Genomic DNA, 57,671 nt, shown 5'->3' on the forward strand with positions numbered 1-57,671 from the left:
GACCGCGGAGTTCAGTACGCTTGCAACGAATTCAGATGCTTACTGGAAAAAAATCCTTTGATCATCAGAAGCATGAGCAGAAAAGGAAATTGCTGGGACAACGCAGTAGCGGAGAGCTTCTTCAAGACGCTCAAAGCTGAATGTGTGTATCAGCATAAGTTCACAGACAAAGAGCAGGCAGCACTCATCGTTTTTGAATATATAGAGACTTGGTATAACCGTAAAAGATTACATTCTACACTGGGGTACTTGTCCCCAGAAGAATTTGGTAGAAACTTAAATAAACAAAATATTGCCGCTTAACTAAATGTCAACTTTAATGTTGCAATTCCAATTGGCACCCTCTAGATGTAAAATAGATACAATATTGTATAATTCTTATGCCGAAAATGATTTAAGAAAGGTTATCCTTTTTAAGAAAAATACTGATGGGTCATACACGGTTAAAGGAAGTTACGATGGCAGTTATGCTGGAGCTTTTTTTAATGGAATAGCGACTGATGAGCAATATCTTATCCTCGCCGAGTGCAACGCCAGAATGGGACTTATCGAGAAGGCCAGTAGTAATTTAAATACCTTACTAATTAAAAGAATTGCAACAGCTAGTTTTATCCCTAAACATTTCACTTCGAATGCAGAAGCATTGGATGAAATATTGAAAGAAAGAAGAAAAGAAATGATTGTAAGAGGTTTAAGATGGTCGGACATTAGAAGGCTAAGAAAGGAGCCTAATTATTCTCCTATTTTGAAAAGAAAATTAGGAAACAAAATTTTTGAGTTGCTTCCCAACGATAAAAGATATAACACTCTAATTCCAACAAAAATCATTCAATCGAGCAATCTGACCCAAAATGATAGATAATAAAAAATTGGAGGTTAAATTTTAACCTCCAATTAAAATGTTGTAGTGCTAGTCAGCTCTTAGTTTCACATTTGCTGTTTCTGTATCACTGCTTACTGCTGTATTTATTTCAGTTTGCAAAGTCGGACTAAAAGTAGCTGGGTGACCACTTGTTCCTTCTGGTGCTTTGATAAGGCAAACTTCACCTGTTTCTGGGCAAAATTCTGATGCCTCACCATCATTAGAAGGTTGAGTAGCCACTATATTATAACTAGATGCGCTGGTTCTGGGTCCAACGTTATCATATTCATACCATAATGACGCTAGAGTTTTACCAGCTTTATTATTGACATTCTTATCTGCTTTAAAAGCGAAAGTTAATACTGTTGTTAAAACAAGGGCGATTGCTGCAACCACTCCCATTACTTTTTTTGTAAGTGCCATAGGGCTTTAATGTTTAAGTTTAATATTAGGTTGTTTAAGATGAGTAGGCTCATCATATCAGTAATATGGGATTTCCCACGAGCGGGTACGTAACCTACTCCAACGTTTATACTCTTTGTCACAGCAACCCTTTCTTTTTTAGTTTAACTTACAATTGATTTGTTGATCTAAAGTTAGGCATGTAAATTAGGAGAACTACTGTTCCATGTCTCGAAATGAGTGTTCTCATGTCTCGATTTTCTGGTCAGGTGTCTGGAAATTTCAGACAGGTGTCTGAATATCTTACCTCTTTGACTATTTCGCCCCTTTAAACCTGTCCAGATGGCGTACGCTCATCCTAACGTATGGGGCAAATATGTTTTTATCGGTCTTATAGATGATTGAAGGATTGGTTTTTTTATAATAGTTTATCCTTTCTGTAGCCGTATCCATTCTTAGCATTAATTCGCGTTTACGTCCATCGATTAAATTTTCTTCATAAATCTCCAGTAACATTTTATAAAGTGAGACGTTGTCCTTTGCGAGGTTATCGGCTCTATAGAGATTTAGTGCGTATGCTTTGGTATCGCTAAGAAATTCAACGATTTCGGTGATGCCGTTTCTCTTACTCAGAAATCTGTTGCCAGGAATTAAGAAGCCGCTTTCCATTAACCACATTGTGTATACGGTTTCTCCATATTCTACCGTGCCACGAAGTAATCCTTCGGATATATAAAATAGTGTCGGTGTCTGTTGCCAAGGCGAATCACCCAAGACCCAGCCTTTTTTAAATTCTGTTTTTACAAAGAGATTTTTGAGCATTTCTACGGAATCTTTAGTAGCTGTATTAAAGGACTCCAGTTTTTTTATAAGGGCTTCCATATCGATAGGTAAATTGATAAAACCCACAATTAACAAAGATTTAACGATTATTTCACATGACACTTTTCAATAAAAAAGTGTCACATTTCGCTGAAATGGGGCATGATCTTGGAAAGAAATAGGTTTTTACCTGACAAAAAATAATTTCTTTTTTATGCGCAATTTGGTGATATTTACTTTTAATTACCTATTGATCCCTATGAAGCTTGCATTCTTCCAGTATCATATATCCTAAAAATGCTCAAACTTAAAGGGAAGATTTTAGAAAAATGAGCCCATTATGATCGAAGTACTAACCAGACTACAGACATATGCCGATGCTTTTGGGGAGCTGAAAGATTTCAGTTTAAAAGATAGCGACTATGCTGAAAAAGAAACCGGACTGAAAGACACATGGAGTGCTTTTAGCGAAAGGTTACAGCAGCGCATCGGTGAGCAGGATACAGAAGAGAAACTCTCTGTCCTTATTAAAATAACCCAGGACCGCTTAACCGAATTCGCTGATCAGGTTTTTGAATATTATAAGGGCGTTGAGGCATCAACAACCGGGTTTGAAGTTCGGATGAAGAAACTTTTTAACGATATTGAAAACGAAGTGGTCAGGATTCTGGAGTTTCTTAAGATGAACTTCTCCAAAAGCTTTAACTTTTACGGAAAAGTTCCCCGCTGGGTCTTTTATGTTAATAAGGATGTAGGATCAAAAAAAAACCTGATTATTTCCGGCCTGCAAAGTAAGGCTGTTAACAATGATCTTATCCTGTTAATACATGATTTTCTTAACCATTTTCAAGAAACTGAAGCCTACAGCACTAGAAATTGGCACCAATATGTTTATTACACAAGAGTGGTAAATAGGTTATGCCGCTTTGTGGATTCACCGGACACAGAAGAAGATACACTTAGGTTAATTAAGCTACTGATAGGTTATAACTTTAATACGTTGACTTTTTATGAGTTTATGCTGGAGTTCGTTTCAGGGATTGTAGATCCGCACGCACCCTACGAAGAGCAGGAAATTGAATTGCTTCACCTGCTCAAAATAATTGAGAATATCCGCCCGGAAATTAGAAAGGGATACAACCCTGAAGTTCCTACCTTACTCGAATCTGTCAGTGGTTCCATCCGGCGTGAGCTGGAACTGATCACAAAAATGAAAGAGGTACAGGCTCCGGCCATCTTAAACGGAACGGCAAATAAAAAATCGTGGTATTATTTTGAGGTGGCTACAAGTATCGAAGAACTGATCTTCTTAATCAAGGTTATGGTTGGCGTTCGTTTCATCAAAACGGATTCCAATGCGAATTTATACAGGTTTGTGGAACGTCATATAAGAACTGACCGGACAGCGAACGCTTCACCACAATACATGAGGAATATATTTTCGCCCAGCTGGGTTTTTCACTCAAAAGTAATCCGAAAGGTACGTGCATGGCTGATGTCAATGGTCAATTATATCGACACACATTTTGCGGAACAGCTCAAAGTCTTTTTGCTTATTTGGTTTCTAAGAGATCCAGCAATCCTCGACCTTTTAATAGCCTAACCAGTTCATTGAACCAGCTATAGCAGAAATTTTCTCTTTTCATTAGCTTTCCCCATCCCACATCTGTAATATCTCTTAATGTGGAAAAGCCTAATTCCGCACTTTTCATTTTAAAGTATTCACTAACTGGTAACTGGTCAATGAGCAAGTCAATAAACCCTTCATTATTTTGTTTTTTATTCTCTGGCATAACATAGAAGGAGCATTAACCTAATTGTTTTTTAATACGTCTGTAAAATTTATGGAGATTATGGTCATGGTACCGCCCAAGCGTGGCATACTGTAGCATTTATTACCATCAAAATATATTCCCTTTTATTTTCAGCACAACTGCTGTCCCTTGTATTCCTTTTTAATTCGCTGATTATTATCAAATGTAATTATCCTATACCAAATAAAAACACCTAAAACAAAAAAAATTACAACCCCATAGTGTAACTTAAAAACACCGTTTCCGTTTTCCAAAGACCATTTTTATTCATACCTGACAACTTGTATATGTCAGGTATGTCACTGTTTTAGAATGATAAATCATAGCAAATTGTCAATTATTTACCTAAAAACAAGCGTTATGATCAAAGAAATTGCAGAAAGCCATTACAAAGATGTACGTGAGGCATTAGAGAAAATTGACTCATCCGACCAGAGTATGGTTGCACAAAGAAAAGCCAGAGTGGAGACAACTTCACACTATCTTACCGGATTAAAAGAGAAAGTGCTTGATTATTCCTTTAACACTGTTGATGAGGAAGTTATATTTTTTAAGGAGATCAAACCTAAATTTAGTTGCCTTTTAATATTTTACAGTGATGTGGAGCGTATAGAAATGGACAAACCTGAAGGAGGGGTATCTCACCTAAAAGGTTACTATGAAAATGAACTCAAAGGAATTAAACGTTTTTTCGATGTGAACAGGCAAATTTATGCCTACTACAGATCAGAAGATGATTATCTTGACCCTCAATTGTTTGTTAGGGGAGTGACAGATCCGCCAAGGTGGTTGTGCAAACTTCGCATCGATCAAGATGAAAGATTTTCCACTGCCGGAGATTATATGTTTGCGAGGATCATGGCCAATGAACAAATTGCCCGATACCTTGAAAACGCAATTTCGGGACTTGAATTTCATCCTTTTACAGAAGATGAGATTGAAACCAACTGGACAGGCGAAACCATCAACTTACTGGAAATAGCCTATGGCATCTATTGCACTGCGCAGGTCAATCATGGCAAAATCGGGATTGGGGAGCTTGTGAGAAAATTTGAGAAGGTTTTTAATGTAAGCATTGGAAGACCATACAGACGGTTCTTAGAAATTAAACTCCGTAAGCGCCTTAGCAGAACAAAGTATTTGGATGATATGGTCAAAGCGGTCAATAAAAAAATTGACGATGAAGATGCTTATGATCCTAATGACAAGAAAACCGCAATTAAATCTTAAAATAGCTTCTCCCAGACACTTTATTTATGACACCTACCCAAGTGGTTGTCAATTAAAAATTCGTCACCTGCCAAACTTTGCTTTTGAACCCGGTGCAATGGAGCATCGGGAAAAAGTAAAGTATTATGTTACAACAATTTTCTTGGCAACATTTCCTTGTTGCAATCTCCCTACTCACGCTGATCTGGTACGTAGCTGTAATCCTGATCTTCTACCGCAAAGAGCTGAAATCCTTTCTTAAGGGTAAACCTTCTGAAGAGCCCACCGACAAGCCCCTGCCTCACTACTGGGACGACAAAGTAGATGAATTTCCTGTTGAAACAGATGATGACCTGATGGGAAAATCTAAAATGCCCGAAGGTGTATCTGTAATTGACATGGAGGAACTGCAATTCTCCGAGCCGGAAGACAAGACCGAGAAACTTGGGCTGGTTTCCGATGTGATCGAGGAGATCAAGCTGATCTTTAAAATTCTTGGTCAGGAAGACGGTAACAAACAGGACTTCCTGAAATTAATCGGGGAAGTCAAAAACCGCTATCCAAAGATCGCGTCAAGTCCCAGCCTTCCCCAGATCAACGAATTTATCCTGTCTAATGCCTCTTTTCATCTTTCTCCTGAAGAGCTGGAAGACCTCTGGTAATCTCTAATTCCCAAACCTTTTCTATTTCACCTTTAAAATATAGCACAATGAAAAATCAATTCATTAATCATAAAAAACAACTCTTTGGAAAATGGCTCCTGATGGCTTATACCATCTGTACCTACCATATATTATCGATCACTGCCGCTAACGCCCAGAATGGAAATGGGGAAGCTGGTATCCAAAAAGCAGCAGACGAAGTTGCAGGATATTTTGATACAGGCTGTACTTTAATGTATGCCATCGGTGCGGTAATGGGCATCATAGGCGCTGTTAAAGTTTTCAATAAATGGAATGCCGGAGAACCTGACACATCCAAAGTGGCATCTTCATGGTTTGGCTCCTGCATATTCCTGGTGATTGTAGCAACTGTTTTAAAATCATTTTTCGGGGTTTAGCCATGTCGAGCATCTATCAAATTAATAAAGGTGTGAGTAAGCCGATTATGTTCAAAGGACTGAAAGGACAGTATATCGCTTATCTGGCTATCGGCCTGCTCTTGCTGTTGTTGATTTTTGCAGTTGGCTACGTAGCAGGATTAAGTGTCTATCTGTTAGTACCAACCATTATCATTCTGGGCACCGCGCTTTTCTATGTTATATTCCGTTTGAGCTACCGTTTTGGTGAACACGGCCTGATGAAATTCTTTGCCAAGCGTAGCCTACCGCATCATTTGAAATTCCGTTCCAGACGCTTATTCACCCACTTAAAGCATAAACATTATGATCGAAGCAACTAAAATATTACCCATTTACAAAGTGGAACACAATTGCATTCTTTCTATGGCAGGAGATATTACTATGGTCTACAGTGCAACCCTGCCAGAAATATTTACCCTATCAGAAAGGGACTATGAAACTTTTCATCAAGCTTGGGTAAGGGCAATCAAATTATTGCCTCAGCATAGCGTGTTTCACAAACAGGATTGGTTTATAGCATCCAAGCACAAAGCAGATTATCAGAACAACAGCCAAAGTTTCTTATCCAGATCAAGTGAGCAGTTCTTTAATGAACGCCCATATTTGGATCATGAGTGCTTCATATTTTTGACCAAAAAGCCATCTGGCAGGAAACTATCAACTTCATCCTACAGCAACATTTGCCGTAAATCAATCGTGCCCTCCCAAACGATTGATCCACTTCTTTTTCAGGAGTTTTCAGATGCAGCAGGACAATTTGAACGTATTCTTACCGACACAGGGTTATGCACTTTAAAAAGGCTGGATGATGATGAGCTGGCAGGAACGGCAAATAAGCCGGGAATTATTGAACGTTACTGTTTCCTGTTAGGCCGTGATCAAATGCCGATGATCCGTGACATTCATGTTCAGGACGGCCTACAGGTTGGAGATAAAAAAGTGGAACTGTATGCGCTTGCCGACGCGGACGACCTGCCTGCCTTATGCGGCAGCCGTATCAACTACGATAAATACAGCACAGACAGGACAAAATTCAGTATAGGTTTTGCAAGTCCATTGGGAGCTTTGCTGAACTGCAACCACATCCTGAACCAATATGTTTTTATTGAAGACGCACAGCAGACGATCAAACGACTGGAGGCAAAAAAACTACGACTGCAATCCTTATCAGGCTATTCCCGCGAGAATGCCATAAACCGTGATGCTACCAATGACTTTTTAAATGAATCACTTGCTTCAGGTAAGTTACCAGTTAAAGCCCACTTTAACGTACTCGTATGGTCGGATGATCCAACTAAAACCGCAGACTTAAAAAATCTGGTTGGTTCAGCAATGGCGCAGATGGATGCTGTTGCCAAACAGGAAACAGATGGACAGGCTCAAATCTGGTTTGCAGGATTGCCTGGCAATGAAGCTGACTTCCCAATGAATGACACCTTTGACACTTTTTTGGAGCAATCAACCTGCTTTTTCAATTTGGAGACCAACTACAAATCTTCCCTCAGTCCTTTTGGTATCAGGTTAGGGGATCGTTTAACGGGAAATCCGGTTCATGTGGATATCAGTGATCTGCCTATGGAATTATCCTGGATCGGAAACAGGTCAAAATTTTTGTGCGGACCAAGTGGCTCAGGTAAAAGTTTCTTCACGAATCACATGATGCGCAGTTATCATGAACAAGGCTCGCATGTGGTGATTATGGATATTGGTCATAGCTACAGGGGACTATGCGATCTGGTAGACGGCTATTATTTTACTTATTCGGAAGATGATCCAATCCGGTTCAATCCATTTTATTTATCAGATGGTGACATGATGGATACCGAAAAGCGGGAAAGCATTAAGACCTTGCTTTTGGCGCTATGGAAAAAGGATGATGAGCCTTATACAAGGTCGGAGTATGTAGCTGTCTCGAACGCCCTGACCTTATATCTTGCCCATTTGGATCGCAATCCTGATGTTTTTCCATGCTTTAACTCGTTTTACGATTTTCTGATGTCCGAGTATATGCAGGTACTGGAACACGGCAAAGTGAAAGAAAAAGATTTTGACATTGGGAACTTTTTGTATGTCCTCAACCCTTATTACAAAGGCGGCGAATTTGATTACCTGCTGAACGCTACGGAAAATCTTGATATGCTTCATGAACGGTTCATAGTCTTCGAGCTGGACAATTTGAAGGATCATCCAATTCTGTTTACAGTAACTGTAATGGTGATTTTTGAATTGGTGATATCAAAGATGCGTAAGCTAAAAGGTATCCGAAAGGTAATGCTGATTGAGGAATGCTGGAAGGCGATTGCAAAGCCTGGGACAGCGGAATATGTGCGTTACCTGTTCAAAACCATGCGTAAGTTTTTTGGGGAGCCTATCGTCGTTACCCAAGAAGTGGATGACATTATCGGCTCACCCATTGTTAAAAACGCCATCATTAATAACAGCGATTGCAAAATTCTGCTCGATCAGAGCAAGTACCAGAATAAGTTCGACCAGATACAGGAGCTATTGGGATTAACCGATAAAGAAAAGGCGCAGATTCTTTCCCTGAATAAAGCAAACGATCCCGACAAAAAATACAAAGAGGTCTTCATTTCACTGGGTAGTGAACATTCCAAGGTTTACCGTACAGAAGTATCCCTAGAGGAATATTTGACTTATACCACCGAAGAGCGGGAAAAGAACCAGGTTCAGGAATACGCCAGAAAATATGGAAGTATCCAAAAGGGTATAGCGGTACTTGCAAAGGAATTAAAAACTAAAAAATAGCCTTATGAAAACACTTAGCATTTTATTGGTGCTCGCAGTGATGATAATTTTTGCCTGTAACAACAACGACACGAGGTCTTTTATCCCTGGAACCTATGTGGATACTACAGGCAGTTCAAAAAGTAAAGCCAGCGATACACTTATTATTGAGTTCACAGGAGAAAGTAATAATTATGTGATCCATCGAAAAACTGGATATAACCTTATTTCTAAAAATGAAATCGGAAATAGAGAATATGCAAGTGAAGAATGGACCGCGATTTATGATAGTGGCACCAGAACGTTAAAGGTGCCCTTCCCTGTAAAACTCATCACATTTTATCCTCAATCCGGTAAACTCTGTATCCGGCAGAGAGCGTATCAGAAGCTAGAGCTACCTTAATCATCATCAGAGATTTCCAAGTAAATACCAATTAATCATATCGATATGAATATTAGAAAACTAACCGGAGTATGGCCATACTCCGGTAAAATCAAGAATCTTATGAAAAAGTACATGGTCATCCTGCCAGTCAGTGCAATGACGCTTTTTGTTGCGATGCCCACAGGGGCTAACGCACAGATTGCCGTTGTTGAAGTGATCAAAGCAGGCGTAAAAAAAGTAATTAAAGCAGTAGACCTGAAAATACAGCGCCTACAGAATGAAACCATCTGGTTACAAAATGCGCAAAAGGTACTAGAAAACCAATTGTCCAAACTAAAGCTGACCGAGATCGCCGATTGGACAGAGAAGCAAAAGAACCTATATAGCGAATATTATGATGAGCTATGGAAAATCAAGTCATCCATCGCTTATTACAAACGCATCAAGGATCTTACCGCTAAGCAGATTGCCATAGTTGACGAGTATAAATGGGCGTGGAACCTTTTCCGGCAGGACAAACATTTCAAGGCCGAAGAGCTGGAGTATATGGAGAAAATTTATTCGGGCATTTTGGAGGAAAGTATCCAAAACCTTGACCAGATCCTGCTCGTGATAAGCTCCTTTAAAACACAAATGAGCGATGCAGAAAGGCTCGTGATCATTAACAAGGCCGCAGATCAGATGGATGTCAATTACTCAGATCTCAAAAAATTCAACAGTCAGAATATTTCCACCAGTATCCAGAGATCAAACTCGCTGGATGAAACTGCTAAACTCAAAGAAATTTATGGAATCGAAGAATAACATCAGTAAAATGGCTGTTTTGGTCTGCCTGTTCATGGCATTCACCTCTCAGCTTACCCAGGCACAAACTTTTGGAGAGTTCTTTAACCAGAAAAAAACTCAAAAAAAATACCTGCTTGAACAGATCGCCGCCTTGCAAGTGTACATTGGTTACGCGAAAAAAGGCTATGATATTGCCAGTACAGGTCTTCAGAGTATAAAAGATATTACTGGTGGTGAGTTTGGTCTGCATACGGCCTACATCACTTCGCTGAAAGCGGTAAGCCCTGTCATCCGAAATAATATCAAAGTTGCAGAGATCATCGAAATCCAGCTTAATATCAGCAGGGCATTTGGATCGGTCAAATCCAGTGAATCCCTATCGCTATCCAATCAATTGTATATTCTTGACGTACGGGAAAAAGTGATGGATGAGTGTGCAAAAGACTTAGAGGAACTACTACTGGTAATTACTTGGGGTAAGGTGGAAATGAGCGAAAAGGAACGCATCAGGCGGCTTGACCGCATTTACAGTTCCATTACCGATAAATATGGATTCACCATAGATTTCGTGGGGCAGGTAATGACACTGATCAACCAGAGAGAAAAAGAACAGGATTTTATTAACCGTTTAAGAAAAAGCTATGAAAACTATTAAGCTCATGCCCTTTGTGATCATGCTTTTGATGATCACAGGAATTACCAAAATTAAAGCACAATCTACGGAAGTACAACAGCTGCTCTTAAATGTCGAAAAATTAAGTCAGATGAAGAATATTCTGCAGGACATGAAAAAAGGGTATACCATTGTTTCAGGTGGTTACAATGCCATCAAGGATATTTCACAGGGAAATTTTTCCCTTCATGAAGTTTTTTTGGACGGTCTGATGCTGGTCAGTCCCGAAGTCAAAAAATACAGGCGCGTGATTGACATTATCTCCTATCAAAAACGGATTGTATCCGAATATAAATCGGCGTTCAGCAACTTTAAAGCCACGGGTAATTTTAACCCTACTGAAGTCGATTATCTGGGCAGGGTCTACAAACAGCTATTTGATCAGAGCGTAGATAATCTCGATCAACTATTAATGATCATTACCTCGTCACAACTTAGAATGAGTGATGAGGAGCGCCTAAGTGCCATTGACCAGATTTTTGAAGACACACAGGATAAGCTGATGTTCTTACGGAGCTTCAACAGTGAAACCCTCATACTTTCCCTGCAACGGGAGAAACATAGGGCAGATATTAAACAGAGTCTAAACTTATACCCCTAATCCTTACTGTTATGAGAACAAAGAAAATAAAAATACCACTTCTGGTGGTTACTGCTTTATTGCTATTTCCTTTCTCAGGGATGGCTATGGATTTTTCCGAGGAAGTAAAAGGACTACAATCTGTTTTGGATAAGGTCTATGATGAAATGATCCCCCTTTGCAAAGACCTGATGTCGGTTGCAATGGGTATAGCTGGTTTTGGTGCCCTCTGGTATATTGCCAGCCGGGTTTGGGGCAATATTGCCCGCGCCGAACCTATCGACTTTTACCCCTTATTGCGCCCATTTGCTTTGGGACTGGCGATCATGTTTTTCCCCGCCGTGCTTGGCGTAATGAATGGTGTGCTAAAACCCACCGTGCTTGGTACCAATGCTATGGTCAAAGACAGTGATAAGGCTATTAAAGCCCTGCTTTTACAAAAAGAATTAGAGCTGAAAAAGACCCAAAAATGGAAGGCACTGGTGGGTGATGACGGTCTTGGTGACCGGAAAGAGTGGTACAAATACACACATCCCAAAGAAGTAGAACAAGGTAAGGAGGAAAGTTGGTACGCAGCAATTGGCAATAATATCCTTTTTTGGGCTGATAAACAGGACTACAAAATGAGGCAGGGCTTTAAGAAATTTTTGAGTGAGGTGCTTCAATTGGGTTATTATGCCGCCTCTTTATGTATCAATACCGTTCGTACTTTCTTTTTGATCGTTCTGGCTATACTTGGTCCTTTAGTATTTGGGTTTGCCGTTTTTGATGGCCTGCAACATACCCTTTCCGTCTGGATTGCAAGGTACATCAACACCTACCTTTGGCTTCCCATTGCTAACATTTTCGGGGCGATATTAGGTAAAATCCAGCAAAACATGATCAAACTTGATATCAGCGAGGCACAGCAAACTGGTGACACGTTTTTCAGTTCAGAAGACACCGCATACCTGATTTTTATGATCATTGGAATTTTCGGTTACTTCTGCGTACCTAATGTCGCAAACGCTATTATTCATGCGGGAGGTGGTAATTCTCTATTGAACAAAGTCAACTCTATGGTAGGTATGGCAGGCGGTGCAGGGCAAAAGGTCGGTGCCAAAAGTATGGCTGGCGCACAGGCCGGTGCCGGAATGATCGTTGACCGCTTTGATGATTCCCGCCGTAACCTTGATAAAAGTATGGCAGAGGCATCGGGTCAGGATTATTTCAAAGATAAGCTTTCGGGAAAACCGAGTTAGCATTTTCAACCATTAAACACGATTATTATGTTCACACAATTTAGAAATATTGATTCTGCTTTTAAGCACATCAAGACGTTCAGCATTTTTCTGATCATTGCGGCAGTTTCCATTGCTTGCTTTTCAATTTTCTACAATGTCAGGGTCATTGAAAAAGCCAGTAACCGGATTTATATCCTGTATAACGGAAAAGTATTAGAGGCAGTTGCTTCAGATAAGAAAAGCAACATTCCGGTGGAATTGAGAGATCACATCAAAACGTTTCATCAGCTTTTCTTCAACCTGAACCCCGATGATAAGGCAATCAGGGCAACCGTGGGCAGGGCTTTGTATCTGTCCGACGAATCGGCAAAAAAACAGTACGACAATCTTAGGGAATCAGGATATTATAATAACCTGATCTCAGCCAATATCGCAAAGGAAGTTCAGCTGGACAGTATAAAGTTAAATATAGAACAGTATCCCTATCAGTTCACCTATTACGGCACCGAAAAGCTGGTCAGGTCAAGCAGTACTGTTTTTCGCAGGCTCGTTACGCAGGGGTATGTCTATGATCTCAAAGAGCAGACCGATGAGAATCCTCACGGCTTTATCATCCGCAACTGGGAAATATTAGAAAATCAGGATTTACCCCCTAAATCATAAGCCATGAAATTTTTCACCAAATCACCGGAAAGAAATGAAGGAAATACATTTTCCGATCAACTTTCTCAAAAAGTAAACAGACAGGGGCAAAAGCTTGCAAAGCACTTAAACAGAAAGGTGAACTCCCTTAACGGGAAAACATTGCTTTTCCTGCTAATACTGTTTTGCGCCCTGTATGGAGCGTACTGCCTGTTCCTGATCATCAGCGTAATTAATTAATTATTCATTTCAAAATATTAAGATATGGAAACTAAAAAACGAATTGACAAGAGGAAAATCCTGTTGTTGCTACCCTTGCTCATCGTGCCTTTGCTCGCATCGGGCTTCCACTTATTGGGCGGTGGAAAAGGCGATGATTTGTCAGGCCAGCAGAATGTGAAAGGCGGGATCAATCAAAGCCTGCCTGATGCCGCATTTAAAAAAGATCAGCCAAAGGAAAAAATAGACTACTATGACCAGGCGGACAAAGACTCATTGAACAGAAGAGCTAACAGCATTGCAGATGTGGCAAAAAACCTTGGCTTTAATAGCCAGGTCGAACAGCCCCAGACCAGAGAGATCAACACCAAACTGGAAGCGCTGAACAGGGAGATCAATAAACCGATTGAACCCACAGATTACCGAAGGGGAACTTCCGCAGTACATAATCAGCCATCATCTATAAAAAGTGATGTGGACAGGCTTGAAGCGCTGATGAAAACCATGCAGGAAAATAAAACTGAAGATCCGGAAATGCAACAGCTAAACGGGCTGATGCAGAATATTTTGGATATTCAGCATCCAGAACGCCTACAGCAAAAATACAAGGAGCAACAAACGGTGAGCGCAGACAGTCAGTTCCGCGCTATTCCAGCCACACTTGCCGAAAGTAAAAAAGTTGTACAGGGCGCAACCGTCAAACTTATTTTGCAGGATACCTTACGGATTAAAGGCGTTCTGATCCCAAAAGGACACAATCTTTATGGCGCCTGCAAAATCGTCAATCAGCGCCTGTTACTGGACATCAAACAGATCCGGTTGGGCACATCTATTATTCCTGTTGACCTTTCTGTATATAGCCTGGATGGAATGCTTGGCATCGATGCTCCTGAAGCCATGCTTACCGATGCCGTCAACAGTGGTACAGATCAGGCCGTTCGTGACATAGGTTTAATGGGGATAGATCAGACCTTGGCTACACAGGTTGCAGGTGCCGGAATTGACGCTGCAAAGAACCTGATGAGCAAAAAATTAAGAAAGGTGAAAGTCAAAATACAGGCTGGTCGTCCGATCCTCTTACGTAATAATCAGCTTAAAACCCGATAACGGATCTTATGGCAAACTTAAGTGATCCATTGATGGCCGGAGATCTGCGGGATCATCTGGAAAAGCAGGCCGCAAGTGGGCATAAATGGGTGGTCTATGACACCGACAATCCAATCAGTTCCCGGTATGACCTTCAATGCTTCGCGGGCGAATCTGAAGCTATAAGTTATGCAAAAGAGTATCAGCAGATATGGAACTGGCATGAAGCCGTACCAATTGGCAACCTGATCTATGAGCTGAAAGAGCTGGAAAGAACTCAATTACGGTCATCATTAAAGACTGAAATAGATAACCCAAATTCAACATTAAAATTAAATAACGTTAGCATGGATGTAAAGGTCAATAGAGCGAAACAGCTCTGGGAAAATTGGGAGCGCCAGGAAAAACAGATTGAAAGTCTTGCAGGGGTAACCAATGACAGGAACTCACTAAAGTACAAATATAACTTCTTAAGTAATGGCTTAGCTCGCCTGTCTGGAAACCCTACAGAGAATGAAAAACTTTTTATGCAAGCGATTAAAACGGTTACTGCCAAACTGCAAAAGGAACTGTATCCTAATCCTTTTGTCAGGATGTTGCACCGCCTCAAAGTTTTCATTATCGACAAGCCTGCTCATTTGGAGCAGTTCAACAGAAACAAAAGCGAGAATCTTCAGGCGCTAAACGGACAGTTTAAATCAGCGGGTCTTCATCATTTTGTAGATAACCTGCAAAATAAACTTGACTTTGAAAGTCCTGTAGTTGAATTAAGATCGTTGAGTGGATTAAATAACAATAATAAAATTGAAGTCAATGTCAATCTGGAAAAGAGCAAGCTAGGAAGTTACCAGTTTAATGGCTATGATGTAGCCCTCACTAAAGAAAATGGCGAAAAGATAAGCTTCAACTTTTCTGCTGAAAGCAGGATTACCCTGACTGAAGCCGTAAATCTTTTACAGGGCAGGCCAGTATATAAAAGTTATGAAAACGCAGATGGCTCCCATTCCCAAAGATGGATACAGCTTGATAGGCAACAGGAAAATGATTTAAAACCCCAGTTGCTCATCTATCCACCAAATTATGACTACGATTTGAAACAGGTACTGCTGGAAAGCGGAACACAGCTGGAATTTTATACTGTTGCCAATGATTCAATTAGACGCGGACTTGAAGCAGGCAACCGGGTGGAATTTCAGGTCAATGGAAACGGTAGGTATAGTGTCACCGCTGATCCTTCTGCAAGAAAGGTGGAATTTTTCGATGCGGAAAGAAAGCCGATAAGCATATCCTCACTAAAAAGGATCATTCACCCTGTAAAACAGCATAAAAACAAGGAAACAAATATTATTCAACAAAAGGAAGTTCAGCAGGATAATCAAATGAGAATCATCCGTTGAACCAATTTAACCTAAAAACATAAGATATGAGTACGATTAATTTAAACAATCTCGAAGACCGCAAAGCGGATATGAGAGATCTTGGTGCCAGTGAAGAATCCATTAAAAAAATGGAAGAAAACATGAGAAACGGGCTACTGAATTTTAATGTACGGGAAACGAAGCAAGCCGCAAATGGCCATGTGGACATTACCTACCCCTTTAAACGTTCAGAACAGTCTGACAACTATTATATGTCCAAATTTACTGTTGAACATCATAAGATTAAACCACTGGAGGAAGGCCAGTCTTACTTTATTATCACTCCAAGGACGGATGGTAAAAACGATATTAAAAAGTTTGATCATCCTATAGATGCCATAGAACAGTTTAAAAAAAGAGAAGGCAATGTTGAACTGGCTATTGGCAAAGATGTGGCACATAAAACTACGCTTGCCAGTATGGAAAAAGGAGAAGTCAATTTCGTATCAAGGGACTTTCGTGGTGCATTTTACGGTAAACCTATTGAACAGACATTTTTTACCGAACAAGGTAAAGGCTTTACTGCCCCTCAAGCAGCCAACTTGGTTCAAGGCCGATCAGTTTACCGTGATGATCTGGTAGATCATAAAAGTGGAAGCATCTTTAAAGCGTGGGTCAGCTTGGATATGGATAGCGGTAAAACTGGCCTGAATTTCAGGCTGTCTATGCACCGAGACCCAGAGTACGGCTTTGACTTGTCAAAAGTGATCAGCGATTACAATATCAAAGGTATGGACAAACCAGAAAATAGGGAACAATTAGAAAATGCATTAAAAAACGGAGACAGGCCGAGGGTAATAGCCAGCAATGGTACTAAAAACCACGAATTAGATATCGAAACTGCCGTCCGTTTCAAAAAGGTTAATTTCTTCAATCCAGATGGGTCTCCTGAAAAACGTGAACAGTTTCTTTCCAAACCTGCGCAGGCTGCCCTTCTTGATAAGGACAAATCAAAAGAAAAAGACCTGGCACAAGGTCAGGAAATGGCTCGATAAGTTGCCTTTAGTACGAAATCAATTATTAATTTTTCACTTAATAAATAAAATCATGAAAAGATTCTTTGAATTAAAAACGCTGATTATTTCAGCTGAATCGGATGCCCGTAAGTTTTACGAAAGGGGAAACAAAGCCGCAGGGGTAAGATTACGTAAAGCGTTATTGTTGGGCAAAACAATAGCGCAGGATATTAGAAAAGAGGTATCCGCCAAAAAGAACGTATAGCTCTTTATTTTGCAAATCGATTAGCCTGAATGGAAACATTCAGGCTTTTTTTATGCCTTAACCCACCGTAACTGTCTTTGGACTTAACCTTTCCCATTTCCCTCGCCCAGTTTTCTTTTCTTATTTTTTCCACTTACATCTTTCAAATCTTTCCTGTTTCCCTGCTAAGTGCTGAATGACTAGCTAAGTCATATAAAATCCCCCCTAAGCCTAAATCTTAACAAAGATCTGAACAATCCTTTTTCCGACAAGGCAACCCTTCGGGTTTGCTGAAAAAAAATCTTCCCTGCTCGCTGCGCTCACGAGGTTTTTTTTTTCGCAAAGCCTTGATCTTGAAAAAAGGATTGTGATCAGGTGAGGGTATTAGATTAAGGCGAGGAGGCCCCCGCCGACGATATTTTTTAAAACCCACAGTCCCATGAAAACAAAAAAAGGCAGAAGCCCACCCACAGCAACCCACAGCGGAGCGGACGCACCGCAAAGGCACAAACACCCGAACAACGGGCAATTAACAGGAAACATTTTTTAATAATCACTAATACAAAAGTTATGAAAACTACAGTAATCGAAAGCAACAAAGGAAAAGAAAAAGTAAACAGTTCAGCAGTAAATAGCAAAGCCGAAAAAGACAAGGTAAACGGCTTACCTATTAGTTCATCGTTTGAAGATAATGCAAAAGGGGAAACACCTGCCGGTAATGCCGAGGAGCAAAAACCTCTGACTGAAAATGTGCAGGCGCAAGCAAAATCGGAAGCCCCAAAAGCGCAAGCCGAGCAACCAACAGCAGAGCCCACCAAAGCAGAGATTAAAGCAAAGTTAGCGGAGGAAAAACCTGCCCTTAACCTTGAACAGACCCTTAAAAAAATAAAAGACCTTGGGCGTCTTTCAAATCAAAGGGATAAACTGATCGAAACCACTGATACACTTGATGCCTTTGAAATTGCGCAAATGGATGAAGCAGAGGAAACCAACGTGAACCATTATCAAGGATGTACCCTTATCATCAAAGACGATACAGGCCGGGAATTTAAAACCAAAAACCCTTTTATCATCGATAAAACTGCCAATCAGATTAAAACCCTTTGCTATGATAAACTAGCCGAGGTGGAAGCACAAATTTCCCTTACCCTGTAATCTCCTTAATGCCCTTACTCATGGTAGGGGCATTATTTACCCTTAATTCCTTCATTATGAAAACTTACACTTTAATCTTTACGATCCGTATAGAAGTTTCTAGCTCCCTTACTTTATCTAAAGCGGTGCAGGAGCTTGAAACCGAAACAAATTATAGTATTGGCAGTACAGAAAATGTAACGGTACTGGAAACGGAAATCTTAGAATCTTTTATTTCTGATACTAAGCAATTATGAAATGGTTTAATGACTGCACCAGCCTTGACGAGGTTAAGGCGATGTATAAAAAACTGGCTAAACAATATCATCCCGATCTAGGGGGCGATACAGCTACCATGCAGGAGATCAATAAAGAATTTGCGTTTGCATCCGCAAAGGCAATTAAAGGAGATAGTAAACTATCCGAGGAAGAAACAGAAAATGAAATCCGTTTTTCCGAGGAATACAGACAGGCTATTGAAAAGATCATTCATTTGGAAGGAATTACAATTGAACTTGTTGGCTATTGGATTTGGGTCACTGGAAATACCTACCCAGTTAAATCCACCCTAAAGGAAGCAGGTTATCTTTTTGCTTCTAAAAAATTAGCATGGTACTTCCGTACGGGAGAATACAAAGTTACCAAAGGCGGTAAAAAGTCGCTTGAGGAAATCCGTTCCAAATACGGCAGTGAAATCCTTAAGGACAACAAATCAAAAAACCATCATTTTATTAACTGATTAAAGCGGAGGCGCAACCCTTCAAAGGGCGCATTTCTTATGAAAACTTTAAATAAAAATAGCAACATAATTTTTTGTGCGCTTTTAGGAAAACTAAACGGCAATGATTACATCGAGATTGATAATGAGGGTTTTATGCCCTTAGTGCTTGAAAGAATTGGCGAGCGCATTCTTACCCCTTACGGCTTCGCATGTCACTATAGTTTACTCCATTATTATAAGCAAATGGGTGATATGATGAGAGACCCCGAAATGCGCTTTATTGTCGTAGATCAGCGTCTGGCGGACACAACAGCGTACGAAAAGGTGAAAATAATCCCTTCTATGTTTCAGCAGGACAGTATTGGGTTATTTGAAGAAAGTGTTTTGATCATTGATAGTATCACTAAGAAATATGCTCCACAGATGAACGCAGACCAAGCCGCATTCGCTAACCTATGGTTGTCAAATATCAAAAGTCAGGGATTTTTAGACTAAACCTTATCGCTATGAATACAAAAAAAGGAACTTTTATTCCGCAGGATGCGGAGGAAATGGGATACCATGAATATTTGGATTATTGGGTTTGCAAATGCAAAAACTTTGAAAAACTGGACGGTTTTAATGCCAGTGACCGATACGGCAATTTGATTAGTCCGATTGGCGCAGAATATTGCAGGTGTGAGCGGTGCGGTAGTGTTATAGAGGTTAAAAGCCATACCATAATTGGAATTAACCCAAACCCTGATCGGGGAAGATTTTAACCGCTGAAATTAACTAATCGACTTGAAAACATAGGGAATGAAAGTTCCCTATCTAAAAAAAAAGCTATGAAAAGTTTATCAATCGGCTATGATTTTATTTTTAATGTAGCCATAAAGAAAGTTAATGGCAAGACCTTTAAAAGCCATACGGTTAACGGGCTTGGCAGTAGCTACGACAATGCACTCTGGGATATATATTTTAAGCTGAAAAAAAAACGTGCTGAAATTTTGCAGATAAACAGCGTGCGGGTTGCCCGTATAGCCTTTGCCATCCAAGATGGAAAATCTATTCCTTTAAGTTTGGCAGACTGTCCCCCACATATTCCCGAAGACCTGAAAAATTCAATGAAAAATTTACCTAAAAAAATCTGATCATGAAAGCTATAGAAGATTTAACAAATACAGAAAAAGCAAGGTTGTTGCATGACCTTTTCCCAGCAGAAATGCCGCTTTTTTTAAAGCATTTACAAAATGTGTGTAACGATTTCCGTGAAAATAAAGAGCGGTACGCCAAAGAATGGGACAGTGGATTTATAGGATTTGATTACTGGTTTTCTTTATCCGAGGAAACCGCAGGGATTTTAAAACGCCATTCTTTCAATATGGCTAAAAGTAGCAGGGTTTTTAGCGATCAGCTATTTTTTACTTACACCAGCCTTTTTGTAAATGACCGGATTATTAAGTACGCAGATCATAAAAGCGTGAATGAGAAGTTTAAAATTGCCGTGGACTTGATATATAAATACTTAAAGATAGCCCCTTGGAAGACTAAAAAAGCCCTTTAAACGCCTATAAAATGGTATTAATAGGGCTTTTTTGGCAGGTGCTCTAAGTGACTTATAGGTGATGTTCGTACATGCTTGGCTAAAATAAAATAATATAAAAACCATATAGCAGAAATAAAACAATTCTGCTATATGGTTTAAGTTAAATACCGATTGTTTATTACACAGCTCTTGATCTGCCACCGAAAGGCATAGCTACCATGCAAGCAGAAGGAATTTTATAGGCTGGATAACCTTGGGTATCCAAATTCCAATATCTTATCCAAATAATCATAGTTAAAAAGGCGTTATAGATGAAAAAACAAAGTAACATGAACCTGATTTGGGCGATTATATTTATAGCTGGCGGCTTTTTTTTAAGATTTCAAATTAATAAGAGACAATTCAACAGGAGAAATATGGCAGGAGTGGAAGAATTTAAATCATACGGGAATGCGTATACCATTCAAATGCTTGAAAAGGTTGGTAGATTTGTTGGGGCGTTCCTGATCATAATCGGAATACTAATCGCTATATCATATTTCTTTGCAACCCATAAATAAAAATTAACGGACATAATAACAGTCATAGCGTTATTTCGATGAGGTTGTTTTACGATGATATCTTGTAATTGAACTACCAATTTTCGATAGAAGTTTTTTGTTAAGTTTGGTTTCTGATGACCAGTATCTCTTTCCGTTTTGCATTTTTACACTGACTATTCCTAGTAATATGTCTGATATAAACACATAGAAGCTACCAGTTGGTTCTTTTGGCTGGATGAATAATTTCTGTTCATTAAGTAGGATTTCAAATCCAGTATATTTAGTGCCGTCCATGTGATTTTATTCCTATCCGGTCAGAATTAGTGGGTTTGGCGCTAAAATAATCCTAAATAATTTAATGTTGATGCAATCTGTCACTTAAAATTGGTTCATATAAGAGTTCCTGTTAATTTAAAAGCACTTCCAGGTGTGTCAGCTGTATGTTAAAGCATTATAATTGCAATATTTTCAAATTTGTTCATTTTGTTCAATTTAAAATAGCTTTATGCACGATATTTTCTGCATAATAATGGGGTGAAACCTGCGACTATACCTGATAAGCAGGAAACCAATGACAAATAGTGGTAGAATCAAGGGTAAATAATCGGCTTGAGACAATAATTCATTATTTCGTACGTATTATAGTAGAGAGCGTTAATTTAGATTGCGGTAAACATTCGGTATAATTGTTTGCCGCTTTTTTTATAATGTTTCTTTTGGTATTTCCCGTACCACGTCTTTGGCTTTTTTATCGTACCTGAAGCCAAGGATCGTTGCAGGTTTTCTGATGCGTCCAGATTTTGTCCACGCAGCAAATTCAAAATTCGCCACAAGTTGTGGCTTTACCCAATGGGTCTTAGCACCTTTTGTGTCCAGTACCTTATTGACAAAAGGCGATTTATCCGTTTCAATCTTTTTTAACTTTTCAAGAATGGCAGGCATTTCGCTAAGTTTGTAGCCCCCGCCAGACCTGCCGATCCAAGTTAATTTACCGTTTTCATATGCTCCAAAAAGCAGTGACTTAAAAGATCTTGTTTTTTCTGAATCTGCCCATCCGCCGATTACAAATTCCTGCCTTTTTCGGGTAGGAATTTTCACCCAATATTCACCGCGATAGCCAGCTATGTAAGGGCTCTCTTTGTCTTTAGCAACAATCCCTTCCAAATCCATTTCGAAGGTTTTTTGATAGAGGGCTTCCCCGTCGTCGTAGCTATCGCTAAATTTTAATACTTCGTTATCGGATAACAATGTTTTTAATAGTTCCTTTCTCTTCAAAAGCGGTAGTTCCATCAAATTGTGCCCATCAAGCCAAAGCAAATCAAACACACAATACTGTATTGAGGTTTCATGCCCGTTGTAGAGCTGTATTGCATCAAAATCAGGTTTACCTTCATCCGTGAAAACAACCACTTCGCCATCCAAAATAACATCATGCCCGAGCGATTTCAGTGCTTTGGCAATTAAGGGATAACGTTTGGTATAATCTAACCCCCCTCTGGAGTTCATACGAACCTGATCGGATTCAACTTTAGAAACAATCCTATAACCGTCCCATTTCAATTCAAAAAGATAATTTGAATTTTTAGGTGGTTTTTTCACCAGTGTACATAGCATTGGTGAAATATGGTCTGGCATATTTGATTTTTTAAACTTGCTCATTTGTGATCTTTATAGCATTAACATAAACAAACCACAGTAGTTTTGGATGGCTGTAAAAATTACAACAAGCTACTAGTCAATATGATATTTATAAATTTTTCGTTAGATTAGAAATTAATAATGTCCATTCTTAATGTTATTGATATGAAAACGTTGAAAAAGACACCACTTTTAAATTACCTGTTCTTACTTCTTTTTATCTCCGCCTGTTCCTCTTCAGGCAAACTGAAAGATGATATTTCTGGAAAATATGCTTCTACGGGTGAGAATAATTATGACTATTTCAAGGACACTATGCAAGTAAAATCCAACGATCATGGTAAATTTGACATCCAAATAATCGCCATATGGTCTGCCGCAAAGCAGGACGATCCCGAAAGGCCAAATAAGAATAAAAAAGCAGGTGTATGGAACGATTATGGTTCCGGTGACCTAGAAGTAGCGACATTACAAGCCAGTGATACCACACTTAGGATTACCGAACCTATGACAGGACAAGTGCGAATATTTAAAGTTAACACCGATCAGAAGACGATTATTCAGATTTCTGCTGATGGCACCAAAAAGACTTACACTAAAATTCCCGATTGATCATTATATCTTCTTTTATAATGATAAAAAAACCATCCTATTTTAGTAGGTTGGTCTTTTGGTTTAGAAAGTTGATTAATTATTGGGATTACGGGAAACCGTAAAGGTCTAGTTTTAGTCTTTACGATATTTGAATATGGAAAAATTACAGGATTTAAAAATAGAACTGAAAGGATCTGATGCATCAGCCATACGTCATGGCCTCAAATTAGCAATTGACGAGCTTAATAAATACGTAAATGGCTCAGATCGGATACTTGCCAGCAGACTTAATGTTATTTTGAAAAAAAACGAATCGCTTTCAGACCTGTTAGAACTCGCAGGGTCGGATGTTGTAGATATGCGTAACGGCCTTTATTGCGCCATGAAATTGCTTGATGAAAACAAAAACGATGATGATACAAAACTTGCTGATCAACTTGAAGTTATCTTTGAAAAAGTTCAGATGAGATCAGAATAAAAAAGGTACTATCAAATATTTTAAGATGGATTAAGCATTTAGAAAGTTGAAACAATCAATAATTCATATAGCACTTTTAGTTAACGACTACGATGAAGCCATCGAATTTTATGTAGAAAAACTGAATTTCACAGTAATTGAAGATTCCCAACTTTCAGATTTAAAACGATGGGTTTTAATTCAACCCCCTGGTTCTTCAGGATGTTGTCTGCTTCTAGCTAAAGCAGTTGATGAATCACAAAAATCAGTAATCGGTAACCAAAGCGGGGGAAGAGTTTTTTTATTTCTAGGTACTAATGATTTTAATAGGGATTACGCGATGATGGTAGCTAATGGTGTTGTGTTTGTACGCGATCCCGTTGATGAAATTTATGGGAAAGTTGCTGTATTCAAAGATCTTTATGGCAATTTATGGGATTTAATACAGCAAAATAAAGGATAAACCAAAGTATTATTCACACATCCTTTGGTGGAGAAATAAAAAGAAATTAAGTGAATAAAACAGGGCAGGAAATACAAGAATTAATTAATAAGGGGTCACATTCATTGTAATATACAGTTAGGATACGGTTCAGAAATAAAATAATTAACCTACTGTTTTCTTAAATTGTGAGGCAGTTTGCCCAAAAACACTTTTAAAGGTTTTGTTCAAATGGCTTTCATCCGTAAAGTTCATTTCATTGGCAATTTCAGTAATTGTAAGATCACTATATTTCAGACGTGTTTTAATCAGTTCTAATTTGTACTTGGTGATATAATCTTTAATCGTGTTTCCTGTCTGCTGTTTGAAGTATCTGTTTAAATGATCTGGAGATTTATTGAAATGGGCTGAAATGTTTTCGATCTTAATCAATTCCTTAGCATAAATATGTTGCTGGACATATACTGTTATCTCATGAATCCTGTCTTTTGGGTTATGGATTTTAGAAATGCTGATAATATTTTGTTGTATATTTCTTGCAATCAAATGTAATAGTAAAAAAACGATGTTTTGAGTGATAATGTTTGAAAAAGAAAGCTGGTTTTCCTTCTCTTCTATTAGTTGGGTTATTAAAACCTTAAATAAATTTTTATCCGATTCTGCTACGAGATTTCCCGTTACACCATGATGATTATGAAATATGTATTCCAGGCGTTTAAAAAAATCACCAACATCCATTTTTTCTTCCTTTCTGAAAGCACTCCTTGAAAAAAAATTCTCTGTAAAATCTATGATGCAGAATTTGGTATAATTTTCGATCCTAAAAGTATGTGCATCGTCAGGAGTTAATAGAAATATATCTCCTTCAAAAAACTCAAAGTGGTTATTGTTAATGTTATGGATACCCGATCCTTTCATCACATAAATCATCTCAAAGAAGTAGTGTCTATGTAAACCAGATGTATTAGAGGTGATTTCCTTGATCGTCACCTCTACGTCTTGAAATAGCTGCAAAGTTTTCATGTCTTAAAGCTACCGAAAAACATCGGTTTTTTACCTGTTTTATTTTTCGTTGCCATTGTAATTTTACAATTCAATTAAAACTGATTTTATGGCAGAGCTAATTATTCCAAGACCTCAAAATCGCTTATCATCTGAACTATGGGAAAAGCATGGAGCAGCCGTAGTTACTGGAGCATGTTTGGTTTTCATTATTATGGCCTGGCTCGCAGGGAAGAATGAAATGGGGGGAATTGAGATTGCTTTTTATGTCCTTGCGTACCTAATAGGTGGTTATCAAAAAGCATTGGAAGGCTTAGAAACACTTTTTAAAGAGAAAGATATTGATGTTGATTTGTTAATGGTAGTTGCCGCAATTGGCGCTGCCGTAATTGGATACTGGATGGACGGAGCAATACTTATCTTTATTTTTTCTTTAAGTGGTGCTTTGGAAGGCTATACAATGGAGCGGACAAATAGAGACATTAAGTCAATTATGAGCCTGCTGCCCGAGCAAGCAGTTATTTTGGAAAATGGTGTTGAAAGAATTGTGAAAGTAGATACATTAAAATTGGGAGATATTATATTGGTACGTCCGGGAGAGAGGATTTCCGCAGACGGAATTATTTCAGAAGGATATTCTGCAATTAACCAGGCTTCCATTACAGGGGAAGCCTTACCTGTAGATAAAGAAAAAGGTGATGAAGTTTTTTCGGGAACAATCAATGGACAGGGAGCGATTCAAATCAGGGTAACAAGTCCGGCCGAAGAAACTGTTTTGTCCAAGATCATTCACCTGGTTCAGGAAGCAAAAAATGAAAAACCACCCGCACAGCTATTCTTGGAGAAATTTGAAGGAATATATGCAAAGGTCGTGGTATTAGTTGCTATTCTTTTAATGATTCTACCACCATATCTTTTAGGTTGGAATTGGGATCAAACGATATACCGGGCTATGATCTTTTTGGTAGTCGCCTCACCATGTGCCCTTGTATCTTCCATTATGCCTGCCATGTTATCTGCAATATCCAATGCTGCCAGGCATGGTGTTTTATTTAAAGGTGGAGTTCACCTACAAAATATAGCTGGCGTAAAAGTAGTTGCATTTGACAAAACAGGTACACTTACTGTTGGAAGACCAAAACTAGTTGACGTTTTACCGTTTGCTTCTTATTCGGAGGATGAATTGCTCCGTGTAACAGCAAGTGTTGAAACACTCTCCGAACATCCAATTGCAAAAGCAATCGTTCAGGCTGCTATTGAAAAAGGCATTTCTCTAACCCTGCCAGTTGGATTACAAGCGATTCACGGTTTAGGCGTTCAAGCTTCATTAGATCAGGTTGAATATAGCATTGGAAAAAGAAATATGTTTACTGATATTTTTGTTGAACAGGCACAGGATAAAATTGCATCGCAGTTAGAGGAAGAAGGTAAAACAGTTATATACATTGCAGCGGGTCATAAATTAATTGGTATCATGACTATTCAGGACAGCATTCGGCCCTGGGCAAAGAAGATAATAAGTGATCTGAAGGATATGGGTGTCAGAACAGCCTTGTTAACAGGAGATAGCAATACAACAGCAATGGCCATAGCAAAACAGGCAGGAATTGAAGACGTTTATTCAGAATTAATGCCTCAGCAAAAAGTGGAAATAGTCCAAAAACTGGAAAATCTATATGGTAAGGTTGCTATGGTAGGTGATGGTGTCAATGATGCTCCAGCATTGGCAACGGCTTCTGTTGGAATAGCTATCGGAAGTGGCGGCACAGATATCGCTATGGAAACAGCTGATGTCATCTTAATGAAGGACAACATTGAGAACATACCCTTTGCTATTCAATTAGGTAGAAGGACAGACAAAGTGATTAAGCAGAATATTGTGTTTGCAATAGCTGTTGCACTAACTTTGGTTACTTTAAACTTTATTGGGGGCATGATCAACCTACCTGAAGGTGTAGTCGGACACGAGGGAAGTACCGTGCTGGTCATTTTAAGTGGTTTAAGGCTGCTAAGGTAAATTGCGGGCGTTGGGGAAACTTATGACACTTAATTATATATTTGCATTATGAGAGTATGGCTTGCCCGTGTTTTTATTGGACTTGCTTTCTGCCTTTTATTGGCTCATAACCTCTTTCCACATCACCATGATGAGGAAGCCAAAGAATTTGGGGTTGATCAACACGATCATCATAAAGATCATTCAGCTACCCCCTTTGATAACGTAAAGCTTGATGGAGACTTAATTCAGAAAGTGGATTTTGATCATACCATTGTTTGTATACCTATCATTGTTAGTTTTGTAGAATACAACTTTAGTCAGTTTCTTGAAATTATTACACCGGAATTCGGTACTCGACCGCCTGAATATCCCCCTACAAAGTTAGATGCGGATACCTCGACATTAAGAGGACCCCCAGTTTATTGTTAATTACCGCAATTATTTACTAATGAAGTAAATGGAAAGGATTGCCTATGCAATCTCAATTTATGATTTTTTACAATAAACTTTCAAAATGCTCAATAAGATTATAGAGTTCTCTATCAAGAATAAACTCGTTATTGGCCTGTTTACCCTTGCTCTAATTGCCTGGGGTATCTATTCCGTAACCAAATTACCTATTGATGCCGTACCTGATATTACTGACAATCAGGTGATGGTCATCACTGTTACCCCAAATTTAGCTGCTCAAGAAGCTGAACGTTTAATAACCTTTCCTGTTGAACAAACTATGGCCAGTATTCCTGGTATTAGTCAAATCCGTTCCTTTTCCCGTTTTGGATTATCCATTGTGACGATCGTTTTTAAAGAGGATATTGATATCTATTGGGCCCGCCAGCAGATCAGTGAACGCTTGAACGATGCCGCAAAGCAAATCCCTGATGGTGTCGGAAAACCTGAAATGGCGCCTGTTACTACTGGATTGGGGGAAATATACCAGTATGTAGTCCATCCGAAAAGAGGTTACGAAAAAAAATATGATGCAACTGAATTACGCACCATTCAAGATTGGATAGTGAAACGTCAGTTGTTAGGCACTCCGGGAGTTGCCGAGGTTAGCGGATTTGGTGGTTACGTCAAACAGTACGAAATTGCGGTAAATCCTGATCGCCTGCGCAGCGTAAATGTCAGCATTGCTGACATTTTTAAGGCACTGGAAACCAATAACCAGAATACGGGTGGTGCCTATATTAATAAATCACCCAATGCCTACTTTATCAGAAGTGAAGGCTTAGTTGCTGGCTTGGAAGATATTGGCAAGATTGTAATCAAAACCAATAACGGAATTCCCGTCCTGGTTCGCGATGTGGCTACCGTACAGTTTGGTAACAGTGTACGGTATGGTGCAGCAACACGTAACGGCGAAGGCGAAACAGTGACGGGAATTGTCATGATGCTCAAAGGTGCTAACTCTTCTGAGGTGATCAACAATGTCAAAGAAAGAATTGAGCAGATCAAAAAGACCTTGCCAGAAGGGGTCACGATTGAACCCTTTCTTGACCGGAAGAAACTGGTAGATAATGCCATTGGCACTGTTTCTAAAAACCTGATTGAAGGCGCTTTGATTGTGATTTTTATTTTAATCTTGTTTTTAGGGAACTTACGGGCAGGATTAGTTGTCGCTTCGGTTATCCCTCTGGCCATGCTCTTTGCAATTTGTATGATGAACCTTTTTGGTGTCTCTGGTAACCTGATGAGTCTTGGAGCCATAGATTTTGGACTCATCGTGGATGGTGCGGTAATTGTTGTTGAAAGTATTGTTCACCGTATAGCACTTGGAGAACTTGCTGCCAAGGGAATTGCCCGGCTTACCCAGAGGCAAATGGATGAAGAGGTGTATCAGGCTTCCTCAAAGATCAGAACGAGTGCCGCATTTGGAGAGATCATCATCCTGATTGTTTATCTGCCATTATTGGTACTGGTTGGAATTGAAGGAAAGATGTTCAGACCGATGGCACAAACTGTAATGTTTGCCATTTTGGGTGCATTTATTCTTTCATTGACTTATGTTCCGATGATGGCGGCTTTGGGATTGAGCAAGAATACCACTCATAAGCCTAATTTTTCCGATAGAATGATGGATTATTTCCAGAAGTTATATAATCCGCTGATTAAAAGGGCTATACTGCATAAGAAAGCCGTAGTCATCACTGCAATTGTGCTTTTTGTAATCAGTATCGTTACCTTTAAACGTTTAGGAGGAGAGTTTATCCCGCAACTAGATGAAGGGGACTTTGCTGTTGAAACCAGGGTACTTACAGGAAGTTCTATTGACCAGATGATTGAAGTATCCAGGAAAGCCCAAAAGATCATTCTTAGCTTCCCTGAAGTAAAACAGGTGGTCAATAAGATAGGCTCAGGCGAAATTCCAACAGATCCTATGCCAATTGAAGCAGGGGATATGATGGTAATCCTTAAGGATAAAGACGAATGGACAACTGCCAAAACACGCGAGGAACTTGCTGACACCATGCAAAAAGCACTTTCTATAATACCCGGTGCTACTTTTGGGTTTCAACAACCTATCCAGATGCGTTTTAATGAGCTGATCACTGGCGCCAAGCAGGATGTGGTACTCAAAATTTACGGTGAAGATTTGGATGTATTGACCAGTGAGGCTGCTAAGATCGGTAAACTGATCAGGCCAATTAACGGTGTTTACGATACCTATGTTGAGGAAGTGACTGGTTTACCACAAATACAGATCAAGTTTAACCGTGATAAAATAGCACAATATGGATTAAATATTGAAGAGATCAACCGCACCATTAAAACTGCATTTGCTGGTGAAACGGCAGGCCTGGTTTATGAAGGAGAAAAACGCTTCGATATGGTTCTCAGGTTGGATACACAGGATAGACAAGATATTGGGAATGTTCGTGGATTATACATTTCTACACCTACAGGTAAGCAAATCCCCCTGGAGGAGGTCGCTTCCGTAGAATTTAAGAATGGCCCGAACCAAATACAAAGGGATGATACCAAGAGAAGGATTACAGTTGGCTTTAATGTTCGTGACCGTGATGTGGCAAGTATTGTAAACGAAATTCAAGCTAAAATCGACGAAAGGATAAAGCTCCCGGCAGGTTACTACGTGACTTATGGAGGACAGTTCGAAAACCTTCAAGCGGCAAATAAACGATTGGCATTTGCACTTCCGGTAGCCTTGCTACTTATTCTTTGCCTGCTTTATTTCACTTTTAATTCTATGAAACAAACCTTACTGATCTTTACTGCCATCCCGCTTTCAGCTATTGGTGGCATTTTTGCATTGCTGATCCGGGATATGCCTTTTAGTATTTCTGCAGGTGTTGGTTTTATTGCGCTCTTTGGCGTTGCTGTATTAAACGGAATTGTATTGATCTCAGAGTTTAACCGCTTAAAGGAAGAAGGAATGACAGATATTAATGAACGGGTGCTTACCGGAACTAAAATCAGGCTAAGACCTGTATTGATGACCGCTGCCGTTGCTTCATTGGGATTTCTTCCGATGGCGATTTCCAATTCATCCGGCGCAGAAATTCAAAGGCCTTTGGCTACGGTGGTCATTGGTGGATTGCTAACCGCTACATTGCTTACGCTTTTAGTTCTCCCGGTATTGTATATGCTTTTTGAGAAAAAATTCAATAAACCTAAATTAGCTTCAGCACTAAATACCGTTTTTGTTCTGATATTATCATCCATTTTGTTGGTGCCTTACGGAGCATTTGCGCAGGATGGGCGACCTGAAAAACTAAGCCTTCAACAAGCTGTTGATCTGGCTTTAAAAAACAACAATAGCATCAAAGCAGCGGCATTTGGAGTTGACTATCAAAAAAAGCTTAAGAAAGGTAGCCTTACCCTTGAACGTGCCAATTTGACCTACCAGCTGGGGCAGATCAACAGCAATGCAACGGACAACCACGTCGCCATCAATCAAAAAATCGAGTTTCCCAGCGTTTATTCCGGACAATCCAAATTAGCTTCCCAAAACGTTATAAAAGCTCAGGGGCAATTTGATGTTCAGGTATTTGCACTAATTAATAAGGTTAAAAGTGTGTACTACAAACTGGTTTATCTAGGAGAAAAAAGAAATCTGCTGCAATATCAGGATAGTTTGTATACCAATCTATTAAAAGCCAGTGACCTTCGTTACCGTACTGGTGAAAGTAACCGACTGGAAAAGGTAACCTCGGAGACTCAGTTGATGGAGCTTAAAAATGCCTCGAAACAGATTGATATGGATATCCATATTGCTGGAAAAGAATTGCAAACGCTGCTCAATAGCGACCAGCAGATTGGTGTACTTGAAAATAAACTTCAAAGAAAGCCTGTTGTCCTTGCGCAGGACAGTGCGATACTATCAGACAATCCTTATCTTAATTATTTAAAACAGGAGGTAAACGTAAAACAACAGGAAACTCGTCTTCAAAAAGCAAAGGGGTTACCTGATTTTTCGGTTGGCTATTTTAACCAGTCCTTTAATGGGGTGCAGAATTTTAACGGTGTAGCACAAAAATATACCGGATCGGATCGTTTTAGTGGTTTTCAGATTGGAATTGGTATTCCTTTAATGCCTGGTGGGAATAGGGCAAAGGTAAATGCGGCTAAAGTAAGCCAGCAGATTGCTTCAGCGAACCTAGAGGATCAGCAGAGCGTTTTGCAAGGCACCTTCAGTCAGCTTTTACAGCAAAATCAGAAACATGCCAGTACGCTGGATTATTATGAACAAGGAGCATTAAAACAAGCTGATCTGATCATCAAGAATGCGGATGCAGGATTTAAAGGAGGGGAAATTGCTTATTTGCAATATCTTCAAAGTTTAGCGTTAGCTATTAAAATTAAATCGGATTACCTGGATGAGCTGTTTGCTTACAACCAGAATTTATTAGACATCGAAAACATCACAGGTAAAAAGTAAACACGAAATGAAGACACTAAATTATATAACAGCTTTTATGCTGTCCCTTTTAACCTTGACAGCTTGTAATCAGGCAGCAAAAGAAGAAAAGAAAGAAGTAAAACCTGCTGCCAAAGTGAACGATGAAGTTAGATTATCAAAAGATCAGTACCGGGTCACCGCTTTGCAAACTGGTGAGCTGGAGATGCGTTCGTTGAGCAATGTGATCAAAGCTAATGGGGCAATTGATGTTCCGCCTGAAAACATGGTATCCATATCAGCACCTCTGGGAGGGTATATTAAAAGTTATGGGCTGCTTCCCGGTCAGTTGATTCGTAAAGGGCAAGTGATCGCAACCATTGAAAACCCGGTATTTATTGACATTCAGCAGGAATACTTGGAGAGCCAGAGTCGTTTGGAATTTCTCTCTCTTGAATACAAAAGGCAGGAACAATTGAGAAAAGAAGATGTAAACTCTGCAAAAACCTTCCAACAGGTCAGTTCCGACTATAAAATGATACAAGCAAGAATGAGTGGGTTAGAACAAAAACTGTCTCTGATTGGCATCAATGCTAAAAATCTAAACTCAGGTAAGATTTCCAAGACCAGTAATTTATATTCACCAATCAATGGCTTTGTAACGGTAAGCAATGCCACCACAGGAAAATATGTTAATCCAACTGATGTAATATTTGAATTGGCTAACAAAAGTGAAATGCATCTAGCGCTGAATGTATATGAAAAAGATGCCGACAAAATTAAAGTAGGACAGACAATCAAATTTGCATTAGCAAACGAAACGGCCTATAATCGAAATGCTAAGGTTTTCCTAATCGGCAAATCAACAGGAACAGAGGGAACCGTACCTGTTCATTGTCATTTACCGGATGCTGGTAATCCAGCTTTATTCCCTGGTATGTATGCGAAAGCCTTGATTGCAACCACTTACCAATCCGTGCCTTCCTTGCCTGCTGATGCTATAGTTCAATCTGATGGTGTGGATTACATCTTCATTCAGACCGCTGCTGGTACAAAAGGATTTACATTTAAAATGATCCCGGTTAAAAAAGGGATTGAGCAGGAAGGTTATGTAGAGGTCATACTACCAGATAATTTCAACCGTCAATCGGCGATTGTACTTAAAGGCGCTTACACTTTGCTTTCGGCAATGAAAAATGTAGAGGAATAATGGCATTGGCAAAACTCACATCGGTTTTAAAAGAGCCTTTTCAGGCACTAAGACAAAAGGCATTCGCTACCTTGTACTTTGCCCAGACCATCAGTTTATTGGGCGATGCGTTTACCTGGGTAGGTCTTGCACTGTTATCCTATCATTTTGGTAAGGAAAATTCAGCAGTAATTTTGGCCTCTGCTTTAACGCTTAGAGTGATTGCCTTTATTATATTTTCTCCTTTTGCAGGTGTATTGGCAGATCGGATAGACCGTAAAAAAATATTATATATCACGCACTTCGTAAGGATGGGCATCATCTGCTGCTTCCCCTTTGTAAGTGCAGAATGGCAGATTTATGTATTGGTTTTTCTGTTAAATATCTTCAACGCATTTTTTACGCCAACCTATAAATCCATTATTCCCCAAGTGGTAAATCAACAGAACTACAGGCAGGCTATTGGATTATCCACTGCCACTTTTCAACTGCTTGGTGTACTTGGGCCGGGGTTGGCAGGAATTATAGCTGTATGGTTTGGCGCAAGAGATATCTTCTTTATTGATGCAGCATCATTTATACTGGCCGGGATTCTTATTCTCATGCTGCCTGCAAAACTAATTAGTAAGCCACCAGCATTATCCTCTCAAAAAGCTTTATCTGCTTGGGCGGATGTAGTAAAAGGAGCAAAACTACTCTTTGGCAATAAATTGATTCGGTTTGCCTTGGCAATTGAATTTATTTCGGCAATTGCCGGAGCACAAATTTTAGTCAATACGGTTGGCCATATTAAAAGCGGGCTTCTGCTAGGTGATAAACAATACGGCTGGGTAATGGCAGCCTTCGGTATAGGAGCTGCCATAGCCGCTTTTGTGGCAGGTAATATGGACAAATCAAAAAGCAGACGTGTATCGTTAATAGTTGGCGTGGTATTACTTGGGTTAGCTATCTTAGGCGCAAATTATGTTGATTATGCAGTCTTATTAATCCTTTGGCTAATTGCCGGATTAGGCCAAAGTTTAGCAGAAATGCCCTCCGAAACTTTGATAGGAGAAAACATAGCCTCTGCCGAACAGGGCAAAGTATTCGGCTCTCATTTTGCCTTTTCCCACTTATGGTGGGCGATTGCCTATCCTATCGCCGGGTTCACCGGTAGGCATTTTCCAGGAAACGACTTTTTTTACGGAGGTATAATTTCATTAGGAATATTGGCGATAGCCCTTCTTTTTACACAAAAATTAAATAAGCAATAAATGCTATAAGCATTAATCATCGAAAAAAATCAAAGCAAAAAATACGATTATTAAAACCTAGTTTCTATGGTATTTGCAGCTTGTTTAAATTAGACAATTGATCTCCATTGCGAGGACTGGCCACATTACAAGTATCGAAGAAATTACTAAACTGTATATTATAAAGTTCATTCGTCCAAATTTTGAATTGGTTAAGCTGCCCTTGGAAACCAACTATATATAAAAGAAACACCGAATTATGTAAGTTTATTTCTGCATCTTTATGTTAGATTTGCATAGTCATGAAAAGTAAAGCTATATTTCTGTTAGTTATATTTTTGCTCAATACCATTGTGGGTTTTGGCTGTGCTTTAGGAATGGACGGAAATCACAATGATGAAGGTCATTCTCATGCACAATCTACCGCTCATGTACACAAAGATCATGACCACCATCTTGCAATAGGACATGAACACAAAAGTGCTCCTGTACCGGGTGTGAATTTTTCAAAACAAGATCTTTGTTGTAAAACCTTAGTAAACGATTTGGTTACTCAAAGCAAGTTAGTTCCTGGAAGTAGCAAAGTACTTGTTGTTTTACCTGTACTATGGCTTCCTGATTATTCTTATGGTTTATTAATTCCAGAAACAGTTCTTGAACTTGATCAAAGCTTCTGTGTAGACCAAAGAGAAAGACCTCCGAACAAGGACATTCGCATAGTTATTCAAAGTTTTCAGATATAAGATTTAATGTGAGGTTCTCAACAGCCTATTTACTGCTGTTAGTGGACAAATACGTTCACATAGCTACTGCTATGTCAGAAAATAAGTATACACATTAAATTACTACATCATGAAAAAGATATTTTTAATAGTTGCTTTAATTGCAACTGTATGGATCAAACCTAGTTTTGCTCAAAGTAACCAGACACAAGCTTTATTAACCTCTTACTACGACATCAAAAATGCGTTGGTGAACTCTGATGCAACCGCGGCAGCATCCAAAGCAGCCGAATTCTCAAAAGCACTAAGCAGTGTCGATATGAAAGCCATGCCAACAGAAGATATGAATGCTTTTATGGGCTTTCAGGATAAGCTTGCTTTTGATGCAAAACATATCTCCGAGAGCAAAGATATTGCCCACCAACGTGAGCACTTTGCAAATTTCTCATCCAATCTTTTTAAACTGGCCAAAGTGGTAAAACTGACTAAAGTACCAGTTTATTACGACTATTGTCCTATGAAAAAAAGCTATTGGCTTTCTGATAACTCTGCGATAAAAAACCCTTATTTCGGAAAACAGATGCTTACTTGTGGTTCTATAAAAGAAACTTTAAAGTAATTCTGATTGTTAATTGTATAGCTACCCCATAAGATGGTGCTGTGGCTGTACAATTGACTTTTTGATTTGGCATCCTTTGTAAAATGCCTAATCTGTATCCAGTTTGAGCTTCTACATTAACTATTTTTTTAAACATTTAAAATCAAGCATACAATGAAAACATTATTATATAGTCTGGCATTTTCTCTATTGTTTATGGCAGCATGCAACAATAGCAATACTAAGACTCCCTCTACATCAGATTCCTCTAAAAATAAAACTACCCCTTCAAACGCCATCGCCAAAGGAACACCAATGGCTTCGCTTCTTGAATCTTACCTTAAGCTCAAAAATGCTTTTACTAGTGATAATGACAAGGATGCAGCAGCGGCGGGTAATGAAATGGTTAAAGCATTTGCCAGTTTTGATAAATCTTCATTAACAAGTGCTCAAAGCAAAACCTATGCTGATATACAGGATGATGCAAAAGAACATGCTGAACACATTGGCGCTAATGCAGGAAATATTACCCATCAGCGTGAACACTTCGATATGTTGAGTAAAGATATGTATGACCTTGTAAAATTGCTTGGGGCTGGACAACCACTATACGTTGACCACTGTCCAATGTATAACAACAATAAGGGAGCAATCTGGTTGAGCGAAGTGAAGGATATTAAAAACCCTTATCTTGGAAAAGCTATGCCAACTTGCGGTACTGTTAAAGAGGAATTAAAATAATAGCCATGAACGGCATAAAGAAAATACTTCTTGGATTATTGGTAATCCTTATAATTATCCAGTTTGTACACCCTGCCCGCAACAAAAGTGGGCAGGCCATGCCAAATGATATTTCAAAAATGGTTGCCATGCCAGGTGATGTACAGGGAATATTGAAGAAAGCCTGCTATGATTGCCATAGTAACAATACCAATTATCCGTGGTATACTTATGTACAGCCCATGCACTGGTTTATGGATTACCATATACATTCTGGTAAAGAAGAATTAAATTTTAATGAATTTGGCACCTACACCCCAAGAAGACAGCAGAGTAAATTACGTTCCATTGAGAATAGTTTGAAAGATGGCACTATGCCTTTGTTCTCTTATACGCTGATCCATAGAAATGCCATTTTGAGCGAAGCGGAGAAATCGTTAATTATCAACTGGGTTCAAAATTCAAAGGATATTTTAAACAAAAAGAACCTTTAACTAACCCTTAATCACCAAAGAAATGAAAAATATATTAACGGGCTTTTTATTGATCCTTTATTCTGTAGCTTCTGCTCAGGATATGAAAGGAATGAAAATGCCTAACAACGGAAGTGCTAAACAGGTGCAGACTATTTATACCTGCCCTATGCATCCGGAAATACAATCTAGTAAGCCGGGAAACTGTCCGAAATGCGGTATGAAGCTCGTCGTTCAAAAAGCAAAAGCTGCCAAGACAAAGCCCGAAAAGGCGACAGATATGGGTGATATGAAGATGCCAATGCAAAAACAAGAAGGTAACGAGCCATCAAAGGTCGTATCTTATACTTGTCCGATGCATCCCGAAATCCATTCTACCAAACCCGGCAATTGCCCTAAGTGCGGAATGAAACTGGTGCTGGAAAAAACTAAGGCAACTACACCGAAGCATGACCAAATGGAAATGCCTATCAAAGATGCTACCAAAAAGAATGACGGAATGGAAGACATGGGCGGGATGGATATGGGGGACAATAGTGCCACCATGGAAAACATCAAAAAGGCAAAGGTAAATTTAGGGTCAATTAAAACCATCTCAAGTAATGTACCGCCCCGCACTGTTCGCTATGATCTTTACATTGCTGATACAACCGTAACCTATGGAAAGAAAACAAAAAGGGCGATTGCTGTAAACGGACAGATACCGATGCCAACATTAACGTTTACCGAAGGTGATACGGCATTGATATATGTGCATAACAAACTGAATGAAGAAACATCGCTGCACTGGCATGGACTGTTTTTGCCAAACAAAATGGACGGGGTTCCTTTCCTTACGCAAATGCCTATTAACCCTCATTCTACCTATATCTATAAATTTCCCATCGTTCAGCATGGTACTCACTGGTATCATAGTCATTTCGAACTACAGGAGCAGATTGGTATGTATGGCGCATTCATTATGAACAAAAGGAAAGAATGGGACATTCCAACTATCCCAGTGGTCATCAGTGAGTGGACGGATATGAAACCAGAAGAGGTGCACCGAAGCCTGAAGAATGCAAATGATTGGTTTGCCATTAAAAAAGGAACGACCCAAAGTTATGCGGAGGCGATTATAACAGGTCATTTCAAAACCAAAGTGACTAATGAGTGGAAGCGCATGAATGCTATGGATGTGAGTGACGTGTATTACGACACCTTTCTAATCAACGGCAAGAATCAGAATGTTCAGCCCCAGTTTAAAGCGGGCGACAAAGTAAGGCTACGCATTGCCAATGGCGGTGCGTCTGATTATTTCTGGTTGACTTATTCAGGCGGTAAAATAACCGTGGTAGCTACCGATGGAAATGATGTAGAACCTGTAGAGGTGGACAGGTTGATCATTGCCGTGTCTGAAACCTATGATGTGGTGGTGACCATTCCTGAAAATAAGAGTTATGAATTTTTGATAACGCCTGAAGACCGTACCAAATCGGCCTCTTTATGGCTAGGTAAAGGAGAAAAGGTGCCTGGTCAGAAACTACCAAAGCTTAAATATTTTGCCGGAATGAAAATGATGAATGACATGATGGACATGAGCGGGAACATGATCGAAATGGAAGGCATGAAAATGCAGAATCAGGTTATGGATATGAATACAGTTATGTATCCGGAAGTAACAGGTATAGAGAATCCGAAAGCAAAAAGCAAAAAAACAGAAATGTCGGGTATGCAAATGCCAAACGATAAAAGCATGTCAGCGATGAACATGGCCGCTGATAGCCCGGACATTGTTACTTTAAATTATGGAATGCTCCGTGATCCTAAGAAAACCACTTTACCTAAAGGCCCATGGAAAGAGTTGAAGTTTGACCTTACAGGAAACATGAACCGCTATGTATGGTCTTTAGATAACAAAACGGTTTCTGAAAGCGATAAAATCCTGATTAAGAAAGGTGAAAATGTGAGGATCATCTTATTCAACAATAGTATGATGCGTCACCCTATGCACTTACACGGTCATGATTTTAGAGTAGTGAACGGACAAGGTGAAAACGCTCCACTTAAAAATGTTCTGGACATTATGCCGATGGAGAGGGATACCATCGAATTTGCGGCTACAGAACCAGGTGGGGATTGGTTTTTCCATTGTCATATCCTTTACCACATGATGAGTGGAATGGGCAGGGTATTTAGTTATGAAAACTCGCCACCAAATCCCGAAATTCCTAATCCTAAATTAGCGCAACGAAAATTGTTCAGTGATGACAGGGAATTTCATCCAATGGTGAGAATTGGAATTGAAAGCAATGGCAGTGACGGAGAGATTATGTTGGCGAATACCCGTTATCGTTTCACAACCGAATGGAGGATTGGCTTTGATAAAGAAATGGGTTATGAAAGCGAAAGTCATTTTGGAAGGTACATCGGGAGAAACCAATGGCTCTTCCCTTATATCGGTTGGGACTTTCGTAAAAGAACGATTGATCCAATGGACAAAAATATTTTTGGACAATCCTTATCACCCGGAGATAATCTTTTTGGACAGAGCAATACCAAAAATTTTAGACAGGTATTTCACTTGGGTGTACAATATACTTTGCCAATGCTAATTGTTGCAGATGCTTCTATCGACCACAAAGGAAATGTCCGGTTTCAATTGATGAGAGAGGACGTTCCTATTTCCAAACGACTACGTTTTCAATTTATGGTCAATACAGACAAGGAGTACATGGCGGGGCTCAGATATATAGTCACTAAATATTTTGGTCTGTCCACTCACTATGATAGTGACATGGGATACGGCGGAGGGCTAACATTAACGTATTAACTAACCAATCATAACATCATGACGCACACCTATAAAATAATCGGGATGACCTGCAAGGGCTGCCGGGACAAAGTTGAGAATGCATTGAATGGAATCGATGGGATTGCCGCTAAGGTCACTTTAGAGCCTGCTGAAGCAATCATTGCTATGGAAAAACATATTTCAACTGAAAAATTGCAGGAGGCAATCAGTGCGGTGGGAGATTACAAGATTGAAATGAATGTTCATGAGAAGGATACAAAAGAGGAACAAATATACAAGCAGACTGATCATAGCCATCACGAACCAGCCGTACATCATCATGGTACAACTCCTTTAAAAGTGAAAAAGGATGAATCAGGGGGAGTATATTATTGTCCTATGCATTGCGAAGGAGATAAAACTTATAATAAACCCGGGAATTGTCCAGTTTGTGGAATGGATCTATTGAAGGAAACGGAATTAAAACAAAAAACACAATTCAGCTGCCCTATGCACCCAGAAATCATAAGGGATCAGCCTGGCCCATGCCCTATATGTGGAATGGATTTAGTGCCGATAGGCGTGGATTTGGAAGCGGAGGATAAAACCTACGAGACATTACTGCGTAAATTTAAGATTGCTACCATTTTCACTATCCCTATTTTTGTCATAGCGATGACGGAGATGATTCCTAATAACCCTTTGTTTACTTTAATGGAGCTGAAATATTGGAATTGGTTTCAGTTTGCTTTTTCTATCCCGGTGGTGTTTTATGCTACGTGGATGTTCTTTGAGCGTGCATGGCAATCCATAATAACATGGAAATTAAATATGTTTACGCTGATTGGTATTGGTGCGGGGGTTGCTTGGCTGTTTAGCCTTGTCGCGCTGCTTATTCCTGATATCTTTCCAAATCAGTTCAAAACTCATCATGGTACGGTATATGTATATTTTGAGGCTGCAACAGTGATCCTGACCTTGGTATTGCTAGGTCAACTTTTAGAGGCTAGGGCGCACGCGAAAACAAATAGTGCAATTAAAGAACTGTTGAAGTTGGCACCTAATACAGCTACCAAGATTGTAGGAGATAAAGAAACGACTGTTTCCATAGATGACATTCAAAAAGATGATATGTTGCGGGTAAAACCCGGCGAAAAGATCCCTGTTGATGGAAGTATCAAAGTTGGGGAAGTGACAATCGACGAATCTATGATTACAGGTGAACCTGTTCCTGTTGAAAAAAAGCCCGGAGACAAAGTCAGCTCTGGAACTATTAATGGTAATAAAACCTTTGTCATGCTTGCTGAAAAAGTAGGGTCAGAAACACTACTTTCTCAGATTGTCGAAATGGTGAACTCAGCGAGTCGTTCAAAAGCGCCTATCCAAAAGATGGCTGATAAGATTTCTGGTTATTTCGTACCTGTTGTAGTACTAATCTCTATAAGCACATTCGCTACATGGGCAATCTATGGGCCGGAACCGTCTTATGTTTATGCGTTTGTAAATGCCATTGCCGTATTGATCATTGCCTGTCCATGTGCGCTTGGTTTGGCTACACCAATGTCGGTGATGGTGGGAGTTGGTAAAGGCGCACAGTCTGGTGTATTAATTAAGAATGCTGAATCTTTGGAGAAAATGAATGCCATCGATGTGGTGATTATTGACAAAACAGGAACGGTTACAGAAGGAAAGCCATCCGTTGAAAGTGTTGTTAGTGCATACCCGGATTTTGATGAAAGGAAAGTCCTTGAAAGAATAGTTGCGTTAAATACTAGCAGTGAACATCCATTGGCGCAGGCAACATTACGTTATGGGGAAGAAAACAAAATAAGTATTCAATCTATTTCAAATTTTGAAGCAATAACAGGTAAAGGTGTAACTGGTACATTAAAGGAGGAAAAACTCGCTCTAGGTAATCAAAAATTAATGGAACATGTTAAAGCTAAAATTAATCCTGAATTAGAAGGACAAGTTAAGGCTGCTCAAAAGCAAGGCAAGACAGTTTCTTATTTAGCTGTTGGAAATAAAGTCGTTGGATATGTGATTATTTCTGATAAAATCAAGGCATCCAGTGCTAGCGCCATCAAAAAACTTCAGGAAGAAGGTTTAGAGGTAATTATGTTTACAGGCGATAATGAAGATACAGCAAAGGCAGTAAGTGAAACATTAAACCTGGACGGTTTCAAAGCTCAAATGTTACCTGAAGATAAGCTAAATGAAGTAAAAAAACTTCAAGCGAAAGGGAAAAAGGTTGCTATGGCAGGCGATGGTATTAATGATGCGCCTGCACTATCTCAAGCAGATATTGGTATTGCTATGGGTACTGGAACCGATGTTGCTATTGAAAGTGCTGCAATTACACTGGTAAAAGGCGATCTGAACGGAATTGCGAAAGCGAGGTTATTGAGTCATAAAGTTATGGGTAATATAAAAGGGAATCTATTTTTTGCACTTGGTTATAATGTGTTGGGAATACCGGTGGCAGCGGGACTTTTATACCCAATTTTTGGAATTCTATTATCACCAATGATAGCTGCACTTGCCATGAGTTTCAGTTCAGTATCTGTAATTCTAAACTCTTTAAGACTAAGAAGTGCGAAGATTGACTAGTTTTTAACTAAAAGCACTTCAATCACACTCATTAAGGAACTATTACATAGCAACTTTGAAGAAACTAAATTGTACACTAATTCAAAACCACTGCTTATAAATCAGCCGAGAAAGATTTCTGATCTTTTTTACTTTTGTGATGAGAATATTTAATAGAGACTTTCATCGGTTGAAGTCTCTATTAAATGCGTATATTTGAAAAAAGTTAGCAATTGAAATATTATTTATTGTAGGTTATTAGATTGGTATACAGGATATTGTGGTAAGATCTTCCAGAAACTGGTTCGATCTTAGTACGTCCGGGGGTACTAACCGGAATCGAAACATCGATTCCGGTTTTTTTATGTCTTTTGTGCTTAAATACCCCTCAAACAGTGTTCAAAGTATTACCACTGAATTTCTTTATTTAGATAACTTAAACAGGCTTTCTTTGAATCAAATTCTTGGATGTTAATAGACATCAATCAGGACATTACTAGGTTCCTTTGTAAAGAAGCTATTATATATGTTTCTTATACTAATATATTAACTTTGAATCATGGGCTCCAATCGTGTTATATTTTTCATATTTAATAGCGTTCATCTGCTGGATCTGGCTGGTGCAGTTACTGTTTTTTATGAATCGGGATGCTGTGGAAAGAATTACAATATACATTATGTTTCGCCATATGATAATCCGGGAACCTCATCTGGTCTTGGATTTACAAATGTTTCCCCACTCAATTCGGTAAAAGTTACTATGGATGACATCGTGATTGTAGCAGGAATGGAAATTGAAAAATGGAACAGAGCAGATGATCACCTCTGGATACCCTGGTTACAGTCTGCTGCTGCAATTGGCGCTACTATATCTTCAATTTGTACAGCAGCCTTTGCCCTTGCCGCTGCAGGAATCTTAAATGGGCACAATTGCACTACACATTGGGCATGGACTACAGCTTTACAACAAAAATATCCCCTGCTTAAAGTGATAGAGAATAAATTATTTGTGCAAAGTGGCCGGATCTTTACCAGCGCGGGAATTGCTACAGGTATTGACCTTGCACTCTACCTTGTTGAAGAGCAGCATGGGGCGGCTTTTGCATGTCTTGTAGCAAAAGATATGGTTGTTTATATACGCAGAGATGGAATGGAAGCACAAAATAGCATTTATCTGCAAAGCAGGCAGCATATTAACCACCATATACATCAGATACAGGATTATATTACCAAGCATTTACAGCATAAAATAACAATAGGAGAATTGGCTGAATTAGCCTTTGTCAGTGAGCGGAATCTTACACGGTTGTTCAAATCTGTCACAGGAATCACTATCGGGCAATATATTCAATCGTTAAGACAGGAAAAAGCAAGACATCTGCTTAAAACCAAACAAAAGGTGGCCTGGGTAGCAAAAGAATGTGGTTATAATAGCACTGCTCAGCTGAGGAAGTTAGTTAAAGAAGCAAAAAATTAACTTGTTGTCATAGATAGAATGGCCGGATTGTTACTATGGTTGTCCTGATTTAATAGCTATATTCAATTAATTTTGGATTTAAATAAATAGCTATGAAACAGTTATTAGTCCTAATTTTTTTTATTCCGTGCTTTGCATTTACGCGAGTTTATGCAACTACATCTATATGTCCGCCCTGTAGCCATCCATATGATACCATTACTTATCAGCAACCTGGTGTTTGTGCGCACTGCGGGATGACATTGATAGGGAAAAATCAACGAATCTCAAAGGATCAAAAAATAACAGTTTGCTTTTACTTATATGATGGAGTAGAGGTACTTGACTTTGCAGGACCAATGGAAGTCTTTTCCTATGCAGGGTTCAAAATCATTACTGTCGCAAAAACTAAAGCTCCTCTTTTGTCACAGGGTATTTTAAAGATCATTCCGGATTACAGCATTAAAGATGCTCCGCAAACCGATATTTTTGCAGTATTTGGTGGCTCAGACGAAGTGGCAACAGATGATCCTGAAGTTATTTCCTGGATAAAATCCAGAGACAGTGCTACTAAAAGCTATTTTTCTGTTTGCACTGGAGCGTTTATTCTTGGGAAAGCGGGCCTGCTTGATCAGCTTACAGTTACCACTTTTCATAAAAGCATAACAAATCTTCAAAAAGCTGTACCGAAAGCTAAAGTGCTTCAAAATGTCCGCTATGTTGATAATGGCAGAGTGATCACCACAGCTGGAATCTCGGCTGGTATAGATGGTGCTTTGCATTTAGTTTCAAAATTGAGAGGTAAAGAAGTTGCGGAAGCAATTGCAAAACAAATGGAATATGATAAATATGGGCCTGAACAAGGTATGGATCTATCTCATCAAGTGCTGCCAAAAACTCAAACTTTCAACAATCAGCCTTAAAGCTGATTTGCAATTTGGCTAAGGTAAAGCGAAGTTTGGCTAAATTAGCTTTGCAATTCATTCTGATCTTCGTTTATACAGAAATCAGAACTATGAAAGCAATTAGAATTAATGAATATGGCGGGACTGAGGTCCTCAAATTAGAAGAGATAGCTCGTCCTGTTCCTGCAGCAGATGAAATTTTAGTTAAAATTTATGCCAGTGGTGTTAACCCTGTAGATTGGGTGATTCGAAATGGTAAAAGCGAAGCTTTGAGATCTTTCTTAACATTGCCAATGACACTGGGCTGGGATGCAGCAGGTATCATAGAAGAAACAGGTCGTGATGTGACATCCTTTAAAAAAGGTGATGAAGTATATGGTGTTCCTAATTTTCCGGGTAACGGAAGTTATGCAGAATACTGTGTTGCAAAAGCGGTTCAATTTGCCTTAAAACCTAAAAGCATTGGCTTTAATGAGAGTGCAGGCGTACCATTGGCAGCCCTAACTGCATGGACAGCTATGTTTAAATATGGAAAGTTACAACCCGGACAACGCATTTTAATTCAGGGTGCATCGGGTGGAGTGGGAGGTTTTGCCGTGCAGCTTGCAAAAGCCAAAAGTGCATATGTAATAGCGATTGCTTCTACAGATAATATCGAATATCTCAGGGAACTGGGTGCTGATGAAGTCATTGATTATAAGACCCAGCAATATGAAAACCTTGTGCATAATATTGATGTTGTATTAGAGGCTTCGCCAATTCGTGAAAACAAAGAACGTATAAAATCTGTCAGTGTACTGAAGCAGGGGGGAATACTTGTCAGTGTAAATACGGATTTTCCTTTTGATGATCAGGTGATAGCTGCAGTTTCCAGGAAAAATGCCAAAGCGGAACTTTCTTCTAACCAGCCCAGACAGGATTGGTTAACAGTGATAGCACGTTTAATTGATGAAGGCAAGGTGCGGGTTTTTATAAATAAAGTGTTTTCTTTGGAAGACGTAGCTGAAGCACATCGTGAAAGTGAATCCTGGCATGTACGTGGCAAGCTTGTATTAGAAGTCAAAAAAGATAATTGATAGGTATGAAGCATTTTAAAACGGTAAGTGAATTTCATCAATTCATCAACTTGCCTGCGCCTCTTCATCCGCTGATTAGTGTAATTGATGTTGCAACTGTTCTGAATACGTATGATGATGGTCCAGTCACTATGGCCATGGATTTTTATTCAATTTCCGTAAAAAGAATGCACAACTTCAAAGTTAAATACGGACAACAACCATTTGATTTTAAGGAAGGCATTATGTCCTTTATGTCACCTAACCAGGTGTTTAGTATCGGTGTTGACAACAAAGACGAAAAAGTGGAAAAATCAGGATGGGCAATTTATTTTCATCCTGATTTTATTTGGAATACCTCTTTAGCCAAAACAATAAAACAATACGATTTTTGGGATTATTCATTACATGAAAGTTTATGTCTTTCTGAAAAGGAAGAAGAAATCATAACAGTAATCATTAAAAATATTGACCAGGAATATCATTCGAATATTGATCAGTTTAGTAAAAGCATCATCATTTCACAGCTCGAAGCATTGCTCAATTATGCTGACCGTTTTTATCATCGGCAATTCATTACACGTGAGAAAATCAATCACCATATATTGGAATGTTTGGAGAACTTATTGACAGATTATTTTAATAATGATGACTTGATTTCAAAAGGTCTGCCAACAGTATCGTACTTTGCCCAGTCGCTCAACATATCTTCTAAGTATTTAAGCAGCTTGCTTAAAGTGCTCACCGGACAGAATACTCAACAGCACATTCACGATAAGCTGATCGAAAAAGCTAAAGAGAAATTGTCTACTACTAATCTGTCTGTTAGTGAAATTGCTTATGAATTAGGATTCGAACACTTACAATCGTTTAGTAAATTGTTCAAAGCTAAAACCAGGCAATCGCCAATGGGTTTCAGGGCATCTTTTAATTGATCAAAATCGTTTGGCCATCAGGATTTGTTCTTTGAGCCGTATAGGCAAACTCTTTGAGCCGTGGAAGCAACTTTTATGTGTTTTCAAGTTTGATCTTTATAGGATGAAAAACATCACAAAAATTCAGTTGGGTCAAAACGGCCCGTTTGTTTCTAAACTTGGTTTAGGCTGTATGCGTATGTCTGCTATCTGGGGCAGTTCTACACCTGAGGAAACAGAAAGTATCGCTACGATTCATGAAGCCTTGGATAGTGGTATTAATTTTTTAAACACCGGAGATTTTTACGGTGCTGGTCATAATGAAATGTTGATAGGTAAAGCCATTAAAGGAAGGCGTGAGGATGCCTTTATCAGTGTAAAATTCGGTGCCATCTTTCACAACGGTCAGCCACTGGGATTGGATCTGCGGCCTATCGCTATCAAGAATTTCATAAACTACTCTCTGACCCGTTTGGGTATTGAAACCATTGACCTCTACCAGCCTTGCAGGATGGATAACAGCGTTCCGGTGGAAGACATTATTGGAACGGTGGCCGACCTGATTAAAGAAGGTAAAGTTCGTCACATCGGCGTATCGGAAATTACGGCTGATCAACTTCGTAAAGCCAACAGCATTCACCCCATAAGTGCGCTGGAGATTGGCTATTCGCTGGCCGACCGTCAAATAGAGAGCGAACTGCTTCCAGCAGCAAAAGAGTTAGGTATTGCTGTAGTGGCCTTCGCCAATACTGCCGAAGGCTTATTAACAGGTGAAATGAAAGCGCCGCTTGCAGCAAAAGATTACCGTAACCATTTCTCTCGTTTTCAAGGTGAAAACCTAATTCATAACCTGGAAAAAGTAAAAGTCTTGAAGCAAATAGCCAGCAATAAAGGTTGTACGCCAACACAGGTTGCTATCGCCTGGGTGAAGGAACAAGGAGATCATATAATGCCTTTAGTCAGCATGAGCCGCAGGTCACGCTTGCCAGAAAATATTGCAGCGATGGATATTGTATTTACGCCGGAAGAAATGAACATCTTAAACACTACATTTACAATAGGCGCTATACATGGCGGCACTTACTTACAACGCTAAATGACCAGTCCAGCAGAAATTCTCCCCGGTGTGATCTTCTATTCTTACCTCTCTGCTGAGCGGAAAGAGAAAGTATGTTTATGGAATCACCATACCTTGGTACTGCAGGTTTCAGGACAGTTTATTTTGGAAACCTCCGTACAAAAGATTTCGATGAATGGAGGAGAAATGCTGCTGATCGGTAAAAATCAGCTGGGTACGCTTACCAAAACTCCAGTACCCGGGGGGAACTATGAAACAATCGTCATATCCCTGCAGGAGGATTTGTTGCGTAAGATTGTGTTAGAAGAAAAGCTCGAAGCAGATCAGAAATATATCGGTCCGCCAAATATCTTAATTCCATCTAATGAATTCCTGCAGGGGTATTTTCAGTCTATTGTACCATATGCACGAAGTTCAGGGGCAACCATGACAGATGCAATGGGCATCCTGAAAGTGAAAGAAGGAGTTAAATTGCTGCTACTTGCCGTCCCGGGACTTCGTAACTTTTTATTCGATTTTTCAGAACCTCATAAGATCGATTTGGAAAGGTTTATGCTGAGTAACTTTCATTTTAACGTCCCTGTTGAAAAATTTGCGCAGCTGACTGGTCGCAGCCTGGCAGCTTTCAAACGTGACTTCCGAAAAACCTTTGGCTCACCGCCACGTCACTGGCTGCAGGACAAGCGGCTGACCGAAGCGAAGCACCTCATCCAGACGAAACACCAGAAGCCTTCAGCTATTTATCTTGACCTGGGCTTTGAAAGCCTGTCACACTTCTCACATTCTTTCAAGAAGAAGTTCGGCGCAGCACCTACTGAACTTAGCTATGATCTTACCCCCTTTTAGTCAGAAGATCTATTCAACATACCAGTTATTTTGATGGGATGAGCGCTGCGGCACGCAATTGCTCAAAAAGATCGTAAAAAGTTTCCTCTGTATTTTGAAAAAGAGTAAACCCCAGCTTTCTGCTTTTTGACATATCAGTCATTACCTCAATCGGTCTGCCCAGATCAAGATCGGTATGCCATGCTGTAGACAAGCGACTTAAGTCTGTTTCTTTTAAATGATATTTTTCAGCAATTTCCTGCCAAATTCCAGCATCGTTCTGCATTTCCTGCTCCAGCGACTGGATTGAACTGCCAAAACCTACCGGCTCTACTCCAAAATATGCTGCTAAACGTTTCCATAGCCAATTCCACCTGAATACATCCCCGTTTACCACATTAAATGCCTCATTGCGGGCTGCGTCAGTTGTGGAAGCCCATATCAAGTGTGCTGCTAATAACCTTGCATCAGTAACATCAGACAAGCCATTCCATTGTGCTGCAGATCCGGGCCATATAAATGGACGGCCGGTTTCCTTGCAAATTGTAGCATACACTGCCAGTGTAGTTCCCATATTCATGGCATTACCAACAGCTTTACCAATTACAGTATGCGGTCTGTGGATGCTCCAGGTAAAACCATCACGTTCTGCTGCAGCATATACTTCATCTTCCTGCGCATAGTAAAAATTCTCAACATCCAATCTCGGATGTTCTTCTCTCACAGGTGTCAGCGGTAAAAATCCTTCTTTCGCATAAGCTTCAAATGGGCCCAGGTAATGCTTTAATCCAGTTACCAATGCAACATGTTCAACAGATTTTTTCTCTGATAAAACAGTTAACAAATTACGGATCATCAGGCTGTTTACCCTGATATTTTCAGCTTCTGTGTCGTTACGCATCCAGGTAGTAATATAGACATGCGTAGGTTTAATAACAGTCAATGCCGATTTAAGACTGTCTGCATTTAAAAGATCTGCGGCCACTGGCTTCAAACCCTTAACTTCAAGGTTTGGTGTGCGGGCTAAACCGTAAGTTTCCCATCCTTCAGAAATCAGCTTTTCGGCCAGATTAATCCCTGTTATACCGCTTGCTCCTACTACCAATGCTACTTTATTTTTCATGCTCTTATAATTCTAAATCAATACTTTCTATATGTGTAACAAAGGTATCGGTACCTGCTCAATCGTCTGTTGACTTAAATCAAGTAATACACTTGATCTGTATCAAGAGTTATAAATGAGTTTCGCTTACAGATCAGGATAAAGAAATAATAAAAACGTTTGGTGATAGCGTTATCAAAACATAACACATGATCATATATCAATTTCAGTTTTAAATACGACTATAGCATTACCTTTTATCTTAATCAGTGCAGGTAAGCCGTTTTCAATTTTAACGCTGACATTGATCACCCCTGGTCTGTTTATTTGCGCTCCTTGTTTACTGTTGAATTCGAACAGGTCACCCTTAAAATCAACGATTTTATGCTGAATAAGGTACCCGCCTAACGGACCGTTCGCATTACCGGTAACCGGGTCTTCATTGATTCCGATTGCCGGAGCAAACATCCTTCCATGTGTTAATATATCATCATCATCCGAGTCAAACGTGAATACAAAATATCCATTGCAATTCACCTGTTTACTTAATGCAGTCAAACTACTGTAATCTGGATTCAAGCTGTTGAGTTTTTCCCTGCTCTTTATCCCAATCATAACTTTTGAATGTCCTGTAGAAGCAATCTGAACCGGGCATCTTTCATCCGTATCAGAATAATCAAGACCTAAAGCGGTTAATATCTGTTGAGTCGTTGTCGGATCAAATGCAGCACTAAGTTCAAATTTACCCTGGGTCATGATGACTTGGTAATCTTCATTTTCCTTAACTATTTCGAAAGGAAGCGTACCAATCTGGGTTTTAAATCTTAAAATACAAGAATCTAAATCGTGTTCAACAGCTTTTGCATACATCGCAGCAATTGTTGCATGCCCGCAAATCGGGACTTCAGCTGTTGGTGTAAAATATCTGACTAAGCCATCAGAATCATTGTCCTCAGGAGAGAAAAGGAAAGCCGTTTCAGAATTGTTTAACTCTCTTGCGATCTGCTGCATTTGGATAACATTCAAACCATCGGCATTGACAACTACTCCTGCCGGATTTCCGCTAAATCTCTCTTTGGTGAAAGCGTCTATTTGATATATTTTAAAAGTTTTCATAATCATTTCAGGTTATTTGAGTTTCTGCCTCAATAAATACTGGTGCTATAAAGCTAATCAGATTTCAAATATATCCTTTACTGCCCGAGCGTTGTTGCAGTATAACCGAAATGTCTTTTAAATGCGAAAGAAAAATGAGACAAATCCTCAAAGCCTAAATCAAGATAAATCTCACTGGATGCTTTTTTCTCCTTTTCAATAAGAAAGTGTGCTTCTTGTAATCGCCTTTGTATGAGCCAGCGATTAGGTGTTTGTTTAAATATATCTTTAAAATCTCTTTTAAATGCGGATAGACTTCTTCCGGTCAGATAAGCCAGTCGCTCCAGGCTGACGTTAAACTTGTAATGTTGCTGCATATAAGCTTCCAGGTCGATTCTGCCAGGCTTTCCAAAGTCAAAGAATAAGTTGGCCAGCGCGGGTTGCATCACCAGCAAGGTTTGCAGGAATTCTTCTCTGATCTGGTCTGTATGCTGTACAGTTGATTCCTGACTTTCATATAGAGGCAGCTGGTTACAGATAAAATCTTTAATGAGCACCGAACTATCTAAAGGAATAAAAATATCAGAGACAAAATATGCAGCTGTTGAAACGCCATATTTCTTTTGATACTTTCTAAGAAACTCTTCATCGAGTATGATTACTACTTTTTCAAACTCATTCTGGTCTTTTTGCTTGTTGTATCTTGCCAATCTGTTTTTGCGGACGATACAACATTCTCCAGGTTCTATTTTCGTATGTTTTGTACCATCATAACCATTCATTTTACCTTTAATTATAAAGATGAAAATGTGTTCCGGCACAAATTGTTCCGGTGAAATCTGCGGGCCCAGATAGCAGGATGTTATTTCTGTAATCTTCATAGTAATGTTAATTTACAGTTTTCCACCACTTTGTAAATACCTGTGCAGGATCATTCAGATGTACAACTTCTCCGATCATAGGGGTAGCCAGATGATAAGGTTTATTGCTTGAAAATTCTGTTATTTTATTCAGCGGTTCATTCCAGGGATGATTTGCCAGTGTAAATTTAGAATGATGGACAGGCAGCATATTCTTAGCCTTTAATTGTACTGTTGCCTGCGCCACTTCTTCCGGTAATTCATGTACAGATTGCCACGCCTTATTGTATTGTCCGCATTCCATAATTGCCCAGTCAATTGTCCCGTATTTCTTACCAATTTCAGCAAAACGATTATCATAACCACCATCACCGCTATAATAGATTTTCAGGGTTGGAGATTGGATTAAAAAAGATAACCATAATGCTTTGCTTTGTGTAAATCCCCGGCCACAGTCGTGATGTGTGGATTCCGTAAAAATGGTATAACCCGGTGCAACTTCCACTTTTTCATACCAGTCCTTTTCTATAATTTGTTCAGGCGAATAACCCCAATGTTCAAAATGTGCGCCGACACCCAATCCGCAAACTACATGTTTTACCTTGTTTTTTAAGGCGATTATTGTTTCATAGTTTAAATGATCATAATGATCGTGAGAAATTAACAAATAATCAATTTCCGGCATTTCAGCTGCGGTGTAAATATCACTTCCTTTGTAAGCCTTAACCGAACCGGGAACAGGAGAGGCAGCCCCACTAAATACCGGATCTGCTAAAAACCTTTTTCCATCCAGCTGCATATAAAAAGAAGAATGTCCAAACCAGACAATCAGGTTACTATCAACAGGTAAGTTTTTTAAATCAGTTTTTACCGAAGGCAGAGAATCAACAGGGCTGCGGTCAGGGTATTTTATGAAAAGCGTTTTATATAATTCTCCCAATATGGAATGTCCTTCCGTCAGCGTTGGTCTTTCTATCAAATTTCGAAAAGTACCATCTTTATAATGCGCTGATTTTTCAATTCTTGCTAAGCGTTCTCCAGCTGGCAATTTCCCGAATTTAGCCTGGCGCATATAAAAAAATGTAAGGATTGCTGTTAATACGATCAGCACTAAAAGTATCTGCATGGTCCGCTTTAGGATTTTAAAGATTTTCTTCATCAACCTATCCTTTGGCCAGTTTTTTAATATCACTGATTTCCAGAACTTGTTTTGCATAACCATTACGTACTGCATTAATCATGGCTTGCCCCAATTCATTCAAACTGATGACGCTTTCAGGTGAAAAAACGCGGATGATACTGACGATAATTACATAGAGCATTTTAGCATTTTTCTGCCCTTTTACGGGTGACATGCCACCCGGACGAAAATTATATTGCCCTTTAAAAGGCAACTTCATCAAATCGTTTTCAGTTTTACCTTTTACCCTTGCCCACATCGTTTTGCCTTTCTCTGTGCTGTCGGTACTTGTCCCTGTGATGTAATTGAAGACCATAGCCGGATTAATCGCTGCCAATGTTTTAGCAAATTGCATGGTGGTATTGTAGGTGATCACTGTATATTTTTCTTCATTCATACCTAAAGAGCTAATACCTGCACAGAAAAAGCAAGCATCATAACCTTTTAATGAATTACTAAATTCCTCTATTTTCAAAAAATCAGGAACCAGTAATTCCTTTAATTTTGGATGTACAATGTCTAAATGTTTTCTATTGACCATCAATATTTCTGTAATGGTATTATTTTGCAGGCACTCTAATAGAACACCCTGACCCGCCATACCAGTGGCTCCTGTTAATATTATCTTCATAAATTATATTTTAATAAACTTTTTGCTGTTGCCAGTATCGTTTCCTCATTGGATTTTAGTTGCCAATCCAGAAGTTTCCTTGCTTTTTCGTTGCTTGCATTGCGGTTGATGCCCGGCATTGGTGCAATTGATTTTCGTCTTTCCGGTTTAATGAACGAAGCTTAGTTTTTACCTGGTAACTTTTTTGCAACAGCTGATGGATAGCATGAATGCCAACAAAGCCCGTACCACCTGTTACTAAAACTAATGTTTGATTGTTTTCCTTTATCATATGATGAAATCAGGATACAAAGATGAGTAATAACAGGATTGCGTGCTTTGTTGAAAAGTCCAGACTTTAATTGTTGAGAAGCTCAATACTTATCAGGGGCGACTGCTATGCTGCTCTTCATCAATAAAGGATTGCCGCGCAATTTTTGCAGTTTTATGATCACCTGTATGGCTCCATCCCGGTGGCATTATAATATAAAGTACTTTGTTTTTTAAGCCGGGTGCTGCAACAATATCTTTTCCTAAACAAATGAATTCACCGAAATAAACATCCCACAGGCTATTGGGATTCATTTCCCTGGTGATACCATATTCGATTTTTATATCTGTTCTTTCATCCTGATAAGTATTGAAAATCCGGTCCCATATATTCAGGAGGTTGCAGAAATTGGTATCCATGTATAATGGATTTTTTGCATGATGTACCCGGTGATGTGAAGGCGTGAGCAAAATATGATTTAAGAATCCCAGTCTTCCATCTTTAATCACGTTTTCTCCGATATGTATAAAGGACCCCCAGAAGCCATCGATGAACATAATGAAAAATAATAAGGCTGGATTTACACCTAAAAGTATACAAATTGAAGTGCGGACTACATCCGCATAAGGTGCTTCTAAAAAGAAATGGGCAAAATTGACAGAGAGATTCATTTGCTGTGGTGCATGATGCGTAGAATGGAGGCACCATAAAATTCTGACTTTATGTGCTAAAGCATGGTAAACAAAATGCGAGAACTCCCAGATAATATAACCGTAAATAAGCCAGTACCAAGTAAAGGTTGTAGTGAAAATAGCATGTTTTTCTAATATTCCAATACAGAATGCGACAGCAGCAATTGATATAAATCTAGAGATAAAGCGGTTTACCACAAACACAAAAAAGGGGATACGGTATTCATCTATTTTAAAACGTTTGTAAAAGAAAGCTCTTATTATTTCTAACAATAAAAGTACAGGTATGATCGGCGCAATGAGGTGTTGCATGCCTTCAAACGTTGATAGCGACCCGTAATCTCCGGTTTGTACCATTTTGACAAGACCGCCTATACCAAAGAAACCAGTGAGTTCGTCGTAGAATGTTTGAAAGATGTTCATAAGCTGATTGGATTATTTTACAAGGGTTATAATTACATAAAATTTTTCTGCTGATGCCAGGCGCTTTATAAGTATCTTTTTTTCCAGAGCTGCATCATATACACGTTTATTTCCCACTGATCGGCAACGGGACGGTTAGTAAAAGGGATGGTTGGCATATAAGAAGGAGGGCCAAATTCAGTTAACATCGTGAGTATTTTACCTTGTTCTTTTTTGAGGTCCACAACTTTGTCCCACCAGGCAAAATGTGCAGCTACTTCCGCTTTCCACTCCGGGGCACGAGGATCGCTAACCTGTGGTCCTTCTGCATGTCCAATCCGCGAGTGAACATGATCTGTGCGGGAAATAGCCAGTTCAACAGTAGCCGGCTGATCTTCCAGTAAGCTTTCGCTAACATTGCACCAGTGAGAAATGTCCAGTGTAAGTCTGAGATCCGGGTTTTTTTGTAAATAAGGCAAAGCTGCGGGTGCAGAATAGAGCATACGCGACCGGTGAGTTTCATGGTAAATAGGAACGCCAGTCTTTTTTGAATAACTCACAGTGAAATCAATAAACTGTTTGTTCTGTTCATAGGTGAAGAAATCCCTTCCCGAATGCACATTGATATATAACGGTTGCTGGTATTTGTTTTCGGCTGCTGCTATAATTACCTTTTTAAATGTGGTAAAATTGCTGTCAGGAAGTGGCTCATCGCCTCTGCAAAGGAACCCTGCAGTGAGCTGATAGGTTTTCAATGCCATGAATAACTCTTTTTGCTGGGCAATAGCGGAGGGCCATAAAATTTCTATTCCATCATATCCGTCCTTTTTTGCCTGCTTGCAAAAATCAGTTACAGATCCGTCGAAGCCCCAGTAAGGTGCCATAATCTTTAATGCAAAACCTTTTTCCAGTTTATTAGAGACAAGTTTGGGCGATCCGAAGATGTCCAGCGCAGGTAAAAGTAATGCAGTGGTTACCACAAGGCTATTTTCTATAAAATGCCGACGGTTGTATCTCATAGTAGTTTAGGTTTTGAGCATTCAAATTACATATTTTAAAATGCTGCGGTGCGCATCTTATGTAACATCCTGATTGTAATCTGAATATAAGCGTGCTTCTATTCCTTGTTTTTTGTTATTCAGCAAGGTTTCTCAGGCGATCTTTTTTGTCGTAAATTAGTTTACCGGGGGGGCTGGAGTTAATAGAATCCACAAAGAATGAAAACAAGTATAGCTTCAGAATTGTATTAAATACAACAATTAAAATTAAAAGAAATGGGTAAAATTACAGTAAAAGACGGCACTGAAATTTATTATAAAGACTGGGGAACCGGACAACCACTTTTTTTTCATCATGGATGGCCTTTATCAGGAGACGATTGGGATGGGCAGCTAATGTTTTTCCTAAAACAAGGATACCGGGTGATCGCTCATGATCGCAGAGGACATGGAAGATCCAGTCAGGCTTCTGGCGGGCATGATATGGACACTTATGCAGCAGATGTTGCAGAGCTTACACAGGCACTTGATCTGAAAGACGCTATACACATTGGTCACTCGACCGGTGGTGGCGAAGTGATCCGTTATGTAGCCAAATACGGGCAGGGCCGGGTTGCCAAAGCGGTACTTATAAGTGCCGTTACCCCAATAATGATACAATCTGAAAGTAACCCTGATGGAGTTCCTTCATCTGTTTTTGATGAAATACGTGAAGGTACTGCAACTCAGCGTGCACAGTATTTCCAGGATTTTACGATTCCGTTTTATGGATACAATCGGGAGGGCGCAAAAATATCTCAAGGTGTCAGGGATAACTGGTGGCGGCAGGGCATGATGGGCGGAGTAAAAGCACATCATGACGGTATTAAGGCCTTTTCAGAAACAGATTTCACCGAAGACCTTAAAAGTGTAGATATTCCTGTACTGGTACTGCATGGTGAGGATGACCAGATTGTTCCGTTTCCTATTTCAGGAGCAAAGGCTGTGAAGCTTTTAAAAAATGGAAAACTTATTTCATATCCGGGATTTCCGCATGGGATGCCAACTACAGAAGCTGCAACCATCAATGCAGATCTTTTGGCTTTTATTAAAAGTTAATATATTAAGAGCACCAGCCATCAATAGTAGCTGGTGCTTTTTTTCTCTAAAAATTAATGGTTTGTTCATCTTTGGTAAACCTGGTATCTTTCACTGCACCTGTACCGCTGAAGCGATATTGCAGCCCGACTATAGCAGTGGGCTTACTGGAAAACTTAAGTGAATAAGCTACTTCGCCGTTGATTAAAAAGCGCATATGCCGGTTTTTGCTTTCCACTTTTAATTTAACCCATTGCTCAAGGTTACAGCCGAATTTGGAGAGGTCTGCATGTTTACTCTCTACTGTGGTGCCTGCCGCATACAAAGAAAGATCACCAATACAACCTTTAGAACAAAGAGGAATAATAATCGTTTCATCTTTACAAAGAATCAATACTTCAACTCGCTGACAGGCCGCATTGCCCTGGTTAAAATCGCTTTTCAAAGTAGTTTCAAAAATAAAGTGATCGTTCTTAAAATCTCCCATATCCCGTACATTATAAAAACGCAATGCCGGGAGGACTGGCTGTAAAGGAAGATTATACTTTGATAGTATCTCCTGATTGACCTCTACTTTATTGTTTTTCAGCACCTCATTCTTTTTAAAATATAACGGGACATCCCTATCTTTATAGACCATAGCTATCCAGCCATCGGATGCAATCATCAAATCATGTTCTTTTACTATTTGCTGGCCAACGATCAGCTTTGCCTTGTAATAACCAGGACTATAATAGATCGTTGAATAAGTATGCTGCCGGGCTGATACTGCTACTTTTCGGGTTACATCCCA

General features: G+C 39.4%; 61 protein-coding genes (1 of these 61 running past the window's edge). 48 read left to right on the forward strand and 13 right to left on the reverse strand.

Annotation, left to right across the window (positions count from 1 at the left end):
* Both LY11_RS16845 and LY11_RS16850 read left to right on the forward strand, forming a co-directional pair.
* A partial coding sequence (locus LY11_RS16845; protein WP_146610862.1) for an IS3 family transposase occupies positions 1-303 on the forward strand: 303 nt, incomplete at its 5' end.
* A 4-nt stretch (positions 304-307) separates the two neighbouring features.
* A complete protein-coding gene (locus LY11_RS16850; protein WP_111634817.1) occupies positions 308-862 on the forward strand; it encodes a RagB/SusD family nutrient uptake outer membrane protein in 555 nt (184 codons plus the stop codon).
* A gap of 48 nt (positions 863-910) precedes the next feature.
* On the opposite strand, the gene LY11_RS16855 is transcribed toward LY11_RS16850, so the two are convergent.
* Both LY11_RS16855 and LY11_RS16860 read right to left on the reverse strand, forming a co-directional pair.
* Positions 911-1,285 (reverse strand): hypothetical protein, encoded by a 375-nt coding sequence (locus tag LY11_RS16855; RefSeq protein ID WP_111634818.1) that lies wholly within the window; start codon positions 1,283-1,285, stop codon positions 911-913.
* A gap of 294 nt (positions 1,286-1,579) precedes the next feature.
* Positions 1,580-2,146, reverse strand: a complete 567-nt coding sequence (locus LY11_RS16860) for a hypothetical protein (RefSeq protein ID WP_111634819.1) — start codon at positions 2,144-2,146, stop codon at positions 1,580-1,582.
* A gap of 280 nt (positions 2,147-2,426) precedes the next feature.
* Here LY11_RS16860 and LY11_RS16865 point away from each other — a divergent pair, with 280 nt between their 5' ends.
* From LY11_RS16865 to LY11_RS16985, 25 genes are all read left to right on the forward strand, one after another.
* On the forward strand, positions 2,427-3,689 hold the full coding sequence (locus LY11_RS16865; RefSeq protein WP_111634820.1) for a hypothetical protein: 1,263 nt from the start codon (positions 2,427-2,429) through the stop codon (positions 3,687-3,689).
* 571 nt (positions 3,690-4,260) lie between these two features.
* Positions 4,261-5,130 carry an RteC domain-containing protein gene (locus LY11_RS16870; RefSeq protein WP_170132711.1) on the forward strand — a complete coding sequence of 290 codons (870 nt, stop codon included), beginning with the start codon at positions 4,261-4,263 and terminating at the stop codon, positions 5,128-5,130.
* Between the two features lie 125 nt (positions 5,131-5,255).
* On the forward strand, positions 5,256-5,771 hold the full coding sequence (locus LY11_RS16875) for a hypothetical protein (protein ID WP_111634822.1): 516 nt from the start codon (positions 5,256-5,258) through the stop codon (positions 5,769-5,771).
* A gap of 47 nt (positions 5,772-5,818) precedes the next feature.
* Positions 5,819-6,169 carry a DUF4134 domain-containing protein gene (locus LY11_RS16880; protein ID WP_111634823.1) on the forward strand — a complete coding sequence of 117 codons (351 nt, stop codon included), beginning with the start codon at positions 5,819-5,821 and terminating at the stop codon, positions 6,167-6,169.
* A 2-nt stretch (positions 6,170-6,171) separates the two neighbouring features.
* The gene (locus tag LY11_RS16885) at positions 6,172-6,510 is read left to right on the forward strand and encodes a DUF4133 domain-containing protein (protein ID WP_111634824.1); all 339 of its coding nucleotides are present in this window, start codon (positions 6,172-6,174) and stop codon (positions 6,508-6,510) included.
* Complete coding sequence (locus LY11_RS16890) at positions 6,494-8,956, forward strand: TraG family conjugative transposon ATPase (RefSeq protein ID WP_111634825.1); 2,463 nt, start codon at positions 6,494-6,496, stop codon at positions 8,954-8,956. Before LY11_RS16885 ends, LY11_RS16890 begins: the two co-directional genes overlap by 17 nt.
* Before the next feature lie 4 nt (positions 8,957-8,960).
* Positions 8,961-9,338 carry a hypothetical protein gene (locus LY11_RS16895; RefSeq protein ID WP_111634826.1) on the forward strand — a complete coding sequence of 126 codons (378 nt, stop codon included), beginning with the start codon at positions 8,961-8,963 and terminating at the stop codon, positions 9,336-9,338.
* Between the two features lie 45 nt (positions 9,339-9,383).
* Positions 9,384-10,124, forward strand: coding sequence for a conjugal transfer protein TraI (locus LY11_RS16900; RefSeq protein ID WP_245952809.1), 741 nt, complete (start codon positions 9,384-9,386; stop codon positions 10,122-10,124).
* Positions 10,108-10,761, forward strand: a complete 654-nt coding sequence (locus LY11_RS16905; protein WP_111634915.1) for a hypothetical protein — start codon at positions 10,108-10,110, stop codon at positions 10,759-10,761. The genes LY11_RS16900 and LY11_RS16905 overlap by 17 nt, the downstream gene beginning before the upstream one ends.
* Entirely contained in the window at positions 10,748-11,380 is a 633-nt protein-coding gene (locus tag LY11_RS16910) for a TerB family tellurite resistance protein (protein ID WP_111634827.1), read from the forward strand. Before LY11_RS16905 ends, LY11_RS16910 begins: the two co-directional genes overlap by 14 nt.
* 11 nt (positions 11,381-11,391) lie before the next feature.
* Complete coding sequence (gene traJ / locus LY11_RS16915; protein ID WP_111634828.1) at positions 11,392-12,600, forward strand: conjugative transposon protein TraJ; 1,209 nt, start codon at positions 11,392-11,394, stop codon at positions 12,598-12,600.
* A 27-nt stretch (positions 12,601-12,627) separates the two neighbouring features.
* Positions 12,628-13,245 carry a conjugative transposon protein TraK gene (traK, locus tag LY11_RS16920; protein WP_111634829.1) on the forward strand — a complete coding sequence of 206 codons (618 nt, stop codon included), beginning with the start codon at positions 12,628-12,630 and terminating at the stop codon, positions 13,243-13,245.
* A 3-nt stretch (positions 13,246-13,248) separates the two neighbouring features.
* Complete coding sequence (locus LY11_RS16925) at positions 13,249-13,464, forward strand: hypothetical protein (protein WP_111634830.1); 216 nt, start codon at positions 13,249-13,251, stop codon at positions 13,462-13,464.
* A gap of 24 nt (positions 13,465-13,488) precedes the next feature.
* Positions 13,489-14,550, forward strand: a complete 1,062-nt coding sequence (gene traM, locus LY11_RS16930) for a conjugative transposon protein TraM (RefSeq protein ID WP_111634831.1) — start codon at positions 13,489-13,491, stop codon at positions 14,548-14,550.
* Between the two features lie 8 nt (positions 14,551-14,558).
* Positions 14,559-15,926, forward strand: a complete 1,368-nt coding sequence (locus LY11_RS16935) for a hypothetical protein (protein ID WP_111634832.1) — start codon at positions 14,559-14,561, stop codon at positions 15,924-15,926.
* Positions 15,927-15,952: 26 nt separating this feature from the next.
* Positions 15,953-16,942 carry a hypothetical protein gene (locus LY11_RS16940; RefSeq protein WP_111634833.1) on the forward strand — a complete coding sequence of 330 codons (990 nt, stop codon included), beginning with the start codon at positions 15,953-15,955 and terminating at the stop codon, positions 16,940-16,942.
* Between the two features lie 52 nt (positions 16,943-16,994).
* The gene (locus LY11_RS16945) at positions 16,995-17,168 is read left to right on the forward strand and encodes a histone H1 (protein ID WP_111634834.1); all 174 of its coding nucleotides are present in this window, start codon (positions 16,995-16,997) and stop codon (positions 17,166-17,168) included.
* A 549-nt stretch (positions 17,169-17,717) separates the two neighbouring features.
* Positions 17,718-18,302 carry a hypothetical protein gene (locus LY11_RS16950; protein ID WP_111634835.1) on the forward strand — a complete coding sequence of 195 codons (585 nt, stop codon included), beginning with the start codon at positions 17,718-17,720 and terminating at the stop codon, positions 18,300-18,302.
* 56 nt (positions 18,303-18,358) lie between these two features.
* A complete protein-coding gene (locus LY11_RS16955) occupies positions 18,359-18,538 on the forward strand; it encodes a hypothetical protein (protein ID WP_111634836.1) in 180 nt (59 codons plus the stop codon).
* Positions 18,535-19,020, forward strand: a complete 486-nt coding sequence (locus LY11_RS16960) for a J domain-containing protein (protein ID WP_111634837.1) — start codon at positions 18,535-18,537, stop codon at positions 19,018-19,020. Before LY11_RS16955 ends, LY11_RS16960 begins: the two co-directional genes overlap by 4 nt.
* A gap of 39 nt (positions 19,021-19,059) precedes the next feature.
* Complete coding sequence (locus tag LY11_RS16965; protein ID WP_111634838.1) at positions 19,060-19,497, forward strand: DUF6908 domain-containing protein; 438 nt, start codon at positions 19,060-19,062, stop codon at positions 19,495-19,497.
* An 11-nt stretch (positions 19,498-19,508) separates the two neighbouring features.
* Positions 19,509-19,763, forward strand: coding sequence for a hypothetical protein (locus LY11_RS16970; protein WP_111634839.1), 255 nt, complete (start codon positions 19,509-19,511; stop codon positions 19,761-19,763).
* A 66-nt stretch (positions 19,764-19,829) separates the two neighbouring features.
* The gene (locus LY11_RS16975; protein ID WP_111634840.1) at positions 19,830-20,135 is read left to right on the forward strand and encodes a hypothetical protein; all 306 of its coding nucleotides are present in this window, start codon (positions 19,830-19,832) and stop codon (positions 20,133-20,135) included.
* Positions 20,136-20,137: 2 nt separating this feature from the next.
* The gene (locus tag LY11_RS16980; RefSeq protein ID WP_111634841.1) at positions 20,138-20,548 is read left to right on the forward strand and encodes a hypothetical protein; all 411 of its coding nucleotides are present in this window, start codon (positions 20,138-20,140) and stop codon (positions 20,546-20,548) included.
* A gap of 293 nt (positions 20,549-20,841) precedes the next feature.
* Positions 20,842-21,090 (forward strand): molybdenum ABC transporter permease, encoded by a 249-nt coding sequence (locus tag LY11_RS16985; protein WP_111634842.1) that lies wholly within the window; start codon positions 20,842-20,844, stop codon positions 21,088-21,090.
* A 684-nt stretch (positions 21,091-21,774) separates the two neighbouring features.
* On the opposite strand, the gene ligD is transcribed toward LY11_RS16985, so the two are convergent.
* Positions 21,775-22,731, reverse strand: coding sequence for a non-homologous end-joining DNA ligase (ligD, locus tag LY11_RS16990; protein ID WP_111634843.1), 957 nt, complete (start codon positions 22,729-22,731; stop codon positions 21,775-21,777).
* Between the two features lie 144 nt (positions 22,732-22,875).
* Between ligD and LY11_RS16995 the strand changes: the two genes are divergently transcribed.
* The 3 genes from LY11_RS16995 to LY11_RS17005 all read left to right on the forward strand — a co-directional run bounded on the left by LY11_RS16995 (position 22,876) and on the right by LY11_RS17005 (position 24,224).
* Positions 22,876-23,322: a hypothetical protein gene (locus LY11_RS16995; protein WP_146610864.1), complete on the forward strand. Its 447-nt coding sequence runs from the start codon at positions 22,876-22,878 to the stop codon at positions 23,320-23,322.
* Between the two features lie 136 nt (positions 23,323-23,458).
* Positions 23,459-23,782 carry a hypothetical protein gene (locus LY11_RS17000; RefSeq protein WP_111634845.1) on the forward strand — a complete coding sequence of 108 codons (324 nt, stop codon included), beginning with the start codon at positions 23,459-23,461 and terminating at the stop codon, positions 23,780-23,782.
* A 46-nt stretch (positions 23,783-23,828) separates the two neighbouring features.
* Entirely contained in the window at positions 23,829-24,224 is a 396-nt protein-coding gene (locus LY11_RS17005; protein ID WP_111634846.1) for a VOC family protein, read from the forward strand.
* A 144-nt stretch (positions 24,225-24,368) separates the two neighbouring features.
* Here the strand turns inward: LY11_RS17005 and LY11_RS17010 are convergent, their stop codons facing one another.
* Complete coding sequence (locus tag LY11_RS17010) at positions 24,369-25,226, reverse strand: AraC family transcriptional regulator (RefSeq protein WP_111634847.1); 858 nt, start codon at positions 25,224-25,226, stop codon at positions 24,369-24,371.
* An 88-nt stretch (positions 25,227-25,314) separates the two neighbouring features.
* Between LY11_RS17010 and LY11_RS17015 the strand changes: the two genes are divergently transcribed.
* The 17 genes from LY11_RS17015 to LY11_RS17095 all read left to right on the forward strand — a co-directional run bounded on the left by LY11_RS17015 (position 25,315) and on the right by LY11_RS17095 (position 48,612).
* A complete protein-coding gene (locus LY11_RS17015) occupies positions 25,315-27,222 on the forward strand; it encodes a heavy metal translocating P-type ATPase (protein WP_111634848.1) in 1,908 nt (635 codons plus the stop codon).
* A 48-nt stretch (positions 27,223-27,270) separates the two neighbouring features.
* Positions 27,271-27,633, forward strand: coding sequence for a hypothetical protein (locus LY11_RS17020; RefSeq protein ID WP_111634849.1), 363 nt, complete (start codon positions 27,271-27,273; stop codon positions 27,631-27,633).
* Between the two features lie 85 nt (positions 27,634-27,718).
* Positions 27,719-32,104, forward strand: a complete 4,386-nt coding sequence (locus LY11_RS17025; protein ID WP_111634850.1) for a CusA/CzcA family heavy metal efflux RND transporter — start codon at positions 27,719-27,721, stop codon at positions 32,102-32,104.
* Between the two features lie 7 nt (positions 32,105-32,111).
* A complete protein-coding gene (locus LY11_RS17030) occupies positions 32,112-33,272 on the forward strand; it encodes an efflux RND transporter periplasmic adaptor subunit (RefSeq protein WP_111634851.1) in 1,161 nt (386 codons plus the stop codon).
* The gene (locus LY11_RS17035) at positions 33,272-34,504 is read left to right on the forward strand and encodes an MFS transporter (RefSeq protein ID WP_111634852.1); all 1,233 of its coding nucleotides are present in this window, start codon (positions 33,272-33,274) and stop codon (positions 34,502-34,504) included. The genes LY11_RS17030 and LY11_RS17035 overlap by 1 nt, the downstream gene beginning before the upstream one ends.
* 281 nt (positions 34,505-34,785) lie before the next feature.
* Positions 34,786-35,226, forward strand: coding sequence for a hypothetical protein (locus LY11_RS17040; RefSeq protein WP_111634853.1), 441 nt, complete (start codon positions 34,786-34,788; stop codon positions 35,224-35,226).
* A gap of 109 nt (positions 35,227-35,335) precedes the next feature.
* Positions 35,336-35,824, forward strand: a complete 489-nt coding sequence (locus LY11_RS17045) for a DUF3347 domain-containing protein (RefSeq protein WP_245952812.1) — start codon at positions 35,336-35,338, stop codon at positions 35,822-35,824.
* Between the two features lie 153 nt (positions 35,825-35,977).
* Positions 35,978-36,544, forward strand: coding sequence for a DUF3347 domain-containing protein (locus tag LY11_RS17050; RefSeq protein ID WP_111634854.1), 567 nt, complete (start codon positions 35,978-35,980; stop codon positions 36,542-36,544).
* 5 nt (positions 36,545-36,549) lie between these two features.
* Entirely contained in the window at positions 36,550-37,017 is a 468-nt protein-coding gene (locus tag LY11_RS17055; RefSeq protein WP_111634855.1) for a heme-binding domain-containing protein, read from the forward strand.
* Between the two features lie 22 nt (positions 37,018-37,039).
* Complete coding sequence (locus tag LY11_RS17060) at positions 37,040-39,808, forward strand: multicopper oxidase domain-containing protein (protein WP_111634856.1); 2,769 nt, start codon at positions 37,040-37,042, stop codon at positions 39,806-39,808.
* An 18-nt stretch (positions 39,809-39,826) separates the two neighbouring features.
* Positions 39,827-42,379: a heavy metal translocating P-type ATPase gene (locus tag LY11_RS17065; RefSeq protein ID WP_111634857.1), complete on the forward strand. Its 2,553-nt coding sequence runs from the start codon at positions 39,827-39,829 to the stop codon at positions 42,377-42,379.
* A 538-nt stretch (positions 42,380-42,917) separates the two neighbouring features.
* The gene (locus tag LY11_RS17070; protein ID WP_111634858.1) at positions 42,918-43,835 is read left to right on the forward strand and encodes a GlxA family transcriptional regulator; all 918 of its coding nucleotides are present in this window, start codon (positions 42,918-42,920) and stop codon (positions 43,833-43,835) included.
* A 92-nt stretch (positions 43,836-43,927) separates the two neighbouring features.
* Positions 43,928-44,737 carry a DJ-1/PfpI family protein gene (locus LY11_RS17075; protein WP_111634859.1) on the forward strand — a complete coding sequence of 270 codons (810 nt, stop codon included), beginning with the start codon at positions 43,928-43,930 and terminating at the stop codon, positions 44,735-44,737.
* A 92-nt stretch (positions 44,738-44,829) separates the two neighbouring features.
* On the forward strand, positions 44,830-45,795 hold the full coding sequence (locus tag LY11_RS17080) for an NADP-dependent oxidoreductase (protein WP_111634917.1): 966 nt from the start codon (positions 44,830-44,832) through the stop codon (positions 45,793-45,795).
* Between the two features lie 5 nt (positions 45,796-45,800).
* Complete coding sequence (locus LY11_RS17085; protein WP_111634860.1) at positions 45,801-46,709, forward strand: helix-turn-helix domain-containing protein; 909 nt, start codon at positions 45,801-45,803, stop codon at positions 46,707-46,709.
* A gap of 103 nt (positions 46,710-46,812) precedes the next feature.
* Positions 46,813-47,784: an aldo/keto reductase gene (locus LY11_RS17090; RefSeq protein WP_111634861.1), complete on the forward strand. Its 972-nt coding sequence runs from the start codon at positions 46,813-46,815 to the stop codon at positions 47,782-47,784.
* On the forward strand, positions 47,785-48,612 hold the full coding sequence (locus LY11_RS17095) for a helix-turn-helix domain-containing protein (RefSeq protein WP_111634862.1): 828 nt from the start codon (positions 47,785-47,787) through the stop codon (positions 48,610-48,612).
* A gap of 25 nt (positions 48,613-48,637) precedes the next feature.
* On the opposite strand, the gene LY11_RS17100 is transcribed toward LY11_RS17095, so the two are convergent.
* From LY11_RS17100 to LY11_RS17135, 8 genes are all read right to left on the reverse strand, one after another.
* Complete coding sequence (locus LY11_RS17100; RefSeq protein WP_111634863.1) at positions 48,638-49,714, reverse strand: SDR family oxidoreductase; 1,077 nt, start codon at positions 49,712-49,714, stop codon at positions 48,638-48,640.
* A gap of 192 nt (positions 49,715-49,906) precedes the next feature.
* Positions 49,907-50,809: a PhzF family isomerase gene (locus LY11_RS17105; protein ID WP_111634918.1), complete on the reverse strand. Its 903-nt coding sequence runs from the start codon at positions 50,807-50,809 to the stop codon at positions 49,907-49,909.
* 77 nt (positions 50,810-50,886) lie between these two features.
* On the reverse strand, positions 50,887-51,669 hold the full coding sequence (locus LY11_RS17110) for a helix-turn-helix domain-containing protein (protein WP_111634864.1): 783 nt from the start codon (positions 51,667-51,669) through the stop codon (positions 50,887-50,889).
* 7 nt (positions 51,670-51,676) lie between these two features.
* Positions 51,677-52,774: an MBL fold metallo-hydrolase gene (locus LY11_RS17115; protein WP_245952813.1), complete on the reverse strand. Its 1,098-nt coding sequence runs from the start codon at positions 52,772-52,774 to the stop codon at positions 51,677-51,679.
* Positions 52,775-52,811: 37 nt separating this feature from the next.
* Entirely contained in the window at positions 52,812-53,459 is a 648-nt protein-coding gene (locus LY11_RS17120) for a Rossmann-fold NAD(P)-binding domain-containing protein (RefSeq protein ID WP_111634866.1), read from the reverse strand.
* Positions 53,460-53,514: 55 nt separating this feature from the next.
* Positions 53,515-53,730 carry a GDP-mannose 4,6-dehydratase gene (locus LY11_RS17125; protein WP_111634867.1) on the reverse strand — a complete coding sequence of 72 codons (216 nt, stop codon included), beginning with the start codon at positions 53,728-53,730 and terminating at the stop codon, positions 53,515-53,517.
* Between the two features lie 92 nt (positions 53,731-53,822).
* Entirely contained in the window at positions 53,823-54,824 is a 1,002-nt protein-coding gene (locus LY11_RS17130) for a sterol desaturase family protein (protein WP_111634868.1), read from the reverse strand.
* A gap of 65 nt (positions 54,825-54,889) precedes the next feature.
* Positions 54,890-55,822 (reverse strand): sugar phosphate isomerase/epimerase family protein, encoded by a 933-nt coding sequence (locus LY11_RS17135; protein WP_111634869.1) that lies wholly within the window; start codon positions 55,820-55,822, stop codon positions 54,890-54,892.
* A 255-nt stretch (positions 55,823-56,077) separates the two neighbouring features.
* Between LY11_RS17135 and LY11_RS17140 the strand changes: the two genes are divergently transcribed.
* On the forward strand, positions 56,078-56,899 hold the full coding sequence (locus LY11_RS17140; RefSeq protein WP_111634870.1) for an alpha/beta fold hydrolase: 822 nt from the start codon (positions 56,078-56,080) through the stop codon (positions 56,897-56,899).
* 46 nt (positions 56,900-56,945) lie between these two features.
* Here LY11_RS17140 and LY11_RS17145 read toward each other — a convergent pair whose 3' ends face one another.
* A protein-coding gene (locus LY11_RS17145) for a hypothetical protein (protein ID WP_111634871.1) crosses the window boundary here: on the reverse strand, positions 56,946-57,671 show its 3' portion. Its footprint extends 513 nt past the window's final position; the window shows 726 of its 1,239 coding nt (coding positions 514-1,239); the start codon falls outside the window, past its right edge; it ends in the stop codon at positions 56,946-56,948.

The organism is Pedobacter cryoconitis (assembly GCF_003259615.1).
In the GTDB taxonomy this organism is placed as follows: Bacteria; Bacteroidota; Bacteroidia; order Sphingobacteriales; family Sphingobacteriaceae; genus Pedobacter; species Pedobacter cryoconitis.

Excerpts from the sequence above, each read along its gene's own strand:
- LY11_RS16945 (WP_111634834.1), top strand. The coding sequence starts at position 16,995 with ATGAAAAGATTCTTTGAATTAAAAACGCTGATTATTTCAGCTGAATCG.
- LY11_RS17035 (WP_111634852.1), top strand. The coding sequence starts at position 33,272 with ATGGCATTGGCAAAACTCACATCGGTTTTAAAAGAGCCTTTTCAGGCA.
- LY11_RS16985 (WP_111634842.1), top strand. The coding sequence starts at position 20,842 with ATGAAAAAACAAAGTAACATGAACCTGATTTGGGCGATTATATTTATA.
- LY11_RS17130 (WP_111634868.1), bottom strand. The coding sequence starts at position 54,824 with ATGAACATCTTTCAAACATTCTACGACGAACTCACTGGTTTCTTTGGT.
- LY11_RS17135 (WP_111634869.1), bottom strand. The coding sequence starts at position 55,822 with ATGAGATACAACCGTCGGCATTTTATAGAAAATAGCCTTGTGGTAACC.
- LY11_RS17075 (WP_111634859.1), top strand. The coding sequence starts at position 43,928 with ATGAAACAGTTATTAGTCCTAATTTTTTTTATTCCGTGCTTTGCATTT.
- traJ (WP_111634828.1), top strand. The coding sequence starts at position 11,392 with ATGAGAACAAAGAAAATAAAAATACCACTTCTGGTGGTTACTGCTTTA.
- ligD (WP_111634843.1), bottom strand. The coding sequence starts at position 22,731 with ATGAGCAAGTTTAAAAAATCAAATATGCCAGACCATATTTCACCAATG.
- LY11_RS17100 (WP_111634863.1), bottom strand. The coding sequence starts at position 49,714 with ATGAAAAATAAAGTAGCATTGGTAGTAGGAGCAAGCGGTATAACAGGG.
- LY11_RS16880 (WP_111634823.1), top strand. The coding sequence starts at position 5,819 with ATGAAAAATCAATTCATTAATCATAAAAAACAACTCTTTGGAAAATGG.
- LY11_RS16955 (WP_111634836.1), top strand. The coding sequence starts at position 18,359 with ATGAAAACTTACACTTTAATCTTTACGATCCGTATAGAAGTTTCTAGC.
- LY11_RS16860 (WP_111634819.1), bottom strand. The coding sequence starts at position 2,146 with ATGGAAGCCCTTATAAAAAAACTGGAGTCCTTTAATACAGCTACTAAA.
- LY11_RS16870 (WP_170132711.1), top strand. The coding sequence starts at position 4,261 with ATGATCAAAGAAATTGCAGAAAGCCATTACAAAGATGTACGTGAGGCA.
- traM (WP_111634831.1), top strand. The coding sequence starts at position 13,489 with ATGGAAACTAAAAAACGAATTGACAAGAGGAAAATCCTGTTGTTGCTA.
- LY11_RS17095 (WP_111634862.1), top strand. The coding sequence starts at position 47,785 with ATGACCAGTCCAGCAGAAATTCTCCCCGGTGTGATCTTCTATTCTTAC.
- LY11_RS17090 (WP_111634861.1), top strand. The coding sequence starts at position 46,813 with ATGAAAAACATCACAAAAATTCAGTTGGGTCAAAACGGCCCGTTTGTT.
- LY11_RS17070 (WP_111634858.1), top strand. The coding sequence starts at position 42,918 with ATGGGCTCCAATCGTGTTATATTTTTCATATTTAATAGCGTTCATCTG.
- LY11_RS17055 (WP_111634855.1), top strand. The coding sequence starts at position 36,550 with ATGAACGGCATAAAGAAAATACTTCTTGGATTATTGGTAATCCTTATA.
- LY11_RS16885 (WP_111634824.1), top strand. The coding sequence starts at position 6,172 with ATGTCGAGCATCTATCAAATTAATAAAGGTGTGAGTAAGCCGATTATG.
- LY11_RS17080 (WP_111634917.1), top strand. The coding sequence starts at position 44,830 with ATGAAAGCAATTAGAATTAATGAATATGGCGGGACTGAGGTCCTCAAA.
- LY11_RS17115 (WP_245952813.1), bottom strand. The coding sequence starts at position 52,774 with ATGCAGATACTTTTAGTGCTGATCGTATTAACAGCAATCCTTACATTT.
- LY11_RS17120 (WP_111634866.1), bottom strand. The coding sequence starts at position 53,459 with ATGAAGATAATATTAACAGGAGCCACTGGTATGGCGGGTCAGGGTGTT.
- LY11_RS16960 (WP_111634837.1), top strand. The coding sequence starts at position 18,535 with ATGAAATGGTTTAATGACTGCACCAGCCTTGACGAGGTTAAGGCGATG.
- LY11_RS16925 (WP_111634830.1), top strand. The coding sequence starts at position 13,249 with ATGAAATTTTTCACCAAATCACCGGAAAGAAATGAAGGAAATACATTT.
- LY11_RS16970 (WP_111634839.1), top strand. The coding sequence starts at position 19,509 with ATGAATACAAAAAAAGGAACTTTTATTCCGCAGGATGCGGAGGAAATG.
- LY11_RS17085 (WP_111634860.1), top strand. The coding sequence starts at position 45,801 with ATGAAGCATTTTAAAACGGTAAGTGAATTTCATCAATTCATCAACTTG.
- LY11_RS17020 (WP_111634849.1), top strand. The coding sequence starts at position 27,271 with ATGAGAGTATGGCTTGCCCGTGTTTTTATTGGACTTGCTTTCTGCCTT.
- LY11_RS16950 (WP_111634835.1), top strand. The coding sequence starts at position 17,718 with ATGAAAACTACAGTAATCGAAAGCAACAAAGGAAAAGAAAAAGTAAAC.
- LY11_RS17040 (WP_111634853.1), top strand. The coding sequence starts at position 34,786 with ATGAAAAGTAAAGCTATATTTCTGTTAGTTATATTTTTGCTCAATACC.
- LY11_RS16965 (WP_111634838.1), top strand. The coding sequence starts at position 19,060 with ATGAAAACTTTAAATAAAAATAGCAACATAATTTTTTGTGCGCTTTTA.
- LY11_RS16890 (WP_111634825.1), top strand. The coding sequence starts at position 6,494 with ATGATCGAAGCAACTAAAATATTACCCATTTACAAAGTGGAACACAAT.
- LY11_RS16975 (WP_111634840.1), top strand. The coding sequence starts at position 19,830 with ATGAAAAGTTTATCAATCGGCTATGATTTTATTTTTAATGTAGCCATA.
- traK (WP_111634829.1), top strand. The coding sequence starts at position 12,628 with ATGTTCACACAATTTAGAAATATTGATTCTGCTTTTAAGCACATCAAG.
- LY11_RS17105 (WP_111634918.1), bottom strand. The coding sequence starts at position 50,809 with ATGAAAACTTTTAAAATATATCAAATAGACGCTTTCACCAAAGAGAGA.
- LY11_RS16935 (WP_111634832.1), top strand. The coding sequence starts at position 14,559 with ATGGCAAACTTAAGTGATCCATTGATGGCCGGAGATCTGCGGGATCAT.
- LY11_RS16910 (WP_111634827.1), top strand. The coding sequence starts at position 10,748 with ATGAAAACTATTAAGCTCATGCCCTTTGTGATCATGCTTTTGATGATC.
- LY11_RS16900 (WP_245952809.1), top strand. The coding sequence starts at position 9,384 with ATGAATATTAGAAAACTAACCGGAGTATGGCCATACTCCGGTAAAATC.
- LY11_RS17010 (WP_111634847.1), bottom strand. The coding sequence starts at position 25,226 with ATGAAAACTTTGCAGCTATTTCAAGACGTAGAGGTGACGATCAAGGAA.
- LY11_RS16980 (WP_111634841.1), top strand. The coding sequence starts at position 20,138 with ATGAAAGCTATAGAAGATTTAACAAATACAGAAAAAGCAAGGTTGTTG.
- LY11_RS16865 (WP_111634820.1), top strand. The coding sequence starts at position 2,427 with ATGATCGAAGTACTAACCAGACTACAGACATATGCCGATGCTTTTGGG.
- LY11_RS17125 (WP_111634867.1), bottom strand. The coding sequence starts at position 53,730 with ATGATAAAGGAAAACAATCAAACATTAGTTTTAGTAACAGGTGGTACG.
- LY11_RS17045 (WP_245952812.1), top strand. The coding sequence starts at position 35,336 with ATGAAAAAGATATTTTTAATAGTTGCTTTAATTGCAACTGTATGGATC.
- LY11_RS17140 (WP_111634870.1), top strand. The coding sequence starts at position 56,078 with ATGGGTAAAATTACAGTAAAAGACGGCACTGAAATTTATTATAAAGAC.
- LY11_RS17030 (WP_111634851.1), top strand. The coding sequence starts at position 32,112 with ATGAAGACACTAAATTATATAACAGCTTTTATGCTGTCCCTTTTAACC.
- LY11_RS16875 (WP_111634822.1), top strand. The coding sequence starts at position 5,256 with ATGTTACAACAATTTTCTTGGCAACATTTCCTTGTTGCAATCTCCCTA.
- LY11_RS17050 (WP_111634854.1), top strand. The coding sequence starts at position 35,978 with ATGAAAACATTATTATATAGTCTGGCATTTTCTCTATTGTTTATGGCA.
- LY11_RS16855 (WP_111634818.1), bottom strand. The coding sequence starts at position 1,285 with ATGGCACTTACAAAAAAAGTAATGGGAGTGGTTGCAGCAATCGCCCTT.
- LY11_RS16995 (WP_146610864.1), top strand. The coding sequence starts at position 22,876 with ATGAAAACGTTGAAAAAGACACCACTTTTAAATTACCTGTTCTTACTT.
- LY11_RS17000 (WP_111634845.1), top strand. The coding sequence starts at position 23,459 with ATGGAAAAATTACAGGATTTAAAAATAGAACTGAAAGGATCTGATGCA.
- LY11_RS17060 (WP_111634856.1), top strand. The coding sequence starts at position 37,040 with ATGAAAAATATATTAACGGGCTTTTTATTGATCCTTTATTCTGTAGCT.
- LY11_RS17110 (WP_111634864.1), bottom strand. The coding sequence starts at position 51,669 with ATGAAGATTACAGAAATAACATCCTGCTATCTGGGCCCGCAGATTTCA.
- LY11_RS16905 (WP_111634915.1), top strand. The coding sequence starts at position 10,108 with ATGGAATCGAAGAATAACATCAGTAAAATGGCTGTTTTGGTCTGCCTG.
- LY11_RS16940 (WP_111634833.1), top strand. The coding sequence starts at position 15,953 with ATGAGTACGATTAATTTAAACAATCTCGAAGACCGCAAAGCGGATATG.
- LY11_RS16850 (WP_111634817.1), top strand. The coding sequence starts at position 308 with ATGTCAACTTTAATGTTGCAATTCCAATTGGCACCCTCTAGATGTAAA.
- LY11_RS16895 (WP_111634826.1), top strand. The coding sequence starts at position 8,961 with ATGAAAACACTTAGCATTTTATTGGTGCTCGCAGTGATGATAATTTTT.
- LY11_RS17015 (WP_111634848.1), top strand. The coding sequence starts at position 25,315 with ATGGCAGAGCTAATTATTCCAAGACCTCAAAATCGCTTATCATCTGAA.
- LY11_RS17065 (WP_111634857.1), top strand. The coding sequence starts at position 39,827 with ATGACGCACACCTATAAAATAATCGGGATGACCTGCAAGGGCTGCCGG.
- LY11_RS17025 (WP_111634850.1), top strand. The coding sequence starts at position 27,719 with ATGCTCAATAAGATTATAGAGTTCTCTATCAAGAATAAACTCGTTATT.